This window comes from Streptomyces sp. NPDC008001, from assembly GCF_042958085.1.
Classification (GTDB): Bacteria; Actinomycetota; Actinomycetes; order Streptomycetales; family Streptomycetaceae; genus Streptomyces.
The window spans coordinates 1-45,682 of the sequence record NZ_JBIBIZ010000017.1; the positions used below are offsets into that span (position 1 = coordinate 1).

At 72.3% G+C, this 45,682-nt stretch carries 36 protein-coding genes, 1 tRNA gene and 1 rRNA gene; 22 read left to right on the forward strand and 16 right to left on the reverse strand.

What is annotated here, in order from left to right; genetic code table 11:
- The 3 genes from rrf to ACFZCD_RS32420 all read left to right on the forward strand — a co-directional run.
- A 5S ribosomal RNA gene (rrf, locus tag ACFZCD_RS32410) occupies positions 1–93 on the forward strand; the annotation flags it as partial.
- Positions 94–187: 94 nt separating this feature from the next.
- On the forward strand, positions 188–871 hold the full coding sequence (locus ACFZCD_RS32415) for a DegT/DnrJ/EryC1/StrS family aminotransferase (protein WP_391836640.1): 684 nt from the start codon (positions 188–190) through the stop codon (positions 869–871).
- Between the two features lie 74 nt (positions 872–945).
- Positions 946–1,021 (forward strand) — tRNA-Thr (locus ACFZCD_RS32420).
- A 56-nt stretch (positions 1,022–1,077) separates the two neighbouring features.
- Here the strand turns inward: ACFZCD_RS32420 and ACFZCD_RS32425 are convergent.
- Complete coding sequence (locus ACFZCD_RS32425; RefSeq protein WP_391836641.1) at positions 1,078–3,735, reverse strand: SpoIIE family protein phosphatase; 2,658 nt, start codon at positions 3,733–3,735, stop codon at positions 1,078–1,080.
- A 214-nt stretch (positions 3,736–3,949) separates the two neighbouring features.
- On the opposite strand from ACFZCD_RS32425, the gene ACFZCD_RS32430 reads away from it, so the two are divergent.
- From ACFZCD_RS32430 to ACFZCD_RS32475, 10 genes are all read left to right on the forward strand, one after another.
- Entirely contained in the window at positions 3,950–9,466 is a 5,517-nt protein-coding gene (locus ACFZCD_RS32430) for a HAMP domain-containing protein (protein WP_391836642.1), read from the forward strand.
- 255 nt (positions 9,467–9,721) lie between these two features.
- Entirely contained in the window at positions 9,722–10,408 is a 687-nt protein-coding gene (locus ACFZCD_RS32435; RefSeq protein ID WP_391836643.1) for a two-component system response regulator, read from the forward strand.
- 138 nt (positions 10,409–10,546) lie between these two features.
- Complete coding sequence (locus ACFZCD_RS32440) at positions 10,547–13,351, forward strand: DNA translocase FtsK (protein ID WP_391836644.1); 2,805 nt, start codon at positions 10,547–10,549, stop codon at positions 13,349–13,351.
- Between the two features lie 208 nt (positions 13,352–13,559).
- Positions 13,560–14,387 (forward strand): helix-turn-helix domain-containing protein, encoded by an 828-nt coding sequence (locus ACFZCD_RS32445; RefSeq protein ID WP_391836645.1) that lies wholly within the window; start codon positions 13,560–13,562, stop codon positions 14,385–14,387.
- Between the two features lie 128 nt (positions 14,388–14,515).
- Positions 14,516–15,991: a 30S ribosomal protein S12 methylthiotransferase RimO gene (rimO, locus tag ACFZCD_RS32450; protein WP_391836646.1), complete on the forward strand. Its 1,476-nt coding sequence runs from the start codon at positions 14,516–14,518 to the stop codon at positions 15,989–15,991.
- The gene (pgsA, locus tag ACFZCD_RS32455) at positions 15,988–16,617 is read left to right on the forward strand and encodes a CDP-diacylglycerol--glycerol-3-phosphate 3-phosphatidyltransferase (protein WP_391836647.1); all 630 of its coding nucleotides are present in this window, start codon (positions 15,988–15,990) and stop codon (positions 16,615–16,617) included. The genes rimO and pgsA overlap by 4 nt, the downstream gene beginning before the upstream one ends.
- On the forward strand, positions 16,614–17,162 hold the full coding sequence (locus ACFZCD_RS32460) for a CinA family protein (protein ID WP_391836648.1): 549 nt from the start codon (positions 16,614–16,616) through the stop codon (positions 17,160–17,162). Before pgsA ends, ACFZCD_RS32460 begins: the two co-directional genes overlap by 4 nt.
- 94 nt (positions 17,163–17,256) lie before the next feature.
- Positions 17,257–17,631 carry a helix-turn-helix domain-containing protein gene (locus tag ACFZCD_RS32465; RefSeq protein WP_391836649.1) on the forward strand — a complete coding sequence of 125 codons (375 nt, stop codon included), beginning with the start codon at positions 17,257–17,259 and terminating at the stop codon, positions 17,629–17,631.
- Between the two features lie 183 nt (positions 17,632–17,814).
- Positions 17,815–18,285 carry a Dps family protein gene (locus ACFZCD_RS32470; protein WP_391836650.1) on the forward strand — a complete coding sequence of 157 codons (471 nt, stop codon included), beginning with the start codon at positions 17,815–17,817 and terminating at the stop codon, positions 18,283–18,285.
- A gap of 70 nt (positions 18,286–18,355) precedes the next feature.
- Positions 18,356–18,568, forward strand: coding sequence for a hypothetical protein (locus ACFZCD_RS32475; RefSeq protein ID WP_391836651.1), 213 nt, complete (start codon positions 18,356–18,358; stop codon positions 18,566–18,568).
- Positions 18,569–18,943: 375 nt separating this feature from the next.
- Here ACFZCD_RS32475 and ACFZCD_RS32480 read toward each other — a convergent pair whose 3' ends face one another.
- From ACFZCD_RS32480 to ACFZCD_RS32490, 3 genes are all read right to left on the reverse strand, one after another.
- Positions 18,944–19,756, reverse strand: a complete 813-nt coding sequence (locus ACFZCD_RS32480; RefSeq protein ID WP_391836652.1) for a DNA-formamidopyrimidine glycosylase family protein — start codon at positions 19,754–19,756, stop codon at positions 18,944–18,946.
- Positions 19,757–19,841: 85 nt separating this feature from the next.
- Complete coding sequence (locus ACFZCD_RS32485) at positions 19,842–24,596, reverse strand: ATP-dependent helicase (RefSeq protein WP_391836653.1); 4,755 nt, start codon at positions 24,594–24,596, stop codon at positions 19,842–19,844.
- Positions 24,597–24,834: 238 nt separating this feature from the next.
- A complete protein-coding gene (locus ACFZCD_RS32490) occupies positions 24,835–25,755 on the reverse strand; it encodes a hypothetical protein (RefSeq protein WP_391836654.1) in 921 nt (306 codons plus the stop codon).
- 79 nt (positions 25,756–25,834) lie between these two features.
- On the opposite strand from ACFZCD_RS32490, the gene ACFZCD_RS32495 reads away from it, so the two are divergent.
- The 4 genes from ACFZCD_RS32495 (at position 25,835) to recX (ending at position 29,152) form a co-directional block, all read left to right on the forward strand.
- Positions 25,835–26,029 carry a DUF3046 domain-containing protein gene (locus tag ACFZCD_RS32495; RefSeq protein ID WP_391836655.1) on the forward strand — a complete coding sequence of 65 codons (195 nt, stop codon included), beginning with the start codon at positions 25,835–25,837 and terminating at the stop codon, positions 26,027–26,029.
- Positions 26,030–26,152: 123 nt separating this feature from the next.
- Positions 26,153–27,211, forward strand: a complete 1,059-nt coding sequence (locus tag ACFZCD_RS32500; protein WP_391836673.1) for an AI-2E family transporter — start codon at positions 26,153–26,155, stop codon at positions 27,209–27,211.
- Between the two features lie 186 nt (positions 27,212–27,397).
- Entirely contained in the window at positions 27,398–28,528 is a 1,131-nt protein-coding gene (recA, locus tag ACFZCD_RS32505; protein WP_391836656.1) for a recombinase RecA, read from the forward strand.
- A gap of 3 nt (positions 28,529–28,531) precedes the next feature.
- Entirely contained in the window at positions 28,532–29,152 is a 621-nt protein-coding gene (gene recX / locus ACFZCD_RS32510) for a recombination regulator RecX (protein WP_391836657.1), read from the forward strand.
- Positions 29,153–29,236: 84 nt separating this feature from the next.
- Here recX and ACFZCD_RS32515 read toward each other — a convergent pair whose 3' ends face one another.
- From ACFZCD_RS32515 to ACFZCD_RS32550, 8 genes are all read right to left on the reverse strand, one after another.
- Positions 29,237–29,620: a rhodanese-like domain-containing protein gene (locus tag ACFZCD_RS32515; protein WP_391836658.1), complete on the reverse strand. Its 384-nt coding sequence runs from the start codon at positions 29,618–29,620 to the stop codon at positions 29,237–29,239.
- Positions 29,617–30,159, reverse strand: a complete 543-nt coding sequence (locus ACFZCD_RS32520) for a cysteine dioxygenase (protein ID WP_391836674.1) — start codon at positions 30,157–30,159, stop codon at positions 29,617–29,619. The genes ACFZCD_RS32515 and ACFZCD_RS32520 overlap by 4 nt, the downstream gene beginning before the upstream one ends.
- A gap of 97 nt (positions 30,160–30,256) precedes the next feature.
- On the reverse strand, positions 30,257–30,343 hold the full coding sequence (locus ACFZCD_RS32525; protein WP_353620253.1) for a putative leader peptide: 87 nt from the start codon (positions 30,341–30,343) through the stop codon (positions 30,257–30,259).
- Between the two features lie 32 nt (positions 30,344–30,375).
- Entirely contained in the window at positions 30,376–32,157 is a 1,782-nt protein-coding gene (locus ACFZCD_RS32530) for an FAD-dependent monooxygenase (protein WP_391836659.1), read from the reverse strand.
- 233 nt (positions 32,158–32,390) lie between these two features.
- On the reverse strand, positions 32,391–33,299 hold the full coding sequence (locus ACFZCD_RS32535; protein WP_391836660.1) for an amino acid ABC transporter permease: 909 nt from the start codon (positions 33,297–33,299) through the stop codon (positions 32,391–32,393).
- Entirely contained in the window at positions 33,296–33,946 is a 651-nt protein-coding gene (locus tag ACFZCD_RS32540; protein WP_391836661.1) for an amino acid ABC transporter permease, read from the reverse strand. The genes ACFZCD_RS32535 and ACFZCD_RS32540 overlap by 4 nt, the downstream gene beginning before the upstream one ends.
- Before the next feature lie 39 nt (positions 33,947–33,985).
- Positions 33,986–34,909 (reverse strand): glutamate ABC transporter substrate-binding protein, encoded by a 924-nt coding sequence (locus tag ACFZCD_RS32545; RefSeq protein ID WP_391836662.1) that lies wholly within the window; start codon positions 34,907–34,909, stop codon positions 33,986–33,988.
- A 120-nt stretch (positions 34,910–35,029) separates the two neighbouring features.
- Positions 35,030–35,806 (reverse strand): amino acid ABC transporter ATP-binding protein, encoded by a 777-nt coding sequence (locus ACFZCD_RS32550; RefSeq protein WP_391836663.1) that lies wholly within the window; start codon positions 35,804–35,806, stop codon positions 35,030–35,032.
- Between the two features lie 269 nt (positions 35,807–36,075).
- On the opposite strand from ACFZCD_RS32550, the gene ACFZCD_RS32555 reads away from it, so the two are divergent.
- Positions 36,076–36,783, forward strand: coding sequence for a response regulator transcription factor (locus ACFZCD_RS32555; RefSeq protein WP_391836664.1), 708 nt, complete (start codon positions 36,076–36,078; stop codon positions 36,781–36,783).
- A 15-nt stretch (positions 36,784–36,798) separates the two neighbouring features.
- Positions 36,799–38,241 (forward strand): ATP-binding protein, encoded by a 1,443-nt coding sequence (locus ACFZCD_RS32560; RefSeq protein ID WP_391836665.1) that lies wholly within the window; start codon positions 36,799–36,801, stop codon positions 38,239–38,241.
- 136 nt (positions 38,242–38,377) lie between these two features.
- On the opposite strand, the gene ACFZCD_RS32565 is transcribed toward ACFZCD_RS32560, so the two are convergent.
- Positions 38,378–39,376, reverse strand: coding sequence for a TAXI family TRAP transporter solute-binding subunit (locus ACFZCD_RS32565; protein ID WP_391836666.1), 999 nt, complete (start codon positions 39,374–39,376; stop codon positions 38,378–38,380).
- A 213-nt stretch (positions 39,377–39,589) separates the two neighbouring features.
- A complete protein-coding gene (locus ACFZCD_RS32570; RefSeq protein ID WP_391836667.1) occupies positions 39,590–41,011 on the reverse strand; it encodes an MFS transporter in 1,422 nt (473 codons plus the stop codon).
- A 122-nt stretch (positions 41,012–41,133) separates the two neighbouring features.
- On the opposite strand from ACFZCD_RS32570, the gene ACFZCD_RS32575 reads away from it, so the two are divergent.
- Genes ACFZCD_RS32575 through ACFZCD_RS32585 form a run of 3 tightly spaced genes read left to right on the forward strand, consistent with a single transcriptional unit; the run spans position 41,134 to position 42,946 of the window.
- Positions 41,134–42,195 carry a GlxA family transcriptional regulator gene (locus tag ACFZCD_RS32575; protein WP_391836668.1) on the forward strand — a complete coding sequence of 354 codons (1,062 nt, stop codon included), beginning with the start codon at positions 41,134–41,136 and terminating at the stop codon, positions 42,193–42,195.
- A gap of 48 nt (positions 42,196–42,243) precedes the next feature.
- Positions 42,244–42,531 carry a 4-oxalocrotonate tautomerase family protein gene (locus ACFZCD_RS32580; protein WP_391836669.1) on the forward strand — a complete coding sequence of 96 codons (288 nt, stop codon included), beginning with the start codon at positions 42,244–42,246 and terminating at the stop codon, positions 42,529–42,531.
- A gap of 10 nt (positions 42,532–42,541) precedes the next feature.
- A complete protein-coding gene (locus ACFZCD_RS32585; RefSeq protein ID WP_391836670.1) occupies positions 42,542–42,946 on the forward strand; it encodes a carboxymuconolactone decarboxylase family protein in 405 nt (134 codons plus the stop codon).
- A gap of 85 nt (positions 42,947–43,031) precedes the next feature.
- Here ACFZCD_RS32585 and ACFZCD_RS32590 read toward each other — a convergent pair whose 3' ends face one another.
- Both ACFZCD_RS32590 and ACFZCD_RS32595 read right to left on the reverse strand, forming a co-directional pair.
- Complete coding sequence (locus tag ACFZCD_RS32590) at positions 43,032–45,005, reverse strand: FAD/NAD(P)-binding protein (protein WP_391836671.1); 1,974 nt, start codon at positions 45,003–45,005, stop codon at positions 43,032–43,034.
- Between the two features lie 44 nt (positions 45,006–45,049).
- Positions 45,050–45,682: thiamine pyrophosphate-dependent enzyme (locus ACFZCD_RS32595; protein ID WP_391836672.1), on the reverse strand; the 633-nt coding region annotated here is incomplete at its 5' end.

Sequence of the window (45,682 nt, forward strand, 5' to 3'; positions counted from 1 at the left end):
ACGCCCGGTTACATTCCGAACCCGGAAGCTAAGCCTTTCAGCGCCGATGGTACTGCATGGGGGACCGTGTGGGAGAGTAGGACGCCGCCGAACAAATTTTAGAAAAGCTCCGGTAGCTGGACTTCTGTTCAGCTACCGGAGCTTTTTTATTTGCGCCCCGTTCACGTCCCGCGGAAACCCTCCCCTCATGGGGACTGTGGAAACGCTCGCGGCAGCCGGCATCGGTGCAGGTGACGAGGTCGTCGTGCCGTCGTACGCCACGGCGGACGCCGCCGAGGCCGTCCGCCGGGCCGGCGCCGTACCCGTGTTCGCGGACATCGATCCGGACAGCCTCTGCCTCGACCCGGCCTCCGTCGCGGCAGCCCTCACGCTCCGCACCGCCGCAGTGATGCTCGTTCACCTCTTCGGCCGCCGCGCCGACCTGGCCGGCCTGCGGGCCGTCGCCGCACGGCGCGGGCTGATCGTCGTCGAGTACGAGCCCCTGGCCCCCCACGACGAGAACGCCCGGAGGAGGCAGGCGAACGCCGCGTACCTCAACGCCCGGCTCAAGGGCGTCGTGACACCCGCCACGGGCCCCGGCATCGAGCACAGCTACCGCGCGTACGTCGTCCGCATCCCCGGCAACGGCCGGCCGGACCGGGACGCCTTCGCGCGGGCGCTGCGGGCCCGCGGCGTGTGCTGCCGCATCCCCGTACAGACCCCCGTCCACCGACTGCCCGCCTACCGGCGGGGGTTGTGGCTCGCCGAAACCGAGCGGGCCGCCGAACAGTGCCTGGCCCTGCCCGTGGACGCGGCACTCACCCCGCGGGAACTCCACCGCATCGTGGCCGTCTGCAATGCGCTCGGCGGGCTGGTGCCGGAAGCCGCCTGAACAGAAGCTCCCCGCCGGCCGCCCGCATGGTCAAAAGGGCGTACGAACATGGGGTATGCTTTATCTCGTTGCCGGCCCCAATAGCTCAGTCGGCAGAGCGTCTCCATGGTAAGGAGAAGGTCAACGGTTCGATTCCGTTTTGGGGCTCCATAAAAGAAGGCCCCCGCCAATTGGCGGGGGCCTTCTTCGTATTCACCCGCGGGCCCTCACGGCAGCTCCGGCACGCGCATCGCCAGGATCGCCATGTCGTCCGAGGCGGGTTCGGCGGCGAAGCGCTCGACCGCCCGCAGCACCCGTGCGGCCACAGCACCGGCCGTCAGCCCCGTACACGTCGTCAGCAGATCGGTGAGGCCGTCGTCGCCGAGCATGCGGGAGCCCTCGCGGCGCTCGGTGACGCCGTCCGTGACGCACAGCAGCACGTCGCCCGGGTCGAGGGTGACGGTCTGCTCGTACAGCTCCAGGTCCTCCATGACGCCCAGCAGCGGCTGAGGGTCGGCCGCGGACTCCACCGTGCCGTCCTGGCGCAGCCGCAGCGGGAGCGGGTGCCCGGCACAGACGACCTTGAGGACCGCGCTGCCGTCCTCCTGCGGCCACAGCTCGCCGTACAGCAGCGTCAGGAAGCGGCTGCGGGCGCCCTCGTCGAGGATGGCGGCGTTGAGGCGCTCCAGGACGGCGGGGCCGCCGTAGCCCTCGCGGGCGAGCAGGCGCAGGGCGTGCCGGGCGAGACCGGTGACCGCGGCGGCCTCCGGGCCCGTGCCGCAGACGTCGCCGATGGCGAAGCCGTAGGCGCCGTCGCGGATCGGGAAGAGGTCGTAGAAGTCGCCGCCGACCTCGTTGCCCTCGCCCGCGGCGCGGTAGATGACGTCGACCTCGACGCCGGGGACGTGCAGCAGCTCCGGCGGGAGGAGGCTGCGCTGGAGGGACTGGCTGATGGCGGTGCGCTCGCTGTAGAGGCGGGCGTTGTCGAGGGCGAGGGCCGCCCGGCGCGAGAGGTCCTCGGCGAGTTCGAGGATCTCCTGGCGGAAGTGGTCGTCGGTGGGCTTGCCGAGGGTGAGCATGCCGATGACGCGGTTGCGGGCCACGAGTGGCAGGACGACCGTTTCGCCGCCGACGGCGGCCGCGGTGGCGAGGGAGGTGCCGGGGGCGGCGGCCGGGTGGTCGGTGGAGTCGGCGAGGCCGAGGGCGCGCAGGGAGCCGCGCAGGGCCGAGGCGTGGGCGGCCTCCGAGGGGGCGGCCCAGATGCGGGCGCCGGGGGTGGGGACCGGGTCCGGCGGGGCGAGCTTGCCGAGGAGGGTCTTGAGGCCGTCGATGCGGTCCTCGTCCTCGTGCAGGACGTAGGAGAGCTCGGGCTCGGAGGCCGGGTCGGCGACGGTGTAGACGGCGCACCAGGTGGCCAGGGTGGGCACCGTCATCTGGGCCATGAGGGCGAGGGTCTGGTCGCGGTCGAGGGTGCCGGCGAGGAGGTCGGAGGCCTCGACGAGGAAGGACAGGGAGCCGCGGCGCAGGCGTTCGAGCTCGTTGAGGCGGGCGCGCTCGACGGCCAGGGCGATGCGGTCGGCGGCGAACTGGAGGCGGAGGGCCTCTTCGTTGCTGTAGCGGCCGGGGGCCTCGGCGGCGACGCCCAGGGAGCCCGTGAGGCGGCCCTCGACCTTGAGGGGGACGGTGACGACGGAGCGCATGCCGGTGTCGGCGAGGAGGGGCACGGCACCGGGGATGACGGCGAGGTCCTCGTGGACGGCGGGCATGCGGGCGGAGCCGTAGCGGCCGGTGCCGGCCTCGACGGGGACGCGGGCGAAGCGCTGGCGGGCGGACGGCAGGCCGGTGGAGGCCCGTACCTCCAGCTCGGTCTCGTCGTCGGTGGCCAGCAGGAGGTAGGCGGCGTCACCGTCGAGCATGTCGCGCGCGCGTTCGACGGTGCGCTGCAGGAGGCCGTCGAGGTCGTCGGGGGCGGGGGAGCCGATGAAGACCTCGAAAGGGTCGGCGGTGGCCCGGTCGGTGGTGCTGCTGTCGGGGGCGGGGGAGCGCTGCAGGCTCTGCAGGACGGCGCGCTCCTCCTCGCGCACCAGCAGGCAGACGGTGGAGGGGGCGCCCTCGTTGTCGCGGACGCGGAGGTGGGAGGCGTAGACGGGCGTGATGCGGCCGTCGGCGCCCCTTATGCCGTAGGAGCCCTCCCAGCGGGACAGGCGCAGGGCCTCGGCGATGCCGGTGGAGGTGCCGGGGGTGTGCGGCCAGGCGGCGAAGTCGGTGAGCGGCTTGCCGACGACCTGGTCGGCGCTGAAGCCGAAGAGGGAGTCCGCGTCGTCGTTCCAGGCGGTGATGGAGCCGGTGCGGTCGAGCTGGACGACGGCGACGCGGACGCGCGGGTCGGCCAGGGGGAGGGCCTCGGTGGGCAGGGCGGGGCCCGCGGAGCGGGTGCCCGCGGGGCGGTCGGGCAGGTCGAGCTGGAACCAGACCTGCTTGTGGGTGGGGGTGTACTCGACGCCCCAGCGGGTGGCCAGGGCGGCGCACAGCAGCAGGCCGCGGCCGCCCTCGCGGTCGACGCCGCCGATGCGGCGGGCGGAGCTCTGGAGGGGCACCTCGCGCTCGGGATAGCGGTCGGCGACCTCGACGCGGACGCCGGTGTCGGTGCGCATGCACAGGACGTCGGCGGCGGTGCCGGCGTGGACGACGGCGTTGGTGACGAGCTCGCTGGTCAGGACGACGGCGTCGTCGATGATGTCGGGGTGGCCCCAGCCCTGGAGGGTGTCCCGGACGAAGGCGCGGGCGGAGGCGACCGAGCGTCCGACCGGCTCGAAGGTGGCGGCAGCCCGCGCGGTGATCACAGGTCTCCTCGTCGTGTAGGTCTCGGCGATCTGCTCACCCATGTCGCAGCGCCCCTCCATTGCCCTGGCCGGATGCCAGGTTACTTACCTTCACCGCACGGGCGGAGGCCGGTGCGAGCTGATTCCACCTTCGGAGTGCCCGCGGACCGTGTGCGATGCTGCCGAACTGTTATGGCCTGGCCGGGCCGGGGTGAAACACTGGGAAAGATTGAAGTGGAAGCCCGACGAGGATGATCGACCCTGCGGGAGGGACACGGTGGAGTCTGGCGCGGAGGCGCGGGGCGTGAGCACGCGCGCGAAGGGCGGACGGTCCCGGGCCAATGGGACGACGGAAGTGGACACGGCGGCCTTGACCAGGCTGCTGACGGCCCTGTCCGCCATGCGCGACGGCAACTTCCGGAAGCGGCTGACGGTCTCCGGCGACGGGGTGATGGCCGAGATCGCCGCGGTCTTCAACGAGGTCGCGGACCGGAACCTGCAGCTGACGGGCGAGCTGGCGAGGGTCCGCCGGGTCGTGGGCCGTGAGGGGAAGCTCACGGAGCGGCTGGAGGTGGGGGCCTGCGAGGGCGCCTGGGCGGCTGCGATCGACGCATCGAACGCGCTGGTGGACGACCTGGTGCGGCCGGTGTCCGAGGTGGGCCGGGTGCTGTCGGCGGTGGCCGAGGGCGACCTGGAGCAGCGGATGGACCTGCGCTCGCAGGGGGCGGACGGTGCGGCGCACCCGCTGCGGGGCGAGTTCCTCAAGGTAGGGCGTACGGTCAACGGTCTCGTGGACCAGCTGTCGGCGTTCACCGACGAGGTGACGCGGGTGGCGAGCGAGGTCGGCACCGAGGGCAAGCTCGGTGGGCAGGCCCGGGTGCGCGGTATGTCGGGTTCGTGGAAGGATCTCACGGATTCCGTCAACACGATGGCGTCGCGGCTCACCGCTCAGGTGCGTGACATCGCTCTCGTGACGACGGCGGTCGCCAAGGGCGATCTCTCCCGGAAGGTCACGGTGCACGTGGCCGGGGAGATGCTGGAGCTGAAGAACACCGTCAACACGATGGTGGACCAGCTGTCGTCCTTCGCCTCCGAGGTCACGCGCGTCGCGCGCGAGGTCGGTACGGAGGGCGAGCTGGGCGGTCAGGCGCAGGTGCCAGGTGTGGCGGGCGTCTGGAAGGACCTGACCGACTCCGTCAACCTCATGGCGGGCAATCTGACCGCGCAGGTGCGGGGCATCGCGCAGGTCACCACGGCGGTGGCCAACGGCGACCTGTCGCAGAAGGTGACGGTCAGCGCGCGGGGCGAGATCGCCCAGCTGGCCGAGACGATCAACCAGATGACGGAGACGCTGCGCACGTTCGCCGACGAGGTGACGCGGGTGGCCAGCGAGGTCGGTGCCGAGGGCCGGCTGGGCGGTCAGGCGCAGGTGCCGGGCGCGGCGGGTACGTGGAAGGACCTCACCGATTCGGTGAACACGGCGTTCCGCAACGTCACGACGCAGGTGCGGGACATTGCCCAGGTGACGACCGCCGTGGCCAACGGCGACCTGGGTCAGAAGGTGACCGTGGACGTCTCCGGCGAGATGCTGGAGCTCAAGAACACGGTCAACACGATGGTCGACCAGCTCTCCGCCTTCGGTGCCGAAGTGACGCGCGTGGCGCGGGAGATCGGTGTCGAGGGCGAGCTCGGCGGGCAGGCCGCGGTGCCCGGTGCGGCGGGTACGTGGAAGGACCTCACGGATTCCGTGAACACCGCCTTCCGCAACCTCACGGGGCAGGTCCGCAACATCGCCCAGGTGACCACGGCGGTGGCCAACGGCGACCTCTCGCAGAAGGTGACGGTCGACGTCTCCGGCGAGATGCTGCAGCTGAAGAACACCGTGAACACCATGGTCGACCAGCTGTCGTCGTTCGCCGACCAGGTGACGCGCATGGCGCGGGACGTGGGCACGGAGGGCCGGCTGGGCGGTCAGGCCCGGGTGGACGGGGTCAGCGGCACCTGGAAGGAGCTGACCGACTCGGTCAACTTCATGGCGGGGAACCTCACCTCGCAGGTGCGGCAGATCGCCCAGGTCACCACGGCCGTGGCGCGCGGCGACCTCTCCCAGAAGATCGACGTGGACGCGCGCGGCGAGATCCTGGAGCTGAAGAACACCATCAACACGATGGTCGACCAGCTCTCCGCCTTCGCGGAGCAGGTGACGCGGGTGGCCCGCGAGGTGGGTACGGACGGCCGGCTGGGCGGTCAGGCGCAGGTGCCCGGCGTGGCCGGCGTGTGGCGGGACCTCACGGACTCCGTCAACGGCATGGCGGGCAATCTGACGGCGCAGGTCCGCAACATCGCGCAGGTCGCGACGGCCGTCGCGCGTGGTGATCTGTCGCAGAAGATCGACGTGGACGCCCGGGGCGAGATCCTGGAGCTGAAGAACACCCTCAACACGATGGTGGACCAGCTGTCGTCGTTCGCCGAGCAGGTCACGCGGGTGGCGCGGGAGGTCGGCACCGAGGGCATCCTGGGCGGCCAGGCCGAGGTCCAGGGGGTGTCCGGCACCTGGAAGGACCTCACCCAGTCGGTCAACTTCATGGCCAACAACCTGACGTCGCAGGTGCGCAACATCGCCGAGGTGACCACGGCGGTCGCCAAGGGCGACCTGTCGAAGAAGATCACCGTCGACGCGAAGGGCGAGATCCTCGAACTGGTCACCACCGTCAACACGATGGTGGACCAGCTCTCGGACTTCGCCGAGCAGGTGACGCGGGTGGCCCGGGAGGTGGGCACCGAGGGCCAGCTGGGCGGTCAGGCGCGGGTGCGGGACGTCACCGGCATCTGGAAGGACCTCAGCGACAACGTCAACCTGATGGCCAACAACCTCACCAGCCAGGTGCGGAACATCTCGCAGGTCGCGGCGGCGGTCGCCAACGGCGACCTGACCAAGAAGGTGACGGTCGAGGCGCGCGGCGAGGTCGCGCAGCTGGCCGACACGGTCAACACCATGGTGACGACGCTGTCGTCCTTCGCGGACGAGGTCACGCGCGTGGCCCGCGAGGTGGGCACGGACGGCATCCTGGGCGGGCAGGCCCGCGTGCCGGGCGTGAGCGGCACGTGGAAGGACCTCACGGAGTCCGTGAACGCCATGGCCTCCAACCTGACCGGCCAGGTCCGCAACATCGCGATGGTCACCACGGCCATCGCGCAGGGCGATCTCACCAAGAAGATCGACATCGATGCGCGCGGTGAGATCCTCCAGCTCAAGACGACCATCAACACGATGGTCGACCAGCTGTCGTCGTTCGCCGAGCAGGTGACGCGGGTGGCCCGCGAAGTGGGCACCGAGGGCCAGCTGGGCGGCCAGGCGCGGGTGCGCGACGTGGACGGCACGTGGCGCGACCTGACCGAGTCGGTCAACGAGATGGCCGGGAACCTGACCCGTCAGGTGCGGGCCATCGCCGAGGTCGCGACCGCGGTGACCCGCGGCGACCTCAACCTCAAGATCGACGTGGATGCGGCCGGCGAGATCCTGGAGCTCCAGGACAACATCAACACGATGATCGCCAACCTCCGCGAGACCACCCTGGCCAACAAGGAGCAGGACTGGCTCAAGGGCAACGTCGCCCGGATCTCCGGCCTCCTGCAGGGCCGCCGGGACCTGGACGACGTCGCCGGGCTGATCATGAGCGAGCTGACGCCGGTGGTCTCCGCCCAGCACGGCGCGTTCTTCCTGGCGATGCCGACGGGATCGCCGGGCGGGCAGGGCGCGGAGGACGACGAGGACGCGTACGAGCTGCGGATGCTCGGCTCGTACGGCTACTCGATGGGCTCCATGCCCACCTCCTTCCGGCCGGGCGAGACGCTCATCGGCACGGCCGCCAAGGAGAAGCGCACGATCTTGGTGGAGAACGTGCCGCCGGGCTACCTGAAGATCGCCTCCGGTCTGGGCGAGGCGCCGCCGGCCCACGTCATCGTGCTGCCGGTGCTCTTCGAGGGCCAGGTGCTGGGAGTGATCGAGCTGGCCTCGTTCCAGCCGTTCGCCCAGATCCAGAAGGACTTCCTCAACCAGATCGCCGAGATGATCGGCACGAGCGTCAACACGATCAGCGTCAACACCAAGACGGAGATGCTGCTCAAGCAGTCCCAGGAGCTGACGGAGCAGCTGCGCGAGCGGTCGGCGGAGCTGGAGAACCGGCAGAAGGCGCTGGAGATCTCCAACGCCGAGCTGGAGGAGAAGTCCGAGCGGCTGGCCCGGCAGAACCGCGACATCGAGGTGAAGAACACCGAGATCGAGGAGGCCCGGCAGGTGCTGGAGGAGCGCGCCGAGCAGCTCGCCGTCTCCATGCGCTACAAGTCCGAGTTCCTCGCCAACATGTCGCACGAGCTGCGCACCCCGCTCAACTCGCTGCTCATCCTCGCGAAGCTGCTCGCCGACAACGCGGACGGCAACCTCTCGCCGAAGCAGGTGGAGTTCGCCGAGACCATCCACGGGGCGGGCTCGGACCTGCTGCAGCTGATCAACGACATCCTGGACCTGTCGAAGGTCGAGGCGGGCAAGATGGACGTGAGCCCGACCCGCATCGCGCTCGTCCAGCTCGTGGACTATGTGGAGGCCACGTTCCGGCCGCTGACGGCGGAGAAGGGCCTGGACTTCTCCGTACGGGTCTCGCCCGAGCTGCCGGCCACGCTGCACACCGACGAGCAGCGGCTGCTGCAGGTGCTGCGCAACCTCCTGTCGAACGCGGTCAAGTTCACGGACACCGGCGCGGTGGAGCTGGTCATCCGGCCCGCCGGCGGGGACGTCCCGGACACCATCCGCGAGCAGCTCCTGGAGGCCGGTTCGCTGCGCGACCCGGACGGCGAGGTGATCGCCTTCTCGGTCACCGACACCGGCATCGGCATCGCGGCAAGCAAGATGCGGGTCATCTTCGAGGCGTTCAAGCAGGCCGACGGGACGACCAGCCGCAAGTACGGCGGCACGGGCCTGGGGCTGTCGATCAGCCGGGAGATCGCCCGGCTCCTCGGTGGCGAGATCCACGCCGCGAGCGAGCCCGGCCGCGGCTCCACCTTCACCCTCTACCTCCCGCTCAACGCGGGGGAGCTGCCGCCCCAGGGCTATCCGCAGCTCGCACCGGGCACCCGGCCCGAGCCGGGCGGTGCCGAGCTCGCGGGCGGGTCCGAGGACGTCTCGGCGGTGGAGGCGGGCCTGCCGGGCGCCGGCCCGGAGGCGACCGCGCGCGGGGCGGCCGGGCTGCTCCTGCGGCGCCAGCGGGCCGCACAGGCGGCCGCGCAGTGGCCCGCCCCGGCCGCTCCGGCGGACCGGGCCCCGGCGGCCCCGCAGGGCGGCGAGTCATGGCCAACGGAGCCCTACGGTGACGCAGAGCAACCGACGGCCAAGGGCTTCGGCTCCGGGTTCGGCGGGGGCTTCCACGGCGAGAAGGTGCTGATCGTCGACGACGACATCCGCAATGTGTTCGCCCTCACGAGCGTCCTGGAGCAGCACGGGCTGTCGGTGCTCTACGCGGAGAACGGGCGCGAGGGGATCGAGGTCCTGGAGCAGCACGACGACGTCGTGGTGGTCCTGATGGACATCATGATGCCGGAGATGGACGGCTATGCCACGACGGCGGCCATCCGCAGGATGCCGCAGTTCGCGGGCCTGCCCATCATCGCGCTGACCGCCAAGGCGATGAAGGGCGACCGGGAGAAGAGCCTCGACGCGGGGGCGTCCGACTACGTCACCAAGCCGGTCGACACCGACCATCTGCTCACGGTGATGGAGCAATGGATGCGCGCCGAGTGACGGAGGGCCGGGCGGCTCGTACGGGCCGCCCGGCACGCTGCTGACGGAGTGTGCGCGAGGACGTGTGGGGACCGGCAATCCGGGGAACCTTCTGGTCCCCCACTACGTTTCTGCTACGTGCACAGTGACATCGCGGTGACAGGGTGTGGCGACCGGCGGGGTGCGGCTACCATGACCGGCACAAGGACGGGCGGCGCAAGGGAGTCGTCCCCTGGGGCGGCGCCCGGTGCACTGCCGGGGCGAGGAGGACGGGCCATGGTGCAGAAGGCCAAGATCCTCCTGGTCGATGACCGGCCGGAAAATCTGCTGGCGCTGGAGGCGATCCTCTCAGCGCTCGATCAGACACTGGTACGGGCATCGTCAGGGGAGGAAGCGCTCAAGGCGCTGCTGACGGACGATTTCGCGGTGATCCTGCTGGACGTCCAGATGCCTGGCATGGACGGTTTCGAGACCGCGGCGCACATCAAGCGGCGGGAGCGGACGCGGGACATCCCGATCATCTTCCTGACCGCCATCAACCACGGCCCGCACCACACCTTCCGCGGTTACGCGGCGGGTGCGGTGGACTACATCTCCAAGCCCTTCGACCCGTGGGTGCTGCGCGCCAAGGTCTCGGTCTTCGTCGAGCTGTACATGAAGAACTGCCAGCTGCGCGAGCAGGCCGCCCTGCTGCGGCTGCAGCTGGAGAACGGCCAGCCGGGGCGTACGGGCGCGGCTGCGGCCCAGGAGCCGGCGGGGCTGCTCGCGGAGCTGTCGGCCCGGCTCGCCGCCGTCGAGGAGCAGGCCGAGGCGCTGACCAAGCAGCTCGACGAGTCCGCCGATGCCGCGGCCGTCGCCACCGCCGCCCACCTCGAGCGCAAACTCACGGGGCTGCGGCGGGCGCTGGACGCCCTGGAGCCCGGGGCCGGCAGCGGCGCGAGCCCGCTGCCCGCTTCCAGCTGACGCCGCCCCGGGCACAGCGGTCCCTTCGGCGCCCGGTCTTGACGCCGCGTCACCCTTGAAAACACGGGGCCACGACACGAACGGGTGAACGCCGGGGCGCGGGTGTCCCTCGCGCCCGGCAACGGTAATCTCGGCACCATGGCCTCACGTACGTCCGGCAAGGGTTCCCAGAGCGCGGCGGGCACCTCGAAGCAGCGTGCCGGGCGCTCGGGGAGCGCGGCCAAGAATTCCCAGCCCAGGCCCGCCGGCCGGGCCCCCGCGAAGAAGGCGCCGCCCCGCAAGCCGCCCGCCAAGAAGGCCGCGGCCAAGCGGGCTCCCCAGCGTGCGCCCGCTCCGCCCGGCGGCATCCGCCGCGTGGGGCGGGGCGTGGCGCACGGCGTGGGCGCGCTGTTCCGCGGCGTCGGCCGAGGTGCGCGGGGCCTCGATCCGGCCCACCGCAAGGACGGCCTCGCGCTGCTCCTGCTGGGCCTCGCCCTCATCGTGGCCGCGGGCACCTGGTCCAGCCTGGAGGGCCCCGTCGGCGATCTGGTGACCATGCTGGTCACCGGCGCGTTCGGGCGGCTCGACCTCGTGGTGCCGATACTGCTCGGCATCATCGCGATCCGGCTCTTCCGCCACCCCGAGCGTCCCGAGGCCAACGGGCGGATCGTCATCGGCCTGTCCGCGCTGGTCGTCGGCGTCCTCGGGCAGGTCCACGTGGCCTGCGGCTCCCCGGGCCGCGGCGACGGCTCGCAGGCCCTGCAGGACGCGGGCGGGCTGATCGGCTGGGCCGCGTCCAAGCCCCTGGTCTTCACGGTCGGCGAGGTCCTCGCCGTGCCGCTGCTGGTGCTGCTCACGGTCTTCGGCCTGCTGGTCGTCACGGCCACTCCGGTCAACGCCATCCCGCGCCGTCTGCGGCAGCTCGGCATACGTCTCGGCGTGATCGAGCCCCTCCCGGGCGAGTACGAGGCGGAGGACGCCGACGGCTACGCGGCGGACTACGCCGACGACTGGCGCGAGGCGCCGCCCGCGCGCCCCCGCCGCGCTGCCGCGCGACGAGCCGCAGGCGACGCCCCCGGGCCGGACCAGGCCGAGGAGGAGGCGCTCAGCAAGCGGCGCAAGGCGCGCCGGCCGGCCGGGCAGCCCGTGGAGCCCCCGTCCGGGCGCGAGCCCGACGCGGTCGACATGGCGGCCGCGGCCGCCGCCGCGCTCGACGGGGCCGTGCTGCACGGCGTGCCGCCCACCCCGCTCGTCGCCGGCCTCAGCAGCGGCATCGGTCACGAGACCGGGCAGCCGGGCCCCGTGCCGGGCGCACGGGGCGGCGCCCGGGAGGCGGGCTCCGCGCCGGACCGCACCAGGGGCGCCGCCGACCGGACGAAGGGCGTCCCGGACCTCACCAAGGGCGTTCCGGACCTCACCAAGCCCGCGCCCGCCGCCGAGGCGGGCTCCGGCCTGCCCGCGCGCGCGGAGCAGCTCCAGCTCTCGGGCGACATCACCTACGCGCTGCCCACGCTCGACCTGCTGGAGCGGGGCGGCCCGGGCAAGGCGCGCAGCGCCGCCAACGACGCCATAGTGGCGGCGCTGACCAACGTCTTCACCGAGTTCAAGGTCGACGCCGCCGTCACCGGCTTCACCCGCGGCCCGACGGTCACGCGCTACGAGGTGGAGCTGGGCCCGGCCGTCAAGGTCGAGCGCATCACGGCCCTCGCCAAGAACATCGCCTACGCCGTCGCCAGCCCGGACGTGCGCATCATCTCCCCGATCCCCGGCAAGTCCGCCGTGGGCATCGAGATCCCGAACACCGACCGGGAGATGGTCAACCTCGGGGACGTGCTCCGCCTGGCGGACGCCGCGGGCGACGACCACCCGATGCTCGTCGCGCTCGGCAAGGACGTCGAGGGCGGCTACGTGATGGCCAACCTGACGAAGATGCCGCACATCCTCGTCGCCGGTGCCACGGGCTCCGGCAAGTCCTCCTGCATCAACTGCCTCATCACGTCGCTGATGGTGCGGGCCACGCCCGACGACGTCCGCATGGTGCTCGTCGACCCCAAGCGCGTGGAGCTGACCGCCTACGAGGGCATCCCGCACCTCATCACCCCGATCATCACCAACCCCAAGCGCGCGGCCGAGGCCCTGCAGTGGGTCGTCCGCGAGATGGACCTGCGCTACGACGACCTGGCGGCCTTCGGCTTCCGGCACATCGACGACTTCAACGCGGCCGTGCGGGCGGGCAAGATCACTCCTCCGGAGGGCAGCGGACGCGAGCTCGCCCCGTACCCCTATCTGCTGGTCATTGTCGACGAGCTGGCGGACCTGATGATGGTCGCCCCGCGGGACGTCGAGGACTCGATCGTGCGCATCACCCAGCTCGCGCGCGCCGCCGGCATCCACCTCGTCCTGGCCACCCAGCGTCCGTCGGTCGACGTGGTCACCGGTCTGATCAAGGCGAACGTGCCGTCCCGGCTCGCCTTCGCCACCTCCTCGCTGGCCGACAGCCGCGTCATTCTCGACCAGCCGGGCGCCGAGAAGCTGATCGGCAAGGGCGACGGCCTCTTCCTGCCCATGGGCGCGGGCAAGCCCGTCCGGATGCAGGGCGCCTTCGTCACGGAGGCCGAGGTCGCGGCCGTCGTGCAGCACTGCAAGGACCAGATGGCGCCGGTCTTCCGGGACGACGTCACGGTGGGCACGGCCAAGAAGAAGGAGATCGACGAGGACATCGGCGACGACCTCGACCTGCTGTGCCAGGCCGCGGAGCTGGTCGTCTCCACCCAGTTCGGGTCGACCTCGATGCTGCAGCGCAAATTGCGTGTGGGATTCGCGAAGGCGGGCAGACTCATGGACCTGATGGAGTCGCGGGGCATCGTGGGCCCGAGCGAGGGCTCCAAAGCCCGCGACGTCCTCGTCAAGCCCGATGAGCTGGATGCGGTGCTCGCGGTGATCCGCGGGGACGGCGGGGCCTGACGAGGCCTGACGGGGTCGCAGTTTCCTGCCCAACCGTTTCTCTCGGCGGCGTGTCGAGTTGAGAAAGGGGGGCGATCCGATGTCCCACCGTCGGCGCCGCAGAATCATCTGATGGCGTACAAAGTCCGGCTTCCGGCTTGCCCGCGGCTTTCGCATCCCCCCTAGACTGAACTCCCAGCAGGTGGCTACACGCTCGAAAGGCGCCCACGTGTCCATCGGCAACTCCTCCGCAGACGGCGGGAACACCCCCGCAGACGACCGGCCGTCGATCGGCCGGATCCTCCAGCAGGCCCGTATCAGCGCCGGACTGACCGTCGACGAGGTCAGTTCCACCACCCGAGTACGCATCCCGATCCTGCACGCGATCGAGCAGGACGACTTCTCCCGCTGCGGCGGGGACGTCTACGCACGTGGGCACATCCGCACGCTGGCGGCCACCGTCGGCGTGGATCCGGCCGAGCTGGTCGCGCGCTACGACGCCGAGCGCGGCGGGCGCCCCGCGCCGACCCCCGCGGCCCCGCTCTTCGACGCCGAGCGCATCCGCCCCGAGCCCCGCCGGCCCAACTGGACGGCGGCGATGGTCGCCGCGATCGTGGCCGTCGTCGGCTTCGTCGGCTTCACGCTCTTCAACGGCGGCGCCCAGACGTCCAACGGTTCCGTCGCCGCCGACTCGCCCTCGGCCAAGCCGCCCGCCTCGCCGAGCAGGAAGCTGCCGTCGGGCAAGCCGGCCGACCCCAAGCGCGAGCCCTCCGGCGCCATCGCCGGCGTCCCCGCCAACAAGGTCACGGTCAAGCTCGCCGCCGAGAACGGCCAGACCTGGATGTCCGCCAAGGACCACAACGGCCGGCTGCTGGAGGAGGGCGTCCTCAGGCAGGGCGATGCCAAGACCTTCACCGACCCCAGCAGGATCGATCTCGTCCTGGGCAACGCCGGAGCCGTTCGGCTGTTCGTGAACGGCAAGGAGGTCAAGAACGTCGGCGACAACGGCCAGGTCCAGCGCCTCAGCTACACCAAGGGCGACCCCGTGGCGGGCTGACCTGCACCGGAGGGCGGCCGGCGGTGGCAGTGGGACACCCCGCCGGGTGACCGTTCTCTCGTGCCGTTCCGGTGCCGCCGGGACACTCGGCAGCGGATGAGGCTCCGGGACAAAGTAGGCTGAGCCCTATGCCCGAACGCCGTACCGTCGCTCTTGTCACACTTGGCTGCGCCCGTAACGAGGTGGACTCGGAGGAGCTGGCAGGCCGCTTGGCGGCGGATGGCTGGGACCTCGTGGAGGACGCCGCCGACGCCGATGTGGCCGTCGTCAACACCTGTGGCTTCGTCGAGGCCGCGAAGAAGGACTCCGTCGACGCCCTGCTGGAGGCCAACGACCTCAAGGATCACGGCCGGACCCAGGCCGTGGTCGCCGTCGGCTGCATGGCCGAGCGGTACGGCAAGGAGCTCGCCGAGGCCCTGCCCGAGGCCGACGGCGTGCTCGGCTTCGACGACTACGCCGACATCTCCGACCGGCTCCAGACCATCCTCTCGGGCGGCGTCCACGCCTCCCACACCCCGCGCGACCGCCGCAAGCTGCTGCCGATCAGCCCCGCGGAGCGGCAGAGAGCGGACGTCGCCCTGCCGGGCCACGCCCAGGACACCCCGCCCGCCGACCTGCCCGAGGGCGTCGCCCCGGCCTCCGGGCCGCGCGCGCCGCTGCGCCGCCGGCTGGAGTCCAGCCCCGTCGCGTCCGTGAAGCTCGCCTCCGGCTGCGACCGGCGCTGCTCCTTCTGCGCCATCCCGTCCTTCCGCGGCTCCTTCATCTCCCGCCGCCCCTCCGACGTGCTCGGCGAGACGCGCTGGCTCGCGGAGCAGGGCGTCAAGGAGATCATGCTGGTCTCCGAGAACAACACCTCCTACGGCAAGGACCTCGGCGACATCCGCCTGCTGGAGACGCTGCTGCCCGAGCTGGCGGCCGTCGACGGCGTGGAGCGCATCCGGGTCAGCTACCTGCAGCCCGCGGAGATGCGCCCGGGCCTCATCGACGTGCTGACCTCCACCGAGAAGATCGCGCCCTACTTCGACCTGTCCTTCCAGCACTCCGCCCCCGGGGTGCTGCGCGCCATGCGCCGCTTCGGCGACACCGACCGCTTCCTGGAGCTGCTCGAGGCGATCCGCGCCAAGGCCCCCCAGGCCGGCGCCCGCTCCAACTTCATCGTCGGCTTCCCCGGCGAGACCGAGGACGACGTCGCTGAGCTGGAACGTTTCCTGACCGGGGCCCGCCTGGACGCCATCGGCGTCTTCGGCTACTCCGACGAGGACGGCACCGAAGCGGCCACGTACGAGAACAAGGTCGACCCCGAGATCGTCGCCGAGCGCCTCGCGCGCATCTCCCGCCTCGCCGAGGAGCTGACCGCGCAGCGCGCCGAGGAGCGGATCGGAGAGACCATTGAGGTGATGGTCGACCGCGTGGACGAGGAGGACGGCGTCGTCGGCCGGGCCGCCCACCAGGCGCCCGAGACCGACGGGCAGGTCCTGCTCGGCACCGGCCCGGACCTCGTCCCCGGCCGCATGGTCACGGCCAAGGTCGTGGCGAGCGAGGGCGTCGACCTGATCGCCGAACCGCTCGGCGACGGAGGGTGTACCGAGGAGGCGGGCAGATGACCGGAGTCCCGGCCTCCGCCACCGGAGGCCATGCCCCGGCGGCAGCCGTACGGCCGGCCGGGCTGTGGAACATCGCCAATATCCTCACCATGGTGCGGCTGCTGCTCGTGCCCGGGTTCGTCCTGCTGATGCTCCACAACGGCGGCTACGACCCGGCCTGGCGCTCCTTCGCCTGGGCGGCCTTCGCCGTCGCGATGATCACCGATCTGTTCGACGGCCATCTGGCCCGGACGTACAACCTGGTCACGGACTTCGGCAAGATCGCCGACCCGATCGCCGACAAGGCGATCATGGGTGCGGCGCTGATCTGCCTGTCGGCGCTGGACGACCTGCCCTGGTGGGTCACCGGCGTGATCCTCTTCCGCGAGATCGGCATCACCCTGATGCGGTTCTGGGTGATCAGACACGGTGTCATCCCGGCCAGCCGCGGCGGCAAGATGAAGACCCTCGCCCAGGGGGTCGCCGTGGGCATGTACATCCTCGCGCTGACGGGGCTGCTGGCAACGGCCCGCTTCTGGGTGATGGCGGTGGCGGTGGTGCTGACGGTGGCCACGGGGCTCGACTACGTGCGCCAGGCCGTCGTCCTGCGGCGGGCCGGACGGGCCGCGGGGGACGCGGGACGATGAGTGCGGCGAGCGACGCGTGCGCCCCGGTGGCCTCGGCGCTGCTGGCCGCCCTGGTGGAGCGCGGTGAGACCGTGGCCGCCGCCGAGTCGCTCACCGGGGGCCTGGTCGCGGCCGAGCTGACCGCGGCGCCGGGCGCCTCCCGCTCGGTGCGCGGTTCGGTCACCGCCTACGCCACGGAGGTCAAGGCCGCGGTGCTCGGCGTCGACGAGGACCTGCTCGACGGGCGCGGCGCCGTCGACGGCGACGTGGCCCGGCAGATGGCCTGCGGCGTGCGTGCGCTGCTGGGCGCCGACTGGGGGCTCGCCACGACCGGTGTCGCCGGCCCCGAGACCCAGGACGGCAAGCCCGTGGGGACGGTCTTCGTGGCCGCCGCGGGGCCGGACGGCCGTACGCGGGTGCGGGAGCTGTCGCTCGACGGGGACCGCTCGCGGATCCGGTCGGAAAGCGTCCGGTCGGTGCTGGAACTGCTGCTGAACGAACTGACGGAAAACGTGGGCGCAAAGGATACGGAACACAACGGGGGGAATGGATGTTTGCAGCCCTGAGTGAACACGACATAGCTCCCCGCACGGCCGGAGCCCGAGGCGGTACGGTGGGGCGTGAAGGATCCGGATTCGCGGTCCAAGGAGGGAGCCACCGATGATTCTGCTCCGTCGCCTGCTGGGTGACGTGCTGCGTCGGCAGCGCCAGCGCCAGGGCCGCACTCTGCGCGAGGTCTCCTCATCCGCCCGGGTCTCGCTCGGTTACCTCTCCGAGGTCGAGCGGGGGCAGAAAGAGGCGTCCTCCGAGCTTCTCTCCGCAATCTGCGACGCTCTGGACGTACGGATGTCCGAGGTCATGCGCGAGGTCAGCGATGAATTGTCGCTCGCCGAGCTGGCGCAGTCGGCAGCGGCGAGCGAGCCGGTACCCGCGCCGATGCGGCCGATGTTCAATGCGGTGTCCGTGACGTCCGTGACGGGGGAGCGTGTGACGATCAAGGCTCCCGCCGAGGCCGTGGACGTCGTCGCGGCCTGAGGCGTTTTCACGAAGTCCCGGTCGGGTGTCCGACCGGGATTTCGCGTATCCGGAAGCCATCCGTTTTGTGATGGTGTGCGATGGCGGGGTGATGGGAAGGCGGATAAAAAGACGAACAACACGGAGCGAACGGGCTGAACCGCGAGATGGCGGTTCCAACCCGTTGAGATAGGGAGGATCTGGATGTCTGTCGTCAAGAGCTCGCTGCCCGAGCACGACCGCCAGACGGTCGGAGATGCCCTCCAGGGCGCCCTCGTCGACCTGGTGGACCTTTCGCTGGTGGCCAAGCAGGTGCACTGGACGGTCGTGGGCCCGCGTTTCCGCTCCGTCCACCTGCAGCTGGACGAGGTCGTGGCGAGCGCCCGGCTGCACGCCGACACCGTCGCGGAGCGCGCCTCGGCCCTCGGCATCGCGCCGGACGGCCGCGCCGAGACCGTCGCGAAGACCAGCGGCATTGACCCGGTCGGCGGCGGCTGGTGCAGGGACACCGAGGCCGTGCAGACCCTCGTCTCCGCGCTCGGTGCCGTGATCGCCCGGATGCGCGAGCGCATCCGCGCCACCGAGGAGCCGGACCCGGTCACCCAGGATCTTCTGATCGGCCTGACCGGCGACCTCGAGAAGCATCACTGGATGTTCCAGGCGGAGAACGCCTGAGGCGCGCCCCCGCCTGCCGTGCGGGCCCTCTCCGGTGGCGGCTGCGCCCCGGCCGCGCTCTCCTGGGGTCATGGACGAGCACCCGGTGATCCGCTTCACGAACGAGCTGATGGTGCTCACGGACCTCGACCAGACCACGGCCGGGGCTTTCGTGCGCCGCGTGTACCAGGAGGGCGTGCACGAGGGGGAGCAGCGGCTGATCACCGACCTGCACCAGCGCGACCGCAGGATCGGCGAGCTGGAGCAGGAGCTGGCGCGGCTGCGCGGCGAGGACCGCGGCTGACCACGGACGCCGCAGGGCGCGTACGGGCCCGCAGCGCGCCGCCGCCGGCTTCCGGTGCGCTCTCCCGTGCCAGGGGAAAGCCGGTCTAGCGTCGGCCGAAGGAGGCAGCCATGGTCCGGCGTGAATTCTGGGGCTGCCGCCGGCCGTACGCCCTGCTGCGGCGGGTGACAGCCCTCGTAGCCGGCGGAGTGTGGTGGTGGGCGCTGCTGCGGCTGCTCACCCAGCAGGAGCCGCCGGGCACCGCGGACGGTCTGGTCCTCGCGGGCGGATGGGGGCTGAGCCTGCTGCCGGTGCACTGTGCTCCCTGGCAGCGACGCGCGGCCGGGGAGGGCTGGGGTGGCTGCCTGCGGAAGCTCGGGGCTTCACTCTTTCGGCTTAATCGCCCGAGGGCCCGGCGGGGCCCGGGCCCGGCTGACAGGCAGGGCACCAGTACGTGACGCGCTCCTGCCCCGGATCCCCCTGGTCCGCGGTGCGCAGCGGCGTCCCGCAGCGGCGGCAGGGCCGGCCCGCGCGGCCGTACACCCACACGCGGTGGTCGTGGCGCGGGTCGCCCGTGGTGATGCGGGCGGCGCGGGCCTTGTTGGCCTCCAGGAGCTTCCGGGCGAGGGCCGGCAGCCGCTCGGGCGCCGGGACGTCACGGACCGGGAGCCAGGGCGAGAGCCGGAGCATGAAGCAGATCTCCGACTTGTAGACATTGCCGATGCCGGCCAGGTTGCGCTGGTCGAGCAGGGCCTCGCCGACGGGCCGCCCGGGGTCGGCCAGCAGCCGGCGCAGCGCCTCCTCGGCGTCCCAGCCGGGGCCCAGGAGGTCCGGGCCGAGGTGGCCGACCACGGTGTGCTCGTCGGCGGTGCGCAGCAGCTCCAGCACGGGGAGGCGGTAACCCACCGCCGTCCGGTCGGCGGTGGCCAGCACGGCGCGGATCTGGTGCCCGGGGCCGCCGCGCCAGCGCTCACCGGGGGCGTAGACGCGCCACGCGCCGTCCATCCGCAGGTGGGAGTGGAGGGTGAAGCCGCCTTCCACGCGCGTGAGCAGATGCTTGCCCCGCGGGAGGACTCCGGTGACCCGGCGGCCGGTGAGGTCCACGGTGGCGAGCGCGGGAACGCGCAGGTCGGAGCGGACGAGCGGGCCGCCGGTCAGGGCGCGGTCGAGCTCGCGTGCGGTGCGCCAGACGGTGTCTCCCTCGGGCATGTGCTCCTCCGTTCTTTCTCCGGGGCCGCGGGCTTCATCCGGGGCTGCGGGATTCCGGGCCGCGGTCCTTCCTGCTGCGGGTGCCTCAGGGGGCCCGGAGACGCAGCCCCTTGGGGGTGGCGTGGAAGCCGGCCGCCTCCAGCAGCGGCCCCAGCGGGGAGGAAAGGGCGGAGGCGCCGTTGATGCGCTCGACGGTGACGGTGCCGAGCGCGCCCGCCCGGGCGGCACTCGCCAGGGCCTCGGCGGCCTCGCGCAGCCCGGCGTCGTCCGCGTCCGCCGCTTCGGCCCCCTCCTGCTGCGGCCAGGCGAGCAAGGTCTTGCCGCCGCGCTCCATGTAGAGCGCGAGGGCGCCGTCGAGGAGGACGACCAGGGAGCCCGCCTTGCGCCCCGGCTTGTGGGTCGCCCCGGCGGGCGGCTCCGGCCAGGGGAGGGCCGCACCGTAGGCGTTGGCGGGGTCGGCGGCTGCGAGGACGACGGCCCGGCTGCGGCGGGCGGCGGACGACGCGGCGGGGGCCTCCCACGGGGCGCCGGGCGCGGCGGCCGGGGCACCGGCGGAGCGGTCGCGCGCCGTGCTCGCGGCCCGCAGCCGGTCGACGGCGCCGTCCATCGCGAACTGCGCGGCGCCCAGGCCCTCCACCACGTAGCCGCGCCGCGCCTGGCCGCTCTCCTCGAAGACGGACAGCACCCGGTACGCGGCGGAGAAACCGCCCTCGACGCCTTCGGCGGCCACGGCTCCCCGGGTGACCACGCCGTGCCGGTCGAGGAGCGTGCGGGCCAGGGCGTGCGCGCGGTGGGTGGGATCGGGCTCGGGGGCGGGCAGCAGGGACCAGCGGCCCGCGACGGTGGGCGGTCCGCCGCGCGAGGCCGCCGGCAGGGTGGGGACGCCGCCGCGGGCCGTAAAAGAGCCGTAACGGCCGCGCGGCACCGCGCGCTTGGCGCGGTGCGCCGTCGAGCCCGCCGTCCGTCCCGAGCCGAGGAGGGTGCGGAGCGGGGCGAGGGTGTCGTTGGTGAGCCGGCCCGACCAGGCCAGGTCCCAGACGGCCTCCGCGATCTGCGGCTCCGTGCCGTCGGGGACGGTGGCGCGGACCCGCTCGGCGATCTGGCGGAAGAACAGGCCGTAGCCCCCGGAGAGCGCGTCGAGGACGGCCTGGTGCAGGGGCGAGAGCTCCAGCGGGTGAGGCGCCGGCAGCAGGAGGGGCGCCGCGTCGGCTAGCAGCAGCGAGACCCAGCCGTCCTTGCCGGGGAGGGCGCCCGCGCCGGCCCAGACGACCTCGCCCGCCGCGGTGAGCTCGTCGAGCATGGACGGGGTGAAGTCCCGTACGCGGCCGGGCAGCACCAGCTTCTCCAGGGCCGACGCCGGGACCGGCGCGCCCTGCAACTGCTCGACGGCGCGCAGCAGTCCGTCGGCGCCGCGCAGGCTGTGCGTGCCGACGTGCTGCCACTGGGGGAGGAACGCGGCCAGTGCGGTGGGCGGGACGGGCTCCAGCTCGTGCCGCAGCGCCGCGAGGGAGCGGCGTCGGAGCCTGCGCAGGACCGCGGCGTCGCACCACTCCTGGCCGATCCCCGAGGGGTGGAATTCGCCTTGGACGACGCGGCCGGCGGCCATGAGGCGCTGGAGCGCGCCGTCGGTGACGGCCGTGCCGAGGCCGAAGCGTGCCGCGGCCTCGGCCGACGTGAAGGGGCCGTGGGTCCGGGCGAACCGGGCGAGGAGGTCGCCCAGCGGGTCCTTGACGGGCTCGGTGAACGCCTCGGGGACGCCTACGGGGAGCGCCGTGCCGAGGGCGTCGCGCAGCCTTCCCGCGTCCTCCACCGCGGCCCAGTGGTCCTCCCCGGCGATCCGTACGCGGATGGCGCGGCGGGCCTCCGCCAGCTCCCGCACCCAGCCCGGCTCGGCGCCCCGTGCGGCCAGCCCGGCGTCGGTCAGCGGGCCGAGCAGCCGCAGCAGGTCGGCCACGCTCTCCGGGTCCTTGGCGCGCCGGTCGTCCGTGAGCCACTGCAGCTCGCGCTCCAGCCCGGCCAGGACCTCCGCGTCGAGGAGCTCGCGCAGCTCGGCCTGGCCCAGGAGCTCGGACAGCAGCCGCGAGTCCAGGGACAGGGCGGCGGCGCGGCGCTCCGCGAGCGGCGAGTCGCCCTCGTACAGGAACTGGGCGACGTAGCCGAAGAGCAGCGAGCGGGCGAACGGCGACGGCTCCGGGGTGGTGACCTCCACCAGGCGGACACGGCGGGATTCGATGTCGCCCATGAGTTCGGTGAGGCCGGGGACGTCGAAGACGTCCTGGAGGCACTCGCGCACGGCCTCCAGGACGATCGGGAACGAGCCGAACTCGCTCGCCACCTGCAGCAACTGGGCGGCGCGCTGGCGCTGCTGCCACAGCGGGGTGCGCTTGCCGGGGTTGCGCCGTGGCAGCAGCAGGGCACGGGCGGCGCACTCGCGGAAGCGCGAGGCGAACAGGGCGGAGCCGCCCACCTGGTCGGTGACGATCTGGTCGACCTCGCCCTTGTCGAACGTGACGTCCGCGGCGCCGACGGGCGACTGCTCGCTGTCGTACTCCGTGCCCCCGCGGGCGGGGTCGGCGTCGAGCAGGTCGAGGCCCATGAGGTCGGCGTCGGGCAGCCGCAGCACGATGCCGTCGTCGGCGTGCATCACCTGGGCGTCCATGCCGTACCGCTCGGCGAGCCGGGCGCCCAGGGCGAGCGCCCACGGGGCGTGCACCTGGGCGCCGAACGGCGAGTGGACGACGACGCGCCAGTCGCCCAGCTCGTCGCGGAAGCGCTCCACGACGATGGTCCGGTCGTCCGGGACGTGCCCGCAGGCCTCGCGCTGCTCGCGCAGGTAGGCCAGGACGTTGTCCGCGGCCCAGGCGTCGAGCCCGGCGGCCGTCAGCCGCTCCCGGGCGGCCTCCGGTGCGGCGGATCCCACCTCGCGCAGGAACGCGCCCAGGGCCCGGCCCAGTTCGAGCGGGCGCCCCAGCTGGTCGCCCTTCCAGAAGGGCAGCCGCCCGGGGACGCCCGGGGCGGGGGTGACGAGGACCCTGTCGCGGGTGATGTCCTCGATCCGCCACGAGGTGGTGCCGAGGGTGAAGACGTCGCCCACGCGCGACTCGTAGACCATCTCCTCGTCCAGCTCGCCTACCCGGCGGCCGCCCTTGGCGCCGTCCTTGGAGTCGGCGCCGGCCAGGAAGACGCCGAACAGGCCGCGGTCGGGGATGGTGCCGCCGGACGTGACGGCCAGCCGCTGCGCGCCCGGGCGCCCCGAGACCGTGCCGGCCACGCGGTCCCACACCAGGCGCGGCCGCAGCTCCGCGAAGGCGTCGGAGGGATAGCGCCCGGCGAGCATGTCGAGCACCGCCGTGTAGGCCGACTCGGGCAGTGCGGCGAACGGGGCGGCGCGCCGTACGAGGGCCAGCAGCTCCTCCACGTCCCACGCGTCGACGGAGACCATGGCGACGATCTGCTGGGCCAGGACGTCCAGCGGATTGGCGGGCACCCGCAGCGACTCGATGGACCCCGACCGCATGCGCTCGGTCACCACGGCCGCCTGCACCAGGTCTCCCCGGTACTTGGGGAAGACGACGCCCGTGGACACGGCGCCGACCTGGTGGCCCGCGCGGCCCACCCGCTGCAGCCCGGAGGCGACCGAGGGCGGCGACTCGACCTGGACGACCAGGTCCACCGCGCCCATGTCGATGCCCAGCTCCAGGCTGGAGGTGGCGACGACGGCGGGCAGCCGGCCCGCCTTGAGGTCCTCCTCGACCAGGGCGCGCTGCTCCTTGGAGACCGAGCCGTGGTGTGCGCGGGCCAGGACCGGCGGCGCCCCCCGGGCCGCGCCGGACTCGGCCATCAGCTCGGCGGGGGAGTGGTGCTCGGGCAGGGGCTCGCCCGTGGCGCGCTCGTAGGCGATCTCGTTCAGCCGGTTGCACAGCCGCTCGGCCAGGCGGCGGGAGTTGGCGAAGACGATGGTGGAGCGGTGCGCCTGGACGAGATCGGCGATGCGCTCCTCGACATGGGGCCAGATCGACGGCCTGTCCTTGCCGTCACCGCCGTCCTGCACCGGGGAGCCGCCCAGCTCGCCCAGGTCCTGCACCGGGACGACGACCGACAGGTCGAACTCCTTGCCGGACGGCGGCTGGACGATCTCCACCCGCCGCTGCGGCGAGAGGTAGCGCGCCACCTCGCCGACCGGCCGGACCGTCGCGGAGAGGCCGATGCGCCGCGCGGGGCGGGGCAGCAGTGCGTCGAGCCGCTCCAGGGACAGGGCGAGGTGCGCGCCCCGCTTGGTGCCCGCGACGGCGTGGACCTCGTCGAGGATGACCGTCTCCACGCCCGCGAGGGCGTCCCTGGCGGCGGAGGTGAGCATCAGGAACAGCGACTCGGGCGTCGTGATGAGGATGTCCGGCGGCCGGTTCACGAGCGCCCGGCGCTCGGCCGGCGGGGTGTCCCCGGAGCGGATCCCGACGCGCACCTCCGGCTCGGGCTGACCGAGCCGGACGGCCTCCTGCCGGATGCCGGTCAGCGGGCTGCGGAGATTGCGCTCCACGTCCACCGCGAGGGCTTTGAGCGGGGACACGTAGAGCACCCGGCAGCGCTTCTTGGTCTCGGCGGGCGGCGGGGTGCTCGCCAGCCGGTCCAGCGAGGCGAGGAAGGCGGCGAGGGTCTTGCCGGATCCCGTGGGCGCTACCACGAGGACGTCCGACCCCGCACCGATCGCGCGCCAGGCGCCGGCCTGCGCCGCCGTGGGCGCGCTGAAGGCCCCCGTGAACCAGGCACGGGTCGCGGGGGAGAACCCCGCGAGGGCCCCGCCCGCATCCGCCGCCGCACCACCGGCACTCTCGTCCGCCATGCCACCCATCGTGCACCGCGCCACTGACAATGCCCCGGACCTGCAGGTCAGCCACGGTCGGCCGGGCGCACGAGGCATCGCCCGGGGCGGCTGCTGCACGGGGCGGTGAGGCGGTGGGTGCATGAGGCGGCGGCTGCCGCATGGGGCGGTGACGTGGTGGTTGCATGAGGCGGTGGCTGCCGCACGGGGCGAGGTGACCGGCCGGCGCGACGGGCGTCGCGCGACGGCACGGAGTGCGTCACACGTCGCGGTCGTACGCGCGCAGGGTCAGCAGCGCGCTGAGGGTCACCATGGGCCGGCACTCCAGACGGGTGCCGGGGGCCCACTCGCGCCAGCGGACCGGCCAGCCGCCGTCCTCCTGCTGCGAGGCGGCGAGGAAGTCCAGCGACCGTTCCAGCTCCGCGTCGGTGAACCAGGAGCGGGCCATCGAGCCGGGGGCGGGCGCGAAGTCGTGCGGGTAGTGGTGCTCGCCCGGTGCGTATCCCTCGGGGACGGGGTAGTCGGCGACGCGCGCGGGGTCCAGGACCGCCAGCCGCTGCTCCCGGACGACGCGGCCCAGGCGTTCGGCCGCCGTCCGCGCCCGGGCCCGGTCCGGCGCCCCGTCCAGGAAGGCGACCGCCGCCTCCACCTCGTACGGGTGAGTCCGCGCGCCGTTCCCGAGGGCTTCCACGGCGGCCCAGCAGAAGTCGGTGGCCCGGAACAGCCACGCGTGCCACACCTCGTTGCCGTGCAGCAGGCCCACCACGGGGCCGGTGGTCAGGAGGTCGCTCGGCGGGTCGTCCACCACCGGGATCCACGGGGCCGCCGGATAGCCGCGCAGCGAGGGGTGGAGCGCGGGCAGCGCGCCGTCGGGGGTGGAGACGGCCGTCAGGTAGCGGCAGACGCGCTCCATGCGCCGGTCGCCGCAGCGGCCGATCTCGTCGAGGACGCGCAGCGCGTAGACGGTGTGCAGCGGCTGGCTCACGGGGCCGCGCAGATCCGGCTCCAGGGCGAAGCCGTACCCGCCGTCCTCGCCGAGATAGGCCGTCAGGGCCGCTTCCACGGCGTCTGGACCGCCGTCCAGGAAGTGAAAGGCGAATCTCCGCTGTTCGAGGACGCGGGCGGTGAGCCAGATGAACTGTTCGGCACGGACTGCGGGGGATGCTCCGGATCGGGCCATGCACCGACCGTAGGCCGGAAAACGGCCCCGGTCAGCGGCTCGTGGCGGGCAGCACCCTCAGGGGCGGGATACTGGGCGCATGCGGTTGACGGTTTTCTGGCAGCGGATGGCGAATCATTTCGGCGCGGCGTACGCCGACTCCTTCGCGCGCGACCACGTGATGTCCGAGCTGGGCGGAAGGACGGTGCACGAGGCGCTGGACGCCGGCTGGAACGCCAAGGACGTGTGGCGCGCGGTGTGCCGGGCGATGGACATCCCTGACGACAAACGCTGACATACCGGGCACCTTCCGTCGCAAGGTGCCGTTCTTCTGGTTCGTCCGATAGGCCACACTTGCGGCGTGGCTGACGATCCCGCTCCGGAACCCGCCCCACCACCGCCCCCGCCCGCCGCCGGCATGCCGCTCTGGCTGCCCCGTGCCATGGTGACCGCGCTCGCCCTGTTCGCCTGCTTCATGCTGGCGGTCTGGGCCTTCCAGCAGCTCATCGGGCTGCTGCTGAACGTCCTGATCGCCTTCTTCCTCGCCTTGGCCATCGAGCCGGCCGTGGCGCGGCTGTCCGCCCGCGGCATGCGCCGCGGCCTCGCGGCGGGACTGGTCTTCCTTGCCGTCACGGTCGTCGTCGCCGGCTTCGTCGCCCTGCTCGGCTCGATGCTGGCCGACCAGATCGTGACCATGGTGGAGAACTTCCCCTCGTACCTGGACGCGGTCATCAAGTGGATCAACAGGGTGTTCCGCACCAGGCTGTCCCGCGTGCAGATCCAGGAGAGCCTGCTGCACTCGGGCTGGCTGCAGCGGTACGTGAAGAGCAGTGCCGGCGGCGTCCTGGACGTCTCGGCCACCGTCCTGGGCGGGCTGTTCCAGCTGCTGACCGTGGTGCTGTTCTCGTTCTACTTCGCGGCGGACGGGCCCCGGCTGCGCCGCGCCCTGTGCTCCGTGCTGCCGCCCCGCCGGCAGGCCGAGGTGCTGCGCGCCTGGGAGCTGGCCGTCGCCAAGACCGGCGGCTACATCTACTCGCGCGCCCTCATGGCGCTGATCTCCGGCATCGCCCACTACGTGCTGCTGGTGACCCTCGGGGTGCCGTACGCCCCGGCCCTCGCGATCTGGGTGGGCTTCGTCTCGCAGTTCATCCCGGCGATCGGCACCTACCTCGCGGGCGCCCTGCCCGTGCTGCTCGCCTTCACGGTGGACCCCTGGTACGCGGTGTGGGTGCTCGGCTTCGTCGTGGTCTACCAGCAGTTCGAGAACTACGTGCTGCAGCCGCGCATCACCGCCAGGACCGTCGACATCCACCCCGCCGTCGCCTTCGGCTCGGTGGTCGCGGGCGCCGCCCTGCTCGGGGCGGTGGGGGCGCTGGTGGCCATCCCGGCGACGGCGACGCTGCAGGCGTTCCTCGGCGCGTACGTGCGGCGGTACGAGGTCACCAACGCCGCGGCGGGCCCGGAGTGGCGCGCTTGACAGCGAAATCGAACATCCATTCTTATGGGGTTCCCCGGCGCTGTGGAGCCGTGTGCGGGACCCCGTCCCGGGCCCTTCGCGGGCCGGGTTATCCACAGGCCGGAGCGACGCCCGGGCGCATTGTCAGTGGCAGGCGTTAGCGTCGTGGACGTGAAGCGATCGACTCAAGCAAACCGGGTGGAACCCATGGCAGGCACCGACCGCGAGAAGGCGCTGGACGCCGCGCTCGCACAGATTGAACGGCAATTCGGCAAGGGCGCCGTGATGCGCCTCGGAGAGCGGCCGAACGAGCCGATCGAGGTCATCTCCACCGGGTCGACCGCTCTCGACGTCGCCCTCGGCGTCGGCGGGCTCCCGCGCGGCCGTGTGGTGGAGATCTACGGACCGGAGTCCTCCGGTAAGACGACCCTGACCCTGCACGCCGTGGCCAACGCCCAGCGCGCCGGCGGCACGGTGGCCTTCGTGGACGCCGAGCACGCCCTCGACCCCGAGTACGCCAGGAAGCTCGGCGTCGACATCGACAACCTGATCCTGTCCCAGCCGGACAACGGCGAGCAGGCCCTGGAGATCGTCGACATGCTGGTGCGCTCCGGCGCGCTCGACCTGATCGTCATCGACTCCGTGGCGGCCCTGGTGCCGCGTGCGGAGATCGAGGGCGAAATGGGTGACTCGCACGTGGGTCTCCAGGCCCGCCTGATGAGCCAGGCGCTCCGGAAGATCACCAGCGCGCTCAACCAGTCCAAGACCACCGCGATCTTCATCAACCAGCTCCGCGAGAAGATCGGCGTGATGTTCGGCTCCCCGGAGACCACGACCGGTGGCCGGGCGCTGAAGTTCTACGCCTCGGTGCGCATCGACATCCGCCGCATCGAGACCCTGAAGGACGGCACGGAGGCGGTCGGCAACCGCACCCGCTGCAAGGTCGTCAAGAACAAGGTCGCGCCGCCCTTCAAGCAGGCCGAGTTCGACATCCTCTACGGCCAGGGCATCAGCCGCGAGGGCGGCCTGATCGACATGGGCGTGGAGCACGGCTTCATCCGCAAGGCCGGCGCCTGGTACACCTACGAGGGCGACCAGCTCGGCCAGGGCAAGGAGAACGCCCGCAACTTCCTCAAGGACAACCCGGCCCTCGCCGACGAGATCGAGAAGAAGATCAAGACGAAGCTGGGCGTGGGCGGCAAGGCCGAGGAGCCGGAGGCCGAGCCCGCCGCGGATGCGGCAGGTGCCGCGGCGGACGCCTCGGCGAAGTCCGTGCCCGCCCCGGCGGCAGCGAAGTCCACGGCGAAGGCGGCCAAGGCCACGGCTGCCAAGAGCTGATCCATGACACGGCGATGGGATCCCCGGCCGGCCCCCGGGGAAGACCTGCCCGGACCGGACGCGGACGACCGTACCGGCGGTGGCGCCCCTTCCTCGTCGAGGGCCGGGGACGAGGCGCCGCCGCGGCCCGAGGAGCAGGCGCGGGCGATCTGCCTGCGCCTGCTCACCGGGACCCCGCGCACCCGTAAGCAGCTTGCGGACGCCCTGGCCAAGCGGGGGATCCCGGACGAGGTCGCCGAGGAGGTCCTCTCCCGCTTCGAGGACGTGGGCCTGATCGACGACGCGGCGTTCGCCGGGGCCTGGGTCGAGTCCCGGCACCACGGCCGGGGCCTGGCCCGCCGTGCCCTCGCGCGCGAGCTGCGCACCAAGGGCGTGGACTCCGCGGTGATCGACGAGGCCGTGGGGCAGCTCGACGCCGAGCAGGAGGAGCGCACCGCCCGCGAGCTGGTCGAGCGCAAGCTCCGCGCCACCCGCGGGCTGGACCGCGAGAAGCGGCTCCGCCGCCTCGCCGGGATGCTGGCCCGCAAGGGTTATGCCGAGGGCCTCGCCCTGCGCGTGGTGCGCCGCGCGCTGGAGGAGGAGGGCGAGGACCCGGAGCTGCTGGATCATCTGGCGGACATGTAGGCGCGGTCATACAGGCGTCCTACAGGGACGGTCATACAGGCATGGACGTACAGGCACGGCGGGCAGTGTCACTCCGCCGTGGCGTCAGCGCGCCCCGGTGTCCACCGGCAGCCCCGCCGCGCGCCAGGCCTGGAAGCCGCCTGCCAGGTCCGTGGCGCGGTGCAGGCCCAGCAGGCGCAGGGAAGCCGCCGCCAGGCTGGAGGCGTAGCCCTCGTTGCAGATCACGACCACTCGCAGGTCGTGCCCGGTCGCCTCGGCAGCGCGATGCTCGCACAGCGGGTCGAGCCGCCATTCCAGTTCGTTGCGCTCGATCACGAGCGCGCCCGGGATGGTCCCGTCGCGCTCCCGCAGCGCCGCGTACCGTATGTCGACCAGCAGCCCGCCCCCGGCCCGGGCGGCCGCGGCCTCCTCGGGGCCGAGCCGGTCGAGGCCCTCGCGGGCGGCCGCCAGCAGCTCTTCGACCCTCACGCCCACTCCTCCGGCCACTCCACCTGCTCCAGCCGCAGCACCTGCCCGGTGCGGCCGTACCGCCGCATCAGGGGCAGCGGCGGGTAGTACGCGTGCACGGACACCGCGTGCTGCTCCGCCGAGGCGTTGAGCACCTGGTGCACATGGTGGGCGCCGAAGGCCCGCCCTTCCCCCTGGGGCAGCCGCCGTTCGCGGTCGAGGCCGTCCGCCAGCTCCAGCGTCTTCCAGCCGTCGGTGGGCAGCCGGGCCGCCAGCGAGTGCTCCGTCAGCGCGCCGCCCGCGACGGCGAAGGCGCCGTGCGAGCCGCCGTGGTCGTGCCAGCCGGTGCCGCTGCCCGGCGGCCAGCCGATCAGCCAGGCCTCGCTGTCGCCCGGCCCGTTGAGCCGCATCCAGGTGCGCCCTTCGGGATCCAGCGGGAGGGAGGAGACCAGCCGGGCATCGGCGGCCGCGCGGCGGGCGAAGGCGAGAAGGTCCGCCTCGGAGGGCGCGCCCGGGGCGCCGGAGGAGACCGGGGAGGAGCCGGGCACGGGTGTGGGCAGGGGAAGGAACACGGGAGCCGTCCTGAGTGATCGCGAAGGGGCGCGCGGCGGCCGGCGCACAAGAGCGCACACGCAGGCCGCGCGGAGGGAATGCGGATCAGCAGGACGGACGACAGACGCAGCCCGCGTAGCGGACGAGGTCCAGATGGACCCTCCGCCAGAAGTGCGCGCCGCTGTCAGTCACGTTCCGTAGTCAACCATGGCGTTCGGTGCGGGTCAACGGTTGGCAGCAGCTTCGCTGGGGGCTCCCGCGGACGCCTGCGCGCCCCTTGAGCCCTCGTCACCCCCGGAGACGGCCCCCGGGGCCGGGTCCTCGGAGCCGGCGAGCTGTGCCGCACCGGCCGGTACGGCACGGGTCCGTCCCTCGCCGCCGGGCCCCGTGCCGCCGCCGGCGGCCCCACCCCGTACGGCGTCCGCGCACGCGTACAGCTCCGCAGGCCGCACCCCCGCCAGGGCCGCCACCAGATGCCCGTCCGGCCGCACCACCAGCACCGTATGGGCCGGGGCGCCCGGGTACTCGTCGGTGACCAGCAGTTCGGCGCGCAAGGGGAGGGCACTGACGGCGGCCTCCAGCCCCGGCATGAGGCCCGCGTCCGCCCAGTGCCGCCGCTCCCACACGCCGCTGCCCGGGGCGGTCAGGAGCACCAGGAGGTCGCCGCCCAGCCGCTCCCGCAGCCGTACGCGGGAGCCGTCCGGGGCCGTCACCGGCACGTTCTCGGCCTGGGCCCCCAAGGGCGTGGCCACTGCGACGGATCCGGCGGGCGGTGCCGCCGGGGCCAGGGGCGTATCGGGGTACGAGGGGGGCGCGCCCAGCTGCCCGCGCCCCACGTGGGCATCGGTGAGCAGCTCGTCGTGCCCGCGCAGGGCGCCCGGCACCAGCGTGCGGCGCACGTTGCTCCACCCGCCCGCGCCCCGCACCGCCGGCAGCGCCCGGTCGGCGGCGCGCAGCCGCGCCCCGATCGCTCCGCGCCGCTCGGCTTGGTAGCTGTCGAGCAGGCTCTCGGAGGCGCCGTGGTGCCAGGCGAGGGCCAGCTTCCAGGCCAGGTTCCCGGCGTCGCGCAGCCCCTCGTCGAGCCCCTGCGCGCCGAGCGCCCCGAGCAGGTGGGCGGCGTCGCCGGCGAGGAAGGCGCGGCCGGTGCGCATCCGGCGCGTGAGGCGGTGGTGCACGGTGTGCACACCGGTGTCCAGGAGCTCGTACGGCGGCACCTCGCCGCACCAGGCGGTCAGCGAGTCGCGCACGCGCGCGAGGAGCGCGTCGGGCGTGACGAGTTCACCACCGGGCGGCAGGGGCCAGTCGAGCCGCCAGACGCCGTCCGGCAGGGGGCGGGCGGTCACTTCGCCGCCCCGTGGGGGCGACCGGTGGAGCACGGCCTCGCCGGGCCACGGCAGCTCGGTCCGGAGCGCGGCGACCGCGTACCGCTCGACGGCCGTACGGCCCGGGAAGCGCGCGCCGAGCAGCTTGCGCACGGTCGACCGGGCGCCGTCGCAGCCGACGAGGTAACTGCCCCGCCACGCCGAGCCGTTGTCCCCGCGGAGGTGCGCGGAGACCCCGTAGGCGTCCTGCCGGAGGTTCTCCAGCCGGCCGGCGGGGACGATGCGCACCCTGTCCTCGCGGGCGAGTGCGGCCCGGAGCGCTCGCGTCAGTGCGTGCTGCGGCAGATGCAGCGGAGCCTCTCCCGGCCCCTCCGCGCCTTCGGCTCCGTCGCTCCCCGAGGACGCCCCGGGAAGTGCGAATGACAGCTGGGTGACCACTGCGCGCCGCCGCATGGTGCGCCAGCCCGTCCACCGGCTGCCGTCGTCCGTCGCGCACCCCAGCCGCTCCAGCAGGGCGGCGGTGTCGGGGCCGAGCACGGCCGTGCGGGCCAGGCGCTCCTCGTCCGGCGCGGGGCCGTCGGCCGGAGCCTCGTCGAGGAGGACGACGCGCACTTCGTGGCGCGCCAGACAGAGGGAGAGCATGAGGCCGACCGGGCCGGCCCCCACGACGATCACCGGGTCCACGGCACGGCTCCCGGGCATCCGCCGCGGCCGAGATCCCTGCCCGGGGCTCCACGGTACGTACGGGGCGTACGGGATGTATGGGGTCCGACGGGGGGAACGCGGTGCTCGATCACAGAACGTATGCAACCCACTGCGCGTGCGTGCGTCAAGTGATCAGGGCGCTCGCCGCGGCGCGCCGCACGGGGCGCGCCCCGTCGGCCGGGCCGGCCGACGGGGCGTCACCTGCGGGTTGGTCAGCCCGTATGCGAACCGTCCGCGCCGGAGGCGCCGGGCAGGCCGGCGGCCTGCCCGGTCGTGACGGCGCCGCCGGTCATCTTCATCGGAGGAGGCGTGCCCTTGCGCGAGCGCTGCGTGCGCCGTTCGACCCAAGTGGCCACCGAGGACAGCGCCAGGCAGAGCACGATGTAGATCGAACCGAAGACGATCACCATCGGGATGAACGCGTAGACGCCGTTCACGGGCTTGGTCTGCTCGGCGAAGGCCTTGCCGACGAAGAGCAGTTCCTCGTAGAGGATGATGAATCCGAGCGAGGTGTCCTTGAGGGTCACCACGAGCTGGCTGATGATTGACGGCAGCATCGTCCGGACGGCCTGGGGGATCAGGACGCTCACCATCGCCTGGGTCTTGCGCAGCCCCAGGGCGTAGGCCGCCTCGCTCTGCCCGCGCGGCACCGCCTTGACCCCGGAGCGGAAGATCTCCGCCTGCACGGAGCCGTTGTAGAGCGTGAGGCCCAGGACAAGTGCCCACATCGGGTCGGCGGTGAAGACCCCCGCGAACAGCAGGAAGATCATGATCACCAGCGGCATGGCGCGGAAGAACTCGACCACCACCGTGGCCGCCCAGCGCACCGGCCGGTGGTCGGACAGCCGTGCGGCCGCCAGCACCGCGCCCAGCGCGAGCGAGAGGACCGCCGCGATCGCGAACGTCTTGAGGGTCGTCAGCAGCCCGTCGACGATCCGCTGATGGGTGTCGGTGTACTCGTAGTCGTCCCACAGGCCGGGCTGGAACTGGCCGGTGTCGTCCAGCTTGTGGACGACGAAGGCGACCAGGGCGAGGATCGCGACGGTGGACAGCGCCCCGTAGAGGCGGTTGCGGGCGCGGGCCCGGGGGCCGGGGGCGTCGTAGAGGACGTTCGCGCTCATCGGGCCACCGCCAGCCGGGTCTCCAGCAGCCGGAACAGGCCGCTGATCGCGAGAGTGATGATGATGTAGCAGATCGCGATCCAGAGGAAGATCACGTAGATGTTGTAACCGGCGTCGGCGTTGAGGGACTTCTGCACCGAGCCGAGCTGGGTCACGTTGAAGCCCGACGCGATCGCCGTGTTCTTGGCGAGGGCGATCATCAGGCTGCCGATGGGCGGCACGGCGGTCCGGGTGGCCTGGGGCAGGACGACCTGGCCCAGCGTCTGGCCGAACGTCATCCCGAGCGATCGGGCCGCCTCCGCCTGGCCCACCGGCACGGCGTTGATGCCGGACCGGACGGCCTCGCAGACGAACGCCGAGGTGTAGCAGCCGAGCGTCAGCACGGCGAGCCAGAAGGAGTCCCAGCCCTTGAGGCCGAGGGCGGGCAGGCCCAGGGTGACGGCGAGGAAGAGCAGCACCAGGGGGGTGTTGCGCAGCAGCGTCACCCAGGCGGTGCCGAACACGCGCAGGGCGGGTACCGGGGAGACCCGGAACGCCGCCATCACTATGCCCAGCACCAGGGCCAGCAGACCGCCGAGCCCCGTGAGCTCGACGGTGCCGAGGAAGCCTTCGCGGAACTCCGCGAAGTGGTCCGACAGAACGTTCAAGGCGGCTCTCCCCGCGGGTCGTTGAGGGAACGGCAGTGGTCAGTAGCGGTCGACCGCGGGCGGGTTCGGCGCGGGGTTGCCGGAGAGGCCGATGGTGGCGTCGTACGCCTTCTTCCAGTCGCCGTTCTTCTCGTGCGCCTCGATGGCGTTGTTGACGGCGTCGCGCAGCGCCTTGTCGTCCTTCTTCAGACCGACGCCGTAGGGCTCCTGGGAGAACGGCTTGCCGACGACCTTCAGGGCGCCGTTGTTCTCCGCGGCGTAGCCCTTGAGGATGGCGTCGTCCGTCGTCACCGCGTCGACGGAGCCGGAGACGAGCTCCTGCACGCACAGCTGGTAGCCCTGCTGGGCCTTGGCCTCGGCGACCCCGTACTTGGGCTCCTTGATCCGCTTGAGCGGCGTGGAGCCGGTGGCCGAGCAGACCTTCTTGCCCTTGAGGTCGTCCGGGCCCTTGATGCTGCTGCCGGACTTCACGAGGAGGTCCTGTCCGGCGACGTAGTACGGGCCGGCGAAGTCGACCTGCTTCTTGCGCTCGTCGTTGATCGTGTACGTGCCGACGTAGAGGTCGACGCCGCCGCTCGCGATCTGCGTCTCGCGGCCCTCGGAGGGCACCGTCCTGAACTGGATGTGGGACTCGTCGAAGCCGAGGTCGGCCGCGATCATCCGGGCGATCTCCACGTCGAAGCCGGTGCGCTTCTTGGAGGTGGGGTTCTCGTACCCCATGCCGGGCTGGTCGGCCTTGGTGCCGATGGTGATCGTCTTGCCCTTGATCTTCTCGAACACGGGCGAGTCCTTGACCTCGGCCGAGGTGTTCACCTTGTAGGTCGGCAGGGCCGGCGCGGACTTGCCGTCGCTCGGCTTGCCGGCCTTGTCGTCGTCCGGGCTGCCGGACTTGCCGCAGGCGGTGGCGGCCGTGGTGAGCGCCAGCGCCACGGCGGCGGCTGCGACGGTCTTGCGGAGCTTCATGGTGAACATCCTTTGCGTCGGCAGGGGTTGGGAGTGGACAGGACGGCCGCGGCGGGCGGGGGAGAGGGACGCCGACCGGGAGCGGCGGGGCAGCCCGGTGAGAGGACCCGGGCGGCGCGGTCAGTGGTGGAGGATCTTCGACAGGAAGTCCTTCGCGCGGTCGCTGCGCGGGTTGCTGAAGAACTGGTCCGGCCGGGCTTCCTCGACGATGCGGCCGTCGGCCATGAAGACGACGCGGTTGGCGGCGGAGCGGGCGAAGCCCATCTCGTGGGTGACGACGACCATCGTCATGCCGTCCCGGGCGAGCTGCTGCATGACCTCCAGCACCTCGTTGATCATCTCCGGGTCGAGCGCGGAGGTCGGCTCGTCGAAGAGCATCACCTTCGGATCCATGGCCAGGGCGCGGGCGATGGCCACGCGCTGCTGCTGGCCGCCGGAGAGCTGGGCCGGATACTTGTCCGCCTGGGCGCCGACCCCGACCCGGTCGAGCAGGGCGCGGGCCTTCTCCTCGGCCTTGCGGCGGTCCGTCCTGCGCACCTTGACCTGGCCGAGCGTCACGTTCTCCAGAACGGTCTTGTGCGCAAAGAGATTGAACGACTGGAAGACCATGCCCACGTCGGCGCGCAGCCTGGCCAGCTCCTTGCCCTCCTGGGGCAGCGGTCTGCCGTCGATGGTGATCGACCCGGAGTCCGTGGTCTCCAGGCGGTTGATCGTCCGGCACAGCGTGGACTTGCCGGACCCCGACGGGCCGATCACGACGACGACTTCGCCGCGCGCGATGGTCAGGTCGATGTCCTGGAGGACATGCAGGGCGCCGAAGTGCTTGTTGACGCTCTTCAGGACGACCAGGGGGGCTGCGGCGGACGTCGTCCCGCCGGGCACCGATTCTTCGCTCATCGGCGTTCCTCGCTCCATCCTCCTCGATTGGGAGGACCCTAATGAGCGGCAACGACCAGCGTCATTACATCTGAGCTGAAATTGAGCATAACGATCCGGCCGCAAAGGGACACTCTGTGTGAAGGGGGCGCGCGGCGCGCGCGCCGGTCGCCCGGGCGTACCGGGTGGATAACGGAAGCCCCTTCACCCCTGGAACCCCCTTGACGGACCGGGCGTCCATCAGCGTGGATGCGGGGGTGCCCACGCCGCGGTCACAGGGAGGGGGCCTGATGAGGCTGCTGCTCGTGGAGGACGACGATCACGTCGCCGCGGCTCTGGCGGCGGTGCTGGCCCGGCACGGCTTCGAGGTCACCCACGCCCGGAGCGGCGACGAAGCGCTCCGCGCCCTGCTGCCGGACGCCGGTGCGCCCTTCGCCGTCGTCCTGCTCGACCTCGGCCTGCCCGACCAGGACGGCTTCGAGGTGTGCGGAAAGATCCGCAAGCGCACCGGCATCCCCGTCATCATGGTCACCGCCCGCGCCGACACCCGGTCCAAGATCCACGGACTCAACCTCGGCGCCGACGACTACGTGGTCAAGCCGTACGACACCGGTGAGCTCCTCGCCCGCATCCACGCGGTCGCCCGCCGCAAGCCCCCCGCGGAGAACGGCCAGGAGGAGACGCAGGAGGCCGCCGGGCCGCACTCGCTGCACCTGGGCAGCCTCACCATCGAACTCCCCAACCGCGAGGTCTCCGTGGCCGGTACGGCCGTTCCGCTCACCCGCAAGGAGTTCGACCTGCTGGCCCTGCTCGCCCAGCGGCCCGGCGTCGTCTTCCGCCGCGAACAGATCATCAGCGAGGTCTGGCAGACCAGCTGGGAGGGGACGGGCCGCACGCTGGAGGTGCACATCGCCTCCCTGCGCGCCAAGCTGCGCATGCCCGCCCTCATCGAGACGGTCCGCGGGGTCGGCTACAAAATCGTCGTCCCGGCCCGGTGAGAGCCTGCCAAGCCCGTGCGCACCCGACTCCTCCCGCTCCTCATCGTCCTGCTCGCGGGCGTGCTGCTGGCCCTCGGCTTCCCGCTGGCCGCGAGCATCGCCGCGGCCGAGCAGCAGCGCGTGGTCGTCGACCGCATCGACGACACCGCGCGCTTCGCCGCCCTCGCCCAGTTCGTCACCACCCGGCCGTTCGACCCCGAGGCCGGCACCGACGAGCGGCTCAACACCCTGCGCTTCGAACTCCTCCGATACGAGGAGCTGTACGACATCAGGGTCGGCATCTTCTACCGCGACGGGCAGGCCATGGCGGTCGCTCCCAGACGCTGGAGGGTGCCGCCCCAGGGTGAGGGCCAGCGGGCCTTCCAGGAGGCCCTGGCGGGGCGCCGCAGCCACGATCCGGGGCAGGTCTGGCCGCTGCAGCACAGCAGGCTCGCCGTGGCCTCCCCGGTCATCCGCGACGGCGACGTCGTGGCGGTCGTCGTCACCGACTCGCCCACGGGGCAGCTGCGGTCCCGGATCCTGCACTCCTGGCTGCTGCTCGTGGCGGGCGAGACCGCCGCCATGCTCGTCGCCGTCGCCGCCGCGTTCCGCCTCACGGGATGGGTGATGCGGCCCGTACGGACCCTGGACGCCGCCACGCACGGCATCGCCACGGGGCGGCTGAACTCCCGCGTCGCGGCCGACAGCGGGCCACCCGAACTGCGCCGCCTGGCACGCTCCTTCAACGAGATGGCCGACAACGTGGAGTCCGTCCTGGAGCAGCAGCGCGCCTTCGTCGCCGACGCCTCGCACCAGCTGCGCAACCCCCTCGCCGCGCTCCTGCTGCGCATCGACCTGCTCGCCCTCGACCTGCCCCCGGGGCACGGGGAGGTCGCCTCCGTACGGGCCGAGGGCAAGCGCCTCGCGCGCGTGCTCGACGACCTCCTCGACCTCGCGCTGGCCGAGCACGCGGCCGCCGACCTCCAGCTGACCGACATAGCGGAGATCGTCATCGACCGGGTGGGAGCCTGGTCCCCGGTCGCCGACCGCGAGCGGGTCGAGCTCTCCTACGACGGCCCGACCGCGGTGACCGGCTGGGCCGACCCGGTCGCCCTCTCCAGCGCCCTGGACGCCGTGGTGGACAACGCCCTCAAGTTCACCCCGGAGGGCGGCCCGGTGCACGTCAGCGTCGCGGTGGAGGCCGACAGCGTCGGCATCACCGTCGCCGACGGCGGCCCCGGCCTCACGGACGAGGAGCTCACCCGCATCGGCGACCGCTTCTGGCGCAGCAGCCGCCACCAGAACGTCTCCGGATCGGGCCTGGGGCTGTCCATCTCCCGGGCCCTCCTCGCGGCCGGAGGCGCCACCCTGACGTACGCGCCGAACGAGCCGCACGGCCTGCGCGCCATGATCAAGGTGCCGCGCCACGGCGGGGACGGTGCGGCCGGGCACGCGCGCGTGGCGCAGGCTCACCCGTAGGGCGGCTCCCTGCGGCTTCTTGCGGCTCCCTGCGGGTCTCTGCCGCTCCCTGCGCGTCTTGCGGTCCTCAGGGCTTGCCTTAAGGCCCTCAGGGCCTGCCTTGCGGCCCTCAGGGCTTGACCTACGGCTACGGCCTTCAGGGCTTGACCGACAGGTAGTAGCGGCGCGCTCCCGCGTGCAACTGCAGGGGGTCGGTGAAGATCGCCGTACGGAGGTCCACCTTCTGCGCGGCGTGCACCTGTTTCCCTATGCGGTCCCTGCTGTTCATCACCGACCGGGTGACGCTCTCCGCCAGCTCCGGATCCTCGTGCTCCATGGTCACGAGGAGGTTGGCGACCGCCAGCGTCTTCACCGCCTGCGCCGCCTGCAGCTCCGGGTACGCGTCCACGGGCATCACCGCGGCCCTGTAGTAGCGCGTCTGCGGCCCCTGCGCGTGCAAGGGCTCGATCAGATCGTTCAGCTGCACGAGGCGGATGGACAGCCGCAGACCGAGTGTCTGGACGGCGTTCGTGGGCAGCCCGCCGGACCAGAAGAACGCGTCCAGCTGCCCGCGCTCCAGCAGCCCCGGCATCCTGTCGATCCCGACCCGCACCGGAGTGATGTCCTTGTCGAAGTCGAGCCCTGCCGCCTTCAGCAGCCGCCGCGTGATCAGCTGCACCCCCGAGTCGTCCGTGCCCACGCCCACCCGCAGTCCCCGCAGGTCGCGTGCGGACTGCACGGGCGACTTCTTCTCCACCACCAGCTGGATGTAGTCGTCGTACAGCCGCGCGCAGGCGCGCAGGCTCCCGGCGCCCGGCTTCCCCTCGTCGCGGTAGGTGGCCACCGAGTCCGCGGTGGCCAGGGTGAAGTCCGCCTCGCCGGACGTGAGCTGCCGCAGGTTGTCCAGCGACCCCTGGCTGCGCCGCAGCCGTACGTCCAGGGAGGGCATGTCCCGCGCCAGGTCCTCCTTGAGGAGGTCCCCGTACTTGGCGTACACGCCGGTCGGCACCCCCGTGGCGAACGACATCCGGCCGGTCGGCGACGTGTCGCCGTGCAGGGACACCAGCCACCACACCAGCAGGGTGAGCACCACGGCGCCCACGGCGGCCGTGCGGGCGGCGCGGCGTCCGCCGGGGCGGAGGTATCGGGGAAGCATGGGCGGATCCTGCCAGGCCCGGGCGGGCTGCGGGAGGGGAGCGGCAAAAAGGCCGGCGCCGCCCGCGGCCGCCGGTGCGCACCGGTCCCGGCACAGCTTCCGCAGGAGCGCTTCCGCACGAACGCTTCCGCACGAACGCTTCCGCATGCGGAGAACCGCCCGGCCTGCCTGTCGGGGGAGTCAGGCGGGCCGGGCGGGATCCGGGGAGGGCCCTCAGGCCCTGGCGGGAGTGTCCGCGCGGTAGCGGAGGCCGGCCAGCGTGGCCAGCAGAGCGGCGACGATCATGTAGATCCAGCCGTGCCGGAAGGCGGCCATCGTCGGGTGCTCCGAGCTGCCGAGGATCGCGGTGAGCAGGGCGACGCCCAGGGCGGAGCCGATCTGGCGGGACATCATCAGAGTGCCGGAGCCCACCGACAGCTGCTCGGCGGGGAGCCCGCTCGCCGCACCGAACAGGGCCGGCTGGATGAGGGCGTTGCCCGCGCCGACCAGGATCGCACCGGGCAGGTAGGCGGTCGCGTAGTGCGGCGTGGAGCCGGCCGCGGCGAACCACCAGGCGCAGCCCACGGCGAACACCAGCCCTCCGCTCACCGCGGAGGCCCGGGCGCCGATGCGGCGGATGATCTTCCCCGAGAGGGCGGAGAGGATCATGACGGTGACCGGGGTGGGCGCGATGCCCAGGCCGGCGCGCAGGACCGAGTAGTGCCACTGGCCGGTCAGGAAGAGGGCGGCCTCGAAGAGCATCGAGGCGAACGCCAGGTAGTAGAGGAAGATCCCGATGGTGCCGACCCTGAACAGCCGGCTCGCGAACAGCGTGGGGCTGATGATCGGGTCGGAGGTGTGGCGGATGTGGCGCAGGCAGGCGAGGATCAGGACCACGGCCGCGGCGAAGCAGCCCAGGGTGCCGGGCGACGTGTAACCCCAGTCGGGCGCCTCGACGAAGGCCATCGTCAGCGCGCCGGACGCGAGCAGGATGAGCGCCGATCCGAGGAGGTCCAGGCCCTGGGAGGCCTTGCGGGGCACTTGGGGCAGCAGGCGCGCGCCGGCCAGGACGGCCACGGCGCAGATGGGGATGTTGATCAGGAAGATCCACCGCCAGCTGATCTCCACCAGCAGGCCGCCCAGCACCGGGCCGCTGCCCGCGGCGACGGCCGCGACCGCCGTCCAGATGCCGATGGCGGTGGAGCGCTCGTGCTCGGGGAAGGCCGGCAGGGCCAGCCCCAGAGAGGTGGGCACGAGGACGGCGGCGGCCACCGCCTGCACCACACGGGCGATGATCAGCACGGTCAGGCTGGGGGCGACGGCACAACCGACCGACGACAGGCCGAAGAGGACCATGCCGATCAGGAAGCTGCCCTTGCGGCTCGTCTCGTCCGCGAGGCGCCCGGCGGGGATGAGGAGCGCCGCCAGGACGATCGTGTAGCCGTTCAGCACCCACGACATGGAGGCGAGCGAGGCCTGCGGGAACGACTTCTCCAGGGCGGGGAAGGCCACGGTGACGGCGAACAGGTCGAGGATCGCGAGGAACTGGGCGGCCGACGCGACGGTCAGCACCAGCCAGCGCCGGGGATCGGCCGGCGCCGGGGCGGCGGCAGGCGCCGCCGCATCCACCGGCCGTGTTTCGGGAGTTGAGGTCATGGACGTATCCGTCGTCTCTCCGTTGGTCGAAAAGGAGGCGCTGAGGGAGGCGCTTTCCACTATCGGCGCCCCCGACCGCCCCATCGAGTGGCAGATCTGCCATGAGCCGTTAGATTGCTGCCATGACTCAGCAGCCCGGCAGCCCCGGTTCCGTGGCCGTGGCGGTCACCGACGGCATGCCGATCCTCGAACTGGCCGTGCCGTGCCACGTGTTCGGTACGCCGCATCCCGACCCCAGCGTCCCCTGGTACGACTTCCGGCTCTGCAACCTCACGGAGGGCGAAGCCGTCCCGGCCCGGCAGTGGTTCACCACGCACACCCCGTACGGCTACCGCGAACTGGTCGAAGCGGACACCGTCATCGTCCCCGCCAGCGCGGACGTCCGCGGAGACCCGCCGGCACGGCTCCTGGAGGCCATCAGGGAAGCCCACGACCGCGGCGCGCGCATCGTCTCCCTGTGCTCGGGGGCGTTCGTCCTGGCGGCGGCAGGGCTGCTCGACGGGCGCCGTGCCGCCACCCACTGGCAGCACGCTCCGCTCCTGGCCGAGCGCTATCCCGAGGTGGACGTCGACCCCACCGTCCTCTACATCGACGACGGGGACATCCTCACCAGCGCCGGCAGCACCGCCGGCATCGACCTGTGCCTGCACGTGCTGCGCAAGGACCTGGGGTCCCGGGTGGCCGGCTCGGTCGCCCGCCACCTGGTCGTCCCCGCCCACCGGCCCGGCGGGCAGGCCCAGTACATCGAGACGCCGGTGCCGCCGAAGGAGACCGACAGCGGGCTGGCCCCGTTGCTGCACTGGGCCGCGGAGCGCCTCCACCAGCCCCTCACGACCCCCCAGCTGGCCCGGCAGGCCGGCACGAGCGTACGGACCCTCGTGCGGCGCTTCCACCAGGCGACGGGCACCACGCCCCTCCAGTGGCTCCAGGCCCAGCGCATCTCGCGCGCCAAGGAGCTCCTGGAGACCACCGACCAGCCGATGGACAAGATCGCCGAGCAGTGCGGCCTGGGCGGCGCCGGCAACCTCCGGCTCCACTTCGCCCGCAGCGTCGGCATTCCCCCCAGCGAATACCGCCGCGCGTACCGTGCCGCGGACGGTGGGACGGGCCTTGGTGTTCCTGCTGATTCTGCTGCCGGCTCTTGCACCAAAGTCGGATACCCGGCTGCCCTGCTCCGAAGGTAGAACGGAGGTGAATGCCCTCGTCGGATACCTCCCTGGGAAGGGATTTGCATGCCTGTCATCTCTGTCGACATGTGGCACGGCCGGTCCGAAACGGACAAGGCCGCCCTGGCGCGTGAGCTCACCGACGCCTTCCAGCGCGCCTGCGGGAGCACGCGCGAACGCATCTACGTCATCATCCGCGACGTCCCGAAGGAGAACTGGGCGATCGGCGGGGAGATGTGCACCGACCTTCCGACCGTCGCACCTGCATCCGCAGACGTATCCGCGTCCGGATCGGTATCCGTATCCGAGTCCGAGTCCGCGCTTGCGCCGGTGCCCGTGCCCGTAGCGGATTGACGGGCTGCCCGTGACGACTGAACCGTCCGCGCCCCAACGCTACGCCGAAGGCGACCGTATCCGCAGGGAAGTACTGGGCGACGAGCACGTCAACTCCCTCCTGAGCGAATGGCCTCCGGCGAAACCTCTGCTCGACCTGATCACGGAGTACCCCTGGGGCTCGGTCTGGGCACGTGAGGGTCTGGACCGCCGGACCCGCAGCCTCCTCAACCTCGCCCTTCTCACCGCCTTGAACCGGCCCGAAGAGCTGCGCCTCAACATTCACGGCGCGCTGCGCAACGGGTGTTCCGTCGAGGAAATGGCCGAAGTGGCCCTGCAATGCGCCGCTTACGCCGGTGCTCCGGCCGGTATTTCCCTGATGAAGGCAATCCACGAGGTGCAGAAGACCCATGACGGCGGACCGGGTCACAGCTGACCGGCAAGAGAGCTGACCGGCAAGCGAGAGGGCGGCCCCGGGAAATCTTCCCGGGCCCGCCCTGAATTCTGTCCCGCGGGCTTCGTCAGCGTACGGGCGCCGTCAGCTCCGCGTCCCGTCCGGAGGGGCTCGCGGCGGCTCCGGCGAGCCGGCTCATGCCCTGCTTGAGGCAGGACCGGGCGATGGAGTCGCCCTGGAGGAGCGTGCGGGAGTTGACGTGCGGCCGGGCACCGATCGCGGTGACCCACTGCACCGACTCCACCGGAGGGCCGTAGGAGAAACGGGCCGGGTGGGGAACGCCCCGGCCGTCGATGACCTGGAAGGTCACGTCGGTGACGTCCAGACCGCCCGTCTCGTAACCGGAACCCGCCGCGTCGGGAATGAAGTGGGCCCGGCACCCGCCCGCGGAGTGCAGTGACGCCAGCAGCGGGTCGGTGGCCCGGCGCACGTCGGTCGTCGGCAGGTGGGCCTCGACGAGCGCCGTCACGCGCACGGGCGCGCCCGGCACCTGGGGCGAGCCGACGAGGAAGGCACCGGACTCCTCGTCCGCCGTCACCCGCATGCGCGGGCCGAGCACCTGGACGACCCCCGCCTCGACCAGGGCGCGCAGCTGCCGGACGCGCGTGGCCGGCGGCCCGCTGGCGGCGTAGTTGTTCAAGCCGCTGAACCAGTGGTCGATGTGGTCCCGGTAGGAGGCACCGCTCAAGCCCCGGTGGGAGATCACCTGCCGCACCTCGTCGCGCAGGTCGCGCATGACGGCGGCGGCGGCCTTGACGGCGCTGACGGCCGGGCCGAGATCCGAGTGGCGCAGATCCTCGTCGAGGACGTCGAGGATCCAGGCGCGGTACTCGGCGGTGCCGGCGAACTCACGCAGGTCCGCCGGACGGTCGAGCGCCTCCCAGTTCCAGCGCAGCTCCGGATCGGGCACCAGGTCGCTCAGGAGCGTCTCCATCTCCGGGGACCCCCAGGCGTGGCGCGGGTACTCGGCCAGCAGCCGGGCGTACGCGGCAGGGTCGCCGTCCTGCAACAGCACCTTGTAGTAGTTCCAGGCGACCTCCTTCGACACGAGGGGGAACAGGTCGCGCATGAAGTCGGTGCGACCGGTGCCCGCCGGCCCCCGCAACCGGGCGATCTCGCCGGCGGACAGGAACGTCGCCTGGTAGCGGGGCACGACCTCCTGACGGATCTCCGCCCGCGCCCGGTACGGCACACCGCGCCCCGAACCGGCGTGGACGACCGGCTCGTTGCCGCTCGGCAGATAGGTCAGCCGGCCGTCGGCACCGGGGACGAAACGCCCGCCCCTGCCTTCGGTGAGCAGGGCCATGTAGTCGTAAAAATTCAGCCCGAGTCCCCGCAGAGCTACGGCCTGGCCCGCGGCGATCGGACCCAGGTCCGCCTCCGCCGGGCTGCTCGGCGGCACGTAGTGCAGACCGTGACGGGAGGCGAAATCAACGAGCTCGCGCTGCCTCTCCGTGGGCTCGACGTCGTAATGGCCCTGCGCAAGGATCACCGCGTCGACTTCCAGCGGCAGGTCCCGTCCTTCCAGCGTCACGTGCTGAATGCCGCCCGCGGACTCGGTGAGCGAAGTCGCCCGCGTCCGGTGCACCTGGATCCGGACCCCGGACGGCGCGTTGTGCACGATGTGGGCGAAGGCCCAGCCGAGGTATTCCCCCTGAAATGCCCGCGAGGCGTACGACCACGGTTCCATCACCGCGGCCTCGGCCTTCGCTTCCTCGGTCACATCGGTGACCTCGCCTTGGGCGACCATGCGCGCCCACTGGTACTGGGTGGGCCCGAACGTCAGCGGACCCTCACAGGTAACGGTGTCGTCCGTGAATACGGTCACGTCACCGGCAACAGTGTTCATCAGCAGCCGGCGCGACTGGCCCAGCTGCCACACGCGTCCGCCGCCCACGGGGTAGGGATCGACGACATGCACCTCCACCTGTTTGCCCCCCGCGATTTCGGGGGCGTTGGCGCAGATGCGCTCCAGCGCCACGGTCCCCCTCGGGCCGGCACCGACAATGCAGATGCGTATGTTTGCTGCTTCCGTTGACATACCAGCTCTCCTAGCTGAAGCGAATCGTGAAAAGTCGGCGCGGCTCAGCCGATGACGGTCCAGGTGTCGTTCCCCGCGAGGAGGGTGGTGAGGTCTCCTTTGCCTTTTTGCTCGATGGCGGCGTCGAGTTGGCCGGTCATTTGGGTGTCGTAGACGGGCCGGTCGATGCTGCGGAAGACGCCGATGGGGGTCTGGTGGAGCGTGTCCGGGTCGGCCAGGCGGGAGAGCGCGAAGGCGGTGGTGGGGGAGGGGGAGTGCGCGTCGTGGACCAGGACGTCGGCTTCGTTCTCGGGCGTGACGGTGACGACCTTCAGGTCACCGGTGGCCGGGTCGCGGACGACACCCTTGTCGTTGTCGGCGCCGAAGCGGATGGGTTGGCCGTGTTCGAGGCGGATGACGGCTTCCTGCGCCTGCTCTTTGTCTTTGAGGGGTTCGAAGGCGCCGTCGTTGAAGATGTTGCAGTTCTGGTAGATCTCCACCAGGGCGGTGCCGGGGTGGGCGGCGGCCTGGCGCAGGACCTCGGTGAGGTGCTTGCGGTCGGAGTCGACGGTGCGGGCGACGAAGGAGGCTTCGGCGCCCAGGGCGAGGGAGACGGGGTTGAAGGGGGCGTCGAGGGAGCCCATGGGGGTGGACTTGGTGATCTTCCCGGTCTCGGAGGTGGGGGAGTACTGGCCCTT

Excerpts from the sequence above, each read along its gene's own strand:
- ACFZCD_RS32465 (WP_391836649.1), top strand. The coding sequence starts at position 17,257 with ATGATTCTGCTCCGTCGCCTGCTGGGTGACGTGCTGCGTCGGCAGCGC.
- recX (WP_391836657.1), top strand. The coding sequence starts at position 28,532 with ATGACACGGCGATGGGATCCCCGGCCGGCCCCCGGGGAAGACCTGCCC.
- ACFZCD_RS32545 (WP_391836662.1), bottom strand. The coding sequence starts at position 34,909 with ATGAAGCTCCGCAAGACCGTCGCAGCCGCCGCCGTGGCGCTGGCGCTC.
- rimO (WP_391836646.1), top strand. The coding sequence starts at position 14,516 with ATGCCCGAACGCCGTACCGTCGCTCTTGTCACACTTGGCTGCGCCCGT.
- ACFZCD_RS32435 (WP_391836643.1), top strand. The coding sequence starts at position 9,722 with ATGGTGCAGAAGGCCAAGATCCTCCTGGTCGATGACCGGCCGGAAAAT.
- ACFZCD_RS32470 (WP_391836650.1), top strand. The coding sequence starts at position 17,815 with ATGTCTGTCGTCAAGAGCTCGCTGCCCGAGCACGACCGCCAGACGGTC.
- ACFZCD_RS32460 (WP_391836648.1), top strand. The coding sequence starts at position 16,614 with ATGAGTGCGGCGAGCGACGCGTGCGCCCCGGTGGCCTCGGCGCTGCTG.
- ACFZCD_RS32480 (WP_391836652.1), bottom strand. The coding sequence starts at position 19,756 with ATGCCCGAGGGAGACACCGTCTGGCGCACCGCACGCGAGCTCGACCGC.
- ACFZCD_RS32495 (WP_391836655.1), top strand. The coding sequence starts at position 25,835 with ATGCGGTTGACGGTTTTCTGGCAGCGGATGGCGAATCATTTCGGCGCG.
- ACFZCD_RS32575 (WP_391836668.1), top strand. The coding sequence starts at position 41,134 with ATGACTCAGCAGCCCGGCAGCCCCGGTTCCGTGGCCGTGGCGGTCACC.
- ACFZCD_RS32565 (WP_391836666.1), bottom strand. The coding sequence starts at position 39,376 with ATGCTTCCCCGATACCTCCGCCCCGGCGGACGCCGCGCCGCCCGCACG.
- pgsA (WP_391836647.1), top strand. The coding sequence starts at position 15,988 with ATGACCGGAGTCCCGGCCTCCGCCACCGGAGGCCATGCCCCGGCGGCA.
- ACFZCD_RS32475 (WP_391836651.1), top strand. The coding sequence starts at position 18,356 with ATGGACGAGCACCCGGTGATCCGCTTCACGAACGAGCTGATGGTGCTC.
- ACFZCD_RS32440 (WP_391836644.1), top strand. The coding sequence starts at position 10,547 with ATGGCCTCACGTACGTCCGGCAAGGGTTCCCAGAGCGCGGCGGGCACC.
- ACFZCD_RS32535 (WP_391836660.1), bottom strand. The coding sequence starts at position 33,299 with ATGAGCGCGAACGTCCTCTACGACGCCCCCGGCCCCCGGGCCCGCGCC.
- ACFZCD_RS32590 (WP_391836671.1), bottom strand. The coding sequence starts at position 45,005 with ATGTCAACGGAAGCAGCAAACATACGCATCTGCATTGTCGGTGCCGGC.
- ACFZCD_RS32555 (WP_391836664.1), top strand. The coding sequence starts at position 36,076 with ATGAGGCTGCTGCTCGTGGAGGACGACGATCACGTCGCCGCGGCTCTG.
- ACFZCD_RS32425 (WP_391836641.1), bottom strand. The coding sequence starts at position 3,735 with ATGGGTGAGCAGATCGCCGAGACCTACACGACGAGGAGACCTGTGATC.
- ACFZCD_RS32550 (WP_391836663.1), bottom strand. The coding sequence starts at position 35,806 with ATGAGCGAAGAATCGGTGCCCGGCGGGACGACGTCCGCCGCAGCCCCC.
- ACFZCD_RS32415 (WP_391836640.1), top strand. The coding sequence starts at position 188 with ATGGGGACTGTGGAAACGCTCGCGGCAGCCGGCATCGGTGCAGGTGAC.
- ACFZCD_RS32570 (WP_391836667.1), bottom strand. The coding sequence starts at position 41,011 with ATGACCTCAACTCCCGAAACACGGCCGGTGGATGCGGCGGCGCCTGCC.
- ACFZCD_RS32485 (WP_391836653.1), bottom strand. The coding sequence starts at position 24,596 with ATGGCGGACGAGAGTGCCGGTGGTGCGGCGGCGGATGCGGGCGGGGCC.
- ACFZCD_RS32490 (WP_391836654.1), bottom strand. The coding sequence starts at position 25,755 with ATGGCCCGATCCGGAGCATCCCCCGCAGTCCGTGCCGAACAGTTCATC.
- ACFZCD_RS32500 (WP_391836673.1), top strand. The coding sequence starts at position 26,153 with ATGCCGCTCTGGCTGCCCCGTGCCATGGTGACCGCGCTCGCCCTGTTC.
- recA (WP_391836656.1), top strand. The coding sequence starts at position 27,398 with ATGGCAGGCACCGACCGCGAGAAGGCGCTGGACGCCGCGCTCGCACAG.
- ACFZCD_RS32580 (WP_391836669.1), top strand. The coding sequence starts at position 42,244 with ATGCCTGTCATCTCTGTCGACATGTGGCACGGCCGGTCCGAAACGGAC.